The organism is Arthrobacter sp. P1_C12_2, from assembly GCF_056406415.1.
Genome location: NZ_JBFUAF010000013.1, coordinates 54,396 through 109,562 on the forward strand (window position 1 = coordinate 54,396; position 55,167 = coordinate 109,562).

The following is a 55,167-nucleotide window of genomic DNA, read 5'->3' on the forward strand; positions in this document are numbered from 1 at the left end:
CGTCCAAGAAGATGAACCGGGCATGGTTGGCCGGGCGGCCCGGACCGCCATACATGTCCGAATACAGCGCATAACCCAGCGGGTTGGCCGCAAGGATGTCCATGCGTCCGTTCCGCACAAAGGCGGGCGCGTTGGTGATGGCGTTCAGTGTCAGCTGAACACTGCGTCGGACGGACTCCGTGGGACGGGGACGACGGCGGGTCCGGCTGCCCGGGGCCGCCGCCCGGGCCAGATCGAAAAGGTGGGCCCGTTCGGCGCCGTCGAGTTGCAGCGCCCTTGCCACAGCGTCCAGAACACCCTCCGAAACGCCGGACAGGTTTCCCCGCTCCAGCCGGGTGTAATACTCGACGCTGACGCCGGCCAGCATCGCGACTTCACCGCGGCGCAGACCGGGCACCCGGCGCTTGGCGCCGTAGACCGGCAGCCCGGACTGCTCGGGCGTGATCTTCGCCCGGCGCGAGGCAAGGAATTCGCGGATCGCGTCTCGATTATCCATGCCATCAACGTTAGGCCTTAGGGCTCCGTGAGGGAGGCCCTGCCAGTACCCCTATCAGCAGGGACTCCCTCAACTCTGCCCCGACGGGTTTGATGGATGGTGTTCCGTTGAACAACCCCCAACGATCAACAAGCAGGAGATTCATTGCTTACCGTCAACGCTTACGCATCACCTTCCGCGACCGAGCCGCTCGCCCTCACCACCATCGAGCGCCGCGACGTGGGCGCGCACGATGTCCTGATCGAGATCAAGTACGCCGGGATCTGCCACTCGGACATCCACACCGTCCGCGGCGACTGGGGCCCGCAGACCTACCCGCTGGTCCCCGGCCATGAAATTGCCGGCATTGTCACCGAGGTCGGCACGGCCGTGACCAAGCACGCCGTCGGCGACCGGGTCGGCGTCGGCTGCATGGTCAACTCCTGCGGCGAGTGCGTGAACTGCCAGGCCGGCGAGGAACAGTACTGCCTCAAGGGAATGACCGGCACCTACGGCGCCGTCGACCGTGACGGCACCATCACCCAGGGCGGCTACTCCACCCACGTGGTGGTGGCCGAGGATTTCGTGGTCACTATCCCCGAAGGCATCGAGCTCGACGTCGCCGCGCCGCTGCTGTGCGCCGGCATCACCACCTACTCGCCGCTGAACCACTGGGGCGCCGGCCCCGGCAAAAAGGTCGCGGTAGTGGGCCTGGGCGGCCTGGGCCATATGGCCGTCAAGATCGCCCACGCCATGGGCGCCGACGTCACCGTCCTGTCCCAGTCGCTGAAGAAGCAGGAAGACGGGCTTCGCCTGGGCGCGGACCACTACTACGCCACGAGCGATGAGAACACCTTCAGTGACCTCGCCGGCACCTTTGACCTGATCATTAACACGGTCAGTGCCAAGATCGACATCAGCGCCTACCTGCAGCTGCTGAGCCTCGACGGCGCCCTGGTCAACGTCGGCGCCCCCGCGGAACCGCTCCCGGTGAACGTGTTCTCCCTGATCATGGGCCGCCGTTCCTTCGCCGGTTCGGCCATCGGCGGCATCCGCGAAACCCAGGACATGCTCAACTTCTGCGCCGAGCACGGCCTGGGCGCCGAGATCGAGGTCATCCCGGCAGCGAAGATCAACGACGCCTACGAGCGCGTCCTGGCCTCCGACGTCCGCTACCGCTTCGTGATTGACACCGCGACCCTGAGCTAGGACGCAGAACCAGCAACTCTGACCCGGGGCGGGCGCGGCCTCCCGTCGCGCCCGCCAACCCACCCGAAGACAAACACCCTGTGAGGAAATGACAGTGGAAATCCAAGCCAAGAAGCCAAGCGTCAAGGGACCGGCACAGATGTTCACCGGTGACGTCTGGTTTGACGTCATCGCGGCCCCGCAGCCCGACCCGTCCCGCATGCGCGTCAACGCGGTGCACTTTGCCCCGTGCGCCCGCACGGCCTGGCACTCGCACGCCGTCGGGCAGACCCTGCACGTCACCGAAGGCGTCGGCCTGGTCCAGGCCCGCGGCGGCGAAATCACCGAGATCCGTCCCGGCGACACGATTTACACGCCGCCGGGCGAATGGCACTGGCACGGCGCCGCGCCGGACCATTTCATGACCCACCTTGCGATGTGGGAAGCCCCCGTCGAGGGCGCAGAGTCCGAGTGGGGTGACCTCGTGACCGACGAGGAATACAACGGCGCCAAGTAGCACAGTTGCGCTAAAACATCCGACACCGCCGGTGCGGGGCCAGCCCGGGGACTGGCCCCGCACTGGCAGGCCGCGCCGGCGGAGACTCGGGGGGATCCGGCCAGGCGCAGCCGGGCGCGCGTGAGCTATTGCCCCGGGGGCCGGTACGACGGTGTCTTCTTGGCAGCCTCGTCGAGATCTTCCGCTGACAGGAGCGGTTTGAGGTGCAGGTTCACGGCACCGGTGGAATTGATCATCAGCGACAGGGCGACGGCGTTGGCCTGGTCGGGGATATCGAAGACCCCGACGACGTCGGTCTCCCCGAAGGCGTAGTAGAAGCTTTCGAGTGAGCCGTCCACCGACTTGAGGGCTTCAACGACAGCATCACGGCGTTTGGTGCCGCCCTCACGCATGAGTCCTTTGATTCCGTCGCCAACGTAGTTCGCTTCGAACAGATATTTGCTCATCGTTTTTCCTATCCTGTGACGCCCAGGACATCGGCATCCGAACGTGCCCGCTCCCAACGATGGAAGGTCCGAGGCTGGCCCCAGAGTGGGGCTCTGCCCACATGCTAGGCCTTCCACTGCACCCGTACAACAACGGTTCATTTGCGGGCATGGCCGTGCTTCGGGCAGTCCGGCCCTACCGCCGGCCGGAGGACAGGAACATAATCGCCGTATCAACCCCGTACGGACAATGGAGGCGATCGACGTGTCTGTTTATACGCTCGGAATCTGGCTGGTGCATCCCGGCCGCGAAAACGATTTTGTGCAGGCCTGGCGGGATCTGGCCAGGAAGACGAAGGAAGATTTTCCCAACGCCAAAGGCGTGCTGATGCACGATCGCGACGTCAAAAACCGGTTCATCAGTACCGGCCCGTGGGAGTCCCTGGAACAGATTGAGCAGTGGCGGGACTCTGCCCTGTTCAAGCAGGCCCTGGAGGCAATGAAGGACATGCTGGAGCATTTCGAGGCGCGCACCCTGGACGAGGCCGCCAGCATCGGCTGGGACGCGACCGATATGTGAATTTCCCGCCGAACGCGCCGCCTGCGCGGGGCGTTCCCGGCGGCTATTCGGTCTGCAGCGCCTCAAGCACGGCAGCAAACAGGACATCGTTCCGGCCCCAGGCGGGATCGAAGATTTCCACGTACCAGGCGTCCGCCAGGACGAGGGCCAACGTCTCGTTGGTTTCGGCTGCCCAGTCCCGGAGCTGGTCTTCCGCAACCGGACCCTCGCTGTTTCCGAGTACGGTCGCGACGGCGTCGTCCTGCACGGTCACCGGGATAGAGGCGCTGCTCGCCTCACCGGGGGCATGGACGACCGTTACCAGACCGGTCCGTGTGGACAGCGCCAGGAGCGCCGACGCCGTCTCCGGGCCGCAGAAGGCCGTCACGTAGGCGCGCTGTGCGAGGCCGCCGGCCTGAACGCCCGGCTGCGATTCCTTGGTGAAGAGACCGTTGCGGTTGAGCCCGGCGAGCTGTGCGGCGATGGCCGCGGTCTCCTCGTCGAACCCGGGCGAGAAGACGCCCGGCTGGTATTGGCTGTTTCCCTCCAGCCAGCGGGCGGTCAGTTCGCCGGCGGCCGGGATGGTGGTGGCCTGCCGCCAGACTTCGCGGTCCGCGAGAAGCCGGCCGAAGCTGTCCCGTTCCGTCGTGAACCTTGTCTCTGACATTCAGGCCTCCTTCGCTGACGTCTGCGGTGACTGTGCCGCGGGGAGCGGGGTGGGCTGCGGGGCGTGGTGCTGCAGGAGGAGGGACAACCGTTCGCAGCTGACCCGCAGGGCCTCCAGTTCACGCCGGCTGTAGTCCTCGATGATCGCATTGATCCGTTCGGTGAGGTGCTCGTCGTCGACCTCGAACTCGTGGTTCAGCGTGACCACGGAGAGCCCGTCCGCCGGCCGGATCTCCCAGCCGCCGCCGAGCTCCCGGAGCGGGGGTTCGAGGTCCAGCTGATGGAACTCGGCGCGGTGGCTGGCGGTATCAAAGACGCGCCAGCAGTGGCTTGAACTGAGCGATCCGTTGGACACTACCGACGTGCGGAGCTCGTGCCCGGCGTCGTCGCCGCTGACGCGCTCCGAATACACCGTCAATCCGTCGAGGTACGGCCAGTGGGAGGCGTCCCGCAGCATGCTGAAGACAAGGTCCGCCGGGGCGTTGATGCCGAGCCGGTGCGTGGTCCGGTGTGTTCGCTGGTGCGTGCTCGCTGACAAGTTCACCCCTCCTGTGTCGTGCTGTCACCCTGCAGGTCTTCTATGCAGGCTAGGCCAGTTGCGGCCCGCGATGAACAATTCGGTCCCACCGCGTCATGCAGGGCAATCTTCGGTAACACAGGGTGCCCGCCGGCCGCGCCCGTGGACGCCGGATGAACGGGTATTACCGCCTGTATCCCTTGGTTTCACCCGGTTTCACGGCGCTTTGACCGGATTTCCCGTGCCCCGGATAGTTGCTGGCACCAGCACCACTTCAGTCCACTCTCAAGGGGAGAACATGTCCAGTCTTTCGTTCAAATCAGGCGCCGCCGTCGCATTGGCGGCCACTACTGTCCTGGGTCTCGCGGCCTGCTCCGATCCCGGCGCCGCAGCTGCCGGCGACACGTCGGCGGCGCCGTCGTCGTCCTCCGGTGTGAAGCAGTTCAACCTCTCGCCGCAGCAGGACCGCATCAGGGCCACGGTGGATGCCGCGGCCGCCGCGCTGGTCCCGGACGCCATCAAGAAGGACGGGAAACTGACCGTGGCGGTGAGCCCGTTCGCGGCGCCGCTGGCTGTCTACGCCACCGACAACAAGACCCCGGTGGGGAACGAGGTGGATATCGCCGTCGCACTGGCCGAGTCGCTGGGCCTGGAGGCGGACATTGTCCCGACCGCGTGGGCCGACTGGCCCCTCGGCGTCGATTCCGGCAAGTACGAGGCAGTGCTGTCCAACGTCACCGTCACGGAGGAGCGCAAGCTCAAATTCGACTTCGCCAGCTACCGCGAGGACAAGCTCGGCTTCTACGCCAAGGCGGACAGCAGCATCACCAAGGTCGAATCGGCACCGGACGTCGCCGGCAAGCGCGTGATCGTCGGCTCCGGCACCAACCAGGAGGCGATCCTGCTGCGCTGGGATGAGGAGAACAAGAAGAACGGCCTCAAGCCCGTGGAGTTCCAGTATTTCGACGAAAACTCCGCCTCCCAGCTCGCCGTCCAGTCCGGCCGGGCGGACCTCACGTTCGGCCCGAACGCCACGGCGGCCTACAAAGCGGCCACGGACGCCAAGACCAAGCTGGTGGGCCTGGTGGACGGCGGCTGGCCGCTGAAGGCCAGCATCGCCGTCACCACCAAGAAGGACAACGGGTTTGCCGCCGCGGCCCAGGCCGGACTGAACCACCTGATCCAGGACGGCAGCTACGCGAAGATCCTGGACCGCTGGGGGCTGTCCGCGGAAGCCGTGGCGAAGTCGGAGCTGAACCCGGCGGGCCTGCCGAAGAAGTAGCCGCCTTCAACCAACGCGGGGTCACCTCCCGCCCGTCCCGGAGGGGATGGGCGCGATGTGGCCCCGCGTTGGTTGTCTGGACGGTACCGAAAGCCAAAGAATCCCCGCCGGGAACATCTCCGGCGGGGATTCATTGTGTCTGCCTGAAGGCCCGGTCCTTAGGCCGTGACTGAGCTGGCCTCGATGCCGGCACCTGTGCGCACCGGCGTGGCCAGGCCGAGGTTCTCCCGCAAGGTGCTGCCCGCGTACTCCGTGGGGTACACGCCGCGCTCCTGCAGTTCCGGCACGAGGTGGTTGACGATGTCATCGAGGCCGGACGGGATGAGCCACGGCGAGATGTTGAAGCCGTCGACGGCGCCGGTCCGGGCATACTCGGCCAGCCGGTCCGCGACCTCGGTGTACGAGCCCGTGAAGGTGGAGTCACCCCTGCTGGTCTTGGCCGAGACGAATTGCCGGATGGACAGGCCCTTCTCCTTGGCCTCGGCCCGCCACTGGTCGGCCAATTGGCGGGCCTTGGCGCCATGGAAGCCGCTGCCGCGGGTTTCGGAGGTCTCTTCCACCACGGGGTCGATGTCCGGCAGCGGGCCGTCGGGATCGTAGGCCTGGAGCTCCCGGCCCCAGAACTGCTCGAGGTACGCGATGGCCTGCTGCCGCCCGATCTGCAGGCTGCGGACCCAGGCCTTCTTTTCGAGCGCCTCCCGCGGCGTGGCGGCGAGGATGAACTCGCTGGCGGGCATGATCTTCACGTCCTGGGCGCCCCGGCCGGCCCGGAGCGTGCGCTCCACGATGTCGCGGCGGAACTCCAGCGCGTCATCGAGCTGCGGGTGCGCGGAAAAGATGACGTCCGCCTGCCGGGCGGCGAAGTCCCGGCCCTCGGGCGAATCTCCGGCCTGGAACAGCACCGGCCGGTACTGGGCGCTGCGTGGCAGCCGCGGGGTGACGTCCACGGAGTAGTGCCGGCCGGTGTGGCGGACCCGCCGGACCGCGCCCTCCGCCGACCACCGGTCCGCGGAGGCCGAGCCCGCCACGGCGCCGTCGTCCCACGCGTCCCAGATGCGCTTGGCAGTTTCCACGAAGGCCTCGGCATGGGTGTACCGGTCCACGTGGTCCAGGTAGCCGCCGCGTCTGAAGTTGGCGCCGGTCCAGGCGTTGTCTGTCGTGACGATGTTCCAGGCCGCGCGGCCGCCGGAAAGCAGGTCCAGGGTGGAGAGCCGGTGCGCCAGGTCTGCGGGATCGTTGTACGTGGTGTTCTGGGTTGCGACCAGGCCGATCCTGGTGGTCACCGCGGCGAGGGCGGCCAGCGCGGTCTGCGCGTCGGGGCGGCCGGCGACGTCCAGCGCGTGCGGGCGGCCGAGATGCTCGCGCAGCCGCAGGCCTTCGCCGAGGAAGAACGCCGCGAACAGGCCGCGCTCGGCGGTTTGGGCGATGCGCCGGAATGATTCGAAATCGGTCTGGGAGCCGGACTCGGCCGCCTTCCAGACGGTTCCGGAGTTGACGCCCTGGAAGAACACACCCAGCTGGAGCTGACCTGACGGGGTGAATTCGGCGGCGGAGTGGTTGCTGTGGCTCATGGTGGACTCCTTAGTTTTCCGCGCCGGGGGCGCTGGGTGCGGTGGCGTAGCGGCTGGCGGGCCGCGCTAGCCCCAGCTGCTCGCGGAATGTGGCGTCCGGGGCGGTGGGGGCGAGCAGTCCGCGCCGGCGCAGTTCCGGCAGCACCAGCCGGGACAGTTCCTCAAGATCCGTGTCCAGCACGGCGGGGTGCAGGCGGACACCGTCGGCCCAGGCCAGCACTTCGGCGAGCAGTTCGGTCAGGTCAGCCGCTGTCCCGATGAACCGTGCCCGCGGGCTCTGCCACGGGGTGTGCCGGTTCAGCACGGCCAGTCGCTGTGCGGCGGCCTGGCCGCGGGAGTCCAGCACGACGTCGAGCTCGGCGATCAGCGCGGGCCCCTTCCCGCCGGCGGCGAGTCCTGCCCGTGTCGCCGCGAGTTCGGCGGCCAGGAGCTCGGGCGTCGGGGCCGAGACAAGGAGTGCGTCCGCTGCGCCGGCCGCGACGGCCTCCGGGGCGAGGAGCCCGGCCGGGACCAGCACAGGCAGCTGGCCCTGGGGCGGCCGCGGAATGATCGACGGACCCTTGACGGAATAGCTGCCGTTCTCGACGTCGACATAGTGCAGCTTGTCGACGTCGAAGTAGCGCCCGGTGGGGACGTCACGGATCACGGCGTCGTCCTCCCAGGAATCCCAGAGCCTGCGCCCGACCTCGATCGAATCGGCGGCCTCCTGGGAGAGCTGCTCCCCGCGCACGGTGTCGCGCCCGACGGCGGCGGCATCGGCCGCGCTGGTTGAGGCGGCCACCAGCCAGCCGGCCCGTCCGCCGGACACGTAGTCCAGGCTGGCGAGCTGGGTTGAGATGTGGAACGGCTCGGTGTAGACGGTGTCCACTTCCGGGATCAGGGCGAGGGAACGCGTCACAGGACCGGCGAACGCGGCGCGCTGCAGGGCGTTGAGCCGGGCAGCGGCGTCCGGGCCTGGGTGACCGGAAGCCGGCTGACCTGACGGGTCCGGCAGTGCAGGGCCCGGTAGGCCGGGGTCGGAAAACGTCGCCGCGTGGAATCCGGCGGACTCGGCGGCGAGCACAGCGCCGCGGAGGTGTTCCGGGTCCAGTACGGACGCGGGAGCTGTGCGGGAAACCCGCCACGCGGCCGGGTGGCTGCCGGCGCCGTCGAGCTCCAGCAGGAGCAGGCCGTGTCCCAGGGGCTCGTTTTTGGCGGGAGGGGTGCTCATCATGCGTCCTGTCGTTCGTAGGGGATCTGTTCGCCGGCTTCGATGGCCACCGGCAGCCGGTTCTCGGCCGGCGGCAGCGGGCACGTGGCGAGATCCGTGTAGGCGCACGGCAGGTTCACCGCGCGGTTGAAGTCGAGCCAGACCGTGCCGTGGGCGCCCGGAGCCGGCACAGTGAGTGAGCGGTTGGCCGCGTAGGTGGTCTTGCCCGACGTCGCGTCCGTGAAGAGCACCGACAGGGTGCCCGGGGCGTGGCCGTTGAACGCGGTGAGGCTCAGGTCCTTGCCGCGGAGCCGGAAGTGGATTTCCCCCGGGGCCTCGTAGACATGGTGGATTCCTTCGACCGCCGCGCCCACTGTGGTGGGCCGCGGTTCGGCGAACGGGACGAATATTCCTGAAATGGCATATTCGGGGGTGGGGGCGTAGGCGGGTGTCCTGCGGTAGCCGGTGAGCAGCGGGTTCAGGGGATGCCGCGGCCGCACGACATAGCGGCCGCCGCGTTTGGCGAGCTCGATCACGGTATGGCCGGCGCCGGCATCTTCCACCCGCAGATTCAGGCCGCCGCGCTCGGGAATCGGGCCGAGGAACACTGTGGCTCCGGTCCCGTCGGCGTTCAGTTCCTGTCCGTCGCGAAGGACGCGTTCGCCTGCCCCCAAAGCCAGGCGGACTGCGTCGTCCTCGACGCTCCACGTGCCCGGCGCGCCGTCCAGCCGGGCGGGCGAGGCCTCGAGCCAGTGCAGGTGCGTGACGGCGAGGAAGCCGTGGGGGTCGGCGCGGTGGCGTTCGTGCGCGGCATGCCAGTCCGCCCAGGCGGCCTGGAATTCATTGTCGGGACGGCGGTCGGGACTGCCGTCGGGACGGCTCCGGTGGTCCGGGGTGACGGCGGTCGGGGAGCTGCCGTCGGTGTCAGTGGGTGTAGACATGGGAGCTCCTGTGGTGGGTGTGGTCGGCTGTGACGCGGGCGGCGGCGTCAGGTTCGGTGGCGCCGCCTGTGTTGCCAGCGAGGCTGGCCTCCGGCCGGCCGGCGTACGGGTCGCCGTCGGCCCAGAGCGTGGTGGGCGCGGCGGCGCGGACGGCCGGAATGACTTCCAGGGCGAAGCGCTCCAGGATTTCCAGCTGCTGCGCGAAGGGCAGCGTGGTGGGCAGGGAGATGGACTGCAGGTCGTGGCCGTAGAGCGCGTGGTAGCCGAGGATCTTGTCGATCACCTGTTCCGGGCTGCCCACCAGGGCCGGGCCTTCGGCGACGGCGTGGTCGATGTCCCGGTAGGGCGAGTTGTTGCCGGGAACATTCCGCCCGGTCGTGAGGGCCTCGTAGACCGGGCCGAACTGCCGCTTGGCCTCCTGCGTGGTGTCCGCGATGAACACCCCGCCGGCGCCCGATCCGGAGCCCAGGTACTGGTGCCGGGGATCGTGGCCGTGGCGTTCATATTCCTGGCGGTAGTGGTCGATGAGCACCTTGTAGTTTTCGCGCGGCTGGATCGCGTTGGCCGTAAACAGCGGATCGCCCCACTGCGCCGCCAGCGCCGCCGAGGCCAGGCTCGTGGCGGACCCGTGCCAGACCCGCGGCGCGCCGGCGAACGGCCGCGGCGTGGTGGTGGTGGGCTCTGTCAGCGCGGCGCGGAACGTCCCGGACCAGGTGACGTTTTCCTCGGTCCAGAGCCGGCGGAGGAGGGCGTATTTCTCCGCGAGGAGCGCCCACTGGTCCGCCAGGTCCAGGCCGAACAAGGGGTACTGCAGCACCTCGTTGCCCTTGCCGATCACCAGTTCCAGCCGGCCGCGGCTGAGCTGGTCGATCGTGGCGTAGTCCTCCGCGACCCGCACCGGGTCCAGCACGGAGAGCACCGTCACGCCGCTCTGCAGCCGGATCCTGGTGGTCACGGCGGCGATGGCGGCGAGCACGGTGGTGGGGGAGGAGGAGATGAACTCACCCGCGTGGCGTTCGCCTACCGAGAAGCTGTCGTAGCCGAGCTCCTCCGCCCGGCGCGCGGTCTCCACCACCTGGTTGAGCCGGTCCGCGGTGGAGACGATCTCCCCGGTGACCGGGTTTTTCAAGTGCGGGATGATGTCGAGGACCTGGAACCTCATTTGCTGGTCCCGAAGTTGGCCTCGGTGACGGTCTTGGACTCGGGAAGGGCTTCCTCGGAAAGTCCCCAGCGGGCCAGGACCTTGGCGTAGGAGCCGTCCTCGATCGCGGCGTTCAGTGCGTCCGTGATGGCCGGGGCCAGGCCGTTGCCCTTCAGCGTGGTGGCCGCGACCAGGGTCTCGGACGGCCAGCCGGCGTTGACCTTGCCAACCACCTTGAGGTCCTCGCGGGTGTTTTCCCGGTACGTGACCGACGGGTAGGGCGCGAGGTTCAGGTCCGTGCGGCCGGAGGACAGGGCCAGGACGGTGTCCGCGTCCGAAGAGTAGTACTGCAGTACCGCCGGCGCCTTGCCCTTGGCCTCGAGCTCCTTGTTCCAGGCGATCAGGATCTTCTCCTGATTGGTGCCCGAGCCCACCGAGATCTTCAGGCCGGAGATGTCATCGGAGCCCTTGATGTTGTAGCTCGAGCTCTTCTTGGCCTCGAAGCCCATGTACGCGGCGCGGTAGCTGGAAAAGTCGAAGAGCTTCACCCGGGCGGCGTTGATGCCCACATTGGAAAACACGGCCTCGAAGTCGCCGGACTGGGTCTTCAGCGGCCAGTTCTCCCAGGATGTCACCTGGACATCCAGCGCCAGGCCCAGCTTGTCCGCGACCAGCTGGGCCAGGTCCACCTCGACGCCGATCGGGGTCTTGTCGTCCGTGGCGTGGAAGGACAGCGGAATCGCGCCCGCCGTCGTCGCCACGGTCAGCTTGCCGTCCTTGCCGATCAGCGCGGGGACCTCCGCGGCCAGGGCGGCGTCCTTCTCGGCCCTGATGCGCTGCTGGTCCGGGGAGGTGTTGTAGACGACGCCGTTGCGCGCCGCCGTCGTCGCCGGTTGCCCGCCGGACGCGGCGGAGGCGCCGGGATCTGCGCAGGCGCTCAGTGCCAGCGTGCCGGACAGGGCTCCGATGAGCACGACGGCGGGAAGCGCCGCACGCTTTCGCCGGGGACCAGTACTGGGGCGGGTGGTGCGGGGGGCGGAGCTCATTGCCATGGGGGTGTTCCTTAGATGTTGAAAGCGGGTTCGATCACTTTGGAGAAGAAGCTCCGGGTGCGTTCTTCGCGCGGGTTGGTGAAAATCTCCTGGGGTGTGCCTTGCTCGACGATCTGGCCCTGGTCCATGAACACGACAGTGTCGGCGACGTCGCGGGCGAAACCCATCTCATGCGTGACGATGATCAGCGTGGTGCCGGACTTGGCGAGCTCGCGGATGACGTCCAGGACCTCGTTGACCAGTTCCGGGTCCAGGGCCGAGGTGGGCTCGTCGAAGAGCACGATCTTGGGGTCCAGGGCAAGCGCCCGGGCGATCGCGACGCGCTGCTGCTGGCCGCCGGAGAGCTGGCGCGGGTAGGCGCCGGCGCGGTCCTTCAGGCCCACCCGGTCCAGCAGTTCCAGCCCGCGTTCGCGCGCCTCGGCCTTGGAGGACCGGGGTTTTCCGGCGCGCGGCGCGACGACGGGAGCCTCGGTGACGTTTTCCAGTGCGGTCAGGTGCGGGAAGAGGTTGAAGTTCTGGAACACCATGCCGATCTCGGTGCGCTGCTTCAGGATTTCCTTCTCGCGCAGCTCGTGGAGCCGGCGCCCGCGGACCTCGTAGCCCACCAGCGTGCCGTCGATCGCGATGAACCCGGCGTCGACCTTTTCCAGGTGGTTGATGGTGCGCAGGAGGGTGGATTTGCCGGACCCGGACGGCCCGACGATCACGGCGACGCCGCCGGGCTCGACCGTCAGCGTGATGCCCTTGAGGACTTCCGCGGCCCCGAAGGACTTGCGGACCTTGGTGATTTCGACGAGGCCGCGGGTGGCCTCGGCGTCCGTGGCTGCGGGCGCCGAGGGGGTTTTGGTGGCAATGATGCTCATCGGGTGCCTCTTTCCTGGGTAGTTTGCCCGGCTGATGGCGCATGGGTGGCGAGGAATTTGCGGGCCTTCTGCAGCGGGGTCAGGGGCAGCGTGCGGACGGCGCCCTTGGAGTAATGCCGCTCGATGTAGTACTGGAAGACGCTCAGGACCGACGTGATGACGACGTACCACAGGGTGGCCACGAGCAGCAGCGGCAGGACCTGCTGGGTCCGGTTGTAGATGACCTGGACGGTGTAGAACAGCTCGGAATAGGCCAGGACGTAGACAATCGAGGTGCCCTTGACCAGGCCGATCACCTCGTTGAAGGCGGTGGGCAGGATGGCCCGCATGGCCTGGGGCAGGACGATCCTGGTGGAACGCCGCCATGCCGGAATGCCCAGGGCGGTTGCGGCCTCGAGCTGGCCCTGGTCCACGGAGAGGATGCCGCCGCGGATGATCTCGGCGGAGTAGGCGGCCTGGTTCAGGGTCAGGCCGAGAACCGCCGCGGCGAACTGGCTGATCAGGGTGGTGGTCTGCGCCTCGAAGAAGCGCACGTCCGTGAAGGGGATGCCTAAGCTGATTTTCTCGTAGAGGTAGCCCAGGTTGTACCAGAGCAGCATCTGCACCAGCAGCGGCGTGGAGCGGAAAATCCAGGAGAAGGTCCAGGAGACGGAGACCAGCAGCGGGGACGCGGAGAGCCGCATCAGGGCCAGGATGAACCCCAGGATGAAGCCGAGCGCTCCGGAGATCGCCGTCAGCTTGAGGGTCTCCAGCAGGCCGTTCACAATCGACTGGGCGGTGAACCATTGCGCCACCACGCCCCATTCCCAGCGCGGGTTGGTGGCCAGGGACCAGGCAATGCCGGCCACGCCCAGGGCGACGACGGCGGTGCCCACCCAGCGCCACGGGTGGCGGGCCGGGACCAGCCGGTAGTCGGCGTAGTCAGTGGCGGCCTTGCGGCCCGCCGAACCGGCGCCGGCCGGTGTGGTGTCGGGTGCGCCGGTTCCGGGCGCCGGGCCTGCGGGACCGGCGGCCCCGGCCGGTGCGGTACCGGATTCGATGCCGGCGTACGCCGGCTCCGGGGCGGACTGTGCCACCGGGGTTGCTGTTGAACTCATGCGCCACCTCGCTTCTTCCAGTTGCTGTGGGGGTACGGTTGGCTGCCAATCTAGGGCCGCGCGAAAACGCCCGGCAAGGCGGCAAGTTGCATGCGTTCACGCGGGTTCGCACGGCGTCACACGACGATTTCTTGCCTCGATTTACGCCGCGTTACGCGGGGTGAACGGCCGTGACCGGCGCCTCGACCGGCCCCGTTTCGGCTGCCTAGCATGAGGGCTCCGCACCAGAGCCAGGAGACCGTCATGCCAGTGAATGCCCCGTCCGTGGTCCTCATCGGCGGCGGCCCGCGCACGGCCGGGCTGCTGGAACGCCTCGCCGCCAACCGGCCGGAGCTGCTTGCCGGCGCGCTCCAGATCCACGTCGTGGAGCCGCACACCCCGGGCGCCGGCAGGATCTGGCGTTACGAGCAGCATCCCGGGCTGATGCTCAACTCCGCCGCGGCGGATGTCACGATGTTCACGGATGCCTCCGTCCAGTGCGAGGGGCCTGCCGTCGACGGCCCCGGACTGGCAGAGTGGGCCGCCGGGGTCCTGGACGGCTCCATCGCGGATGTCCCGGAGCTCCCGCAGGAACTCCGGCGCCAGCTGGCCGCCCTCACCGGCGCCACCTTCCCCACCCGGCAGCTCCAGAGTGTTTACCTGGAATGGTTCTTCCGCCGCTCCGTCGCTGCCCTCGGACCGGACACCACCGTCACGGTGCACCGGGACACGGCGTCCGCCGTCGAACCCGTGCAGCGTGATCCTCAACGTGAGCCGGAACAGGGACGGCACCCGCGTCCCGGACAGGGTCCGGAACGCTACCGCGTCCGGCTGGCCGGCGGCGCGGTGCTGCACGCCGACGTCGTCGTCGCCTCCCTTGGGCACACCGATTCGCTGCCCGAGCCGGAGTCTGCCGTCTGGGCCGGTTTTGCCGCCCGGCACGGCGCGTTCCACGCGGCGCCCAGCTACACCACCGACGTCGACTATGCACCGCTCGCCGCCGGCCAGGACGTGATTGTCTCCGGCATGGGACTGGCCTTCGTGGACCTGCTGGTCCTGCTCATGGAGGGCCGCGGCGGCAGGTTCGAGGAGCTGCCCGACGGCGGCCTGCGCTACCTGCCCTCCGGAGCCGAGCCGCGGCTGTGGGCCGGGTCCCGCCGCGGCGTGCCCTACCACTCCAAGATCACGAACACCCTGCACGGCGACGCTGCGGGGGAGCCGGTGTTCTTCACCGCAGAAGCCGTCGCGGCGCTGCTGGATGCGCCCGGCGAGCTGGACTTCCGCGCCCAGCTGTGGCCCCTGATCGCCAAGGATGCCGGCTACGCGTACTACCGCGAGCTGTTCACCGGCTACCCGGGGCGGGTCCGTGTTGGCTGGCAGGAATTCGCCGAACGGTTCTCCGCCGCGGACTGGTACAGCCAGGACCGCCAGCGGCTGGTCACCGAGTCCGTCCCGGACGCTGAGCTCCACCTGGACCTGGAACGGCTGGACCATCCCTTCGCGGACAGCGTCTTCGCAGGCCACGCCGACGTCCAGGCCGCGGTGGCAGCGTACATTGGCCGCGATCTTGAGCTGCGCACCGGGCCGGACCATTCGGAGACTCTGGCCCTGTTCACTTCGCTGCTCAAGTCCTACATGGACCTGGGCCGGCTGGTGCCATCCGAGCGGCTGAACGCACGGTCGCAGCGCGAGGTCCAGGGCTGGTGGCACGGCTTCTTCAGCTTCGTCGATTCCGGGCCGCCGCCGCACAGGCTCCGGGAGATGCTCGCGATCCACCGGGCCGGGCTGCTGCAGTTCATCGGCCCGGGGCTGGAGATCGAGGCGGCGGAGTACTCGGGCCGGTTCGTTGCCCGCTCGGCCCAGGCCGGGATCACCGTGTCAGCGACGGCCCTGATCGAGGCCCGACTCCCGGCACCGTCGGTGGCCCGCTCCGCGAACCCGTTGCTGCGCCAGCTGCACACCTCCGGGCTCGGCACCGAGCAGCAACTCCTGACCGCGGACGGCACCCATGCGACCGGACGGCTCCTGGTGTCCGCCCACAACGAGCTGATCAGCCCGGTGGGGGAGCGGCGCGAGCGGCTGTTCGGCGTCGGGCCCGGGACCTCCGGCTGGGGCGCCGGCGCCTTCGCCCGGCCCCACAGCAACGCCGCGCCGTTCCGTGAAAACGACGCCCTGGCCCGGCGCATCCTGAACCTGCTGGCGAACCCCAGCGGCCAGGCCAACAATGAGCAAGCGGACAACGCCCGGGCGGACATCGGCCAAGCCGTGCCGCAGACCGCCGCCGGCGGAAAGGACCCGTCATGACCCCGTCAACACTGCACACCCCGCCCGTGGACACCCCGCCCTTGGACACATCCAGGCTCACGGTTCTGAACCTCGCCATGAGCGATCCCAGGGTCCGTCCGCTCCTGGATGAGCTCGCAGTCGAATACGACACCCGCTACGGCAACCTCTTCGGCCGGGGAGCCGCGGCGGAGGAACTCAACCGCTACCCGGCCGAGGAATTCGCCGCGCCGGGCGGGGCCCTGTTAATTGTGCGCGAGAACGCCGAATCCGTGGCCGGCGGAGCCTTCCGACGGCACGGCCCGCAGACCGCCGAGTTCAAGCGGATCTGGACGCATTCGGCACACCGCCGCCGCGGACTGGCCCGGTTTGTCCTCGCCGAGCTGGAGGAGCTGGCCGCCCGCCGCGGCTACCGGAAGGTCTACCTGACCACCGGCCCCCGCCAGCCCGAGGCTAAACACCTCTACCTGAGCACCGGCTACGAGGCACAGTTCGACCTCTCCGCCGACCCGGAAACCATCGGGCCGCTGGCATTCACCAAGGACCTGCCCGCAGGGTCACGCCGGGGGCCGTCCCGGCGATAGAGTGCAGAACAGGTCGGCGCGACTTCCGTACCGTGCCAGTATCGCCTCAGCCGCGCATTCGCGGCGCCGAAGTACCCGGGAGTCATCAGTGCGGCCTGGATCCAAGCCCACCATCCGCGACGTCGCGCAGACGGCCGGGGTGTCCCTGACCACTGTCTCCTACGTGCTCTCCGGCCGCTCCGGCGGCACCACCCGGATCAGCGAGGCCACCCAGGACCGGGTGCACTCCGCGGTCCGCGAACTTGGCTATGTGGCCAACCGTGCTGCCCGCGGAATGCGCCGGGGCCGGACGGAGCTGGTGGCCGTGGCCGTCGCGGACCTCGAGCAGCCCCGGGACAGGGCGATCGCCACGGTGCTGGCCAGGATCCTGCCGGAGCACGGCTACCAGGCGGTCATCCTGCTGGGCGGGAGCTGGCGGCCGTTCATGCTCGCCGGCGGCGCCGACGGCGTGATCCACACCCGCGCGCCGGAGTCGGGCGACGATTCCGCGGCCATGGCGGAGTTCGCCGGCCGCGGCGCGGCCCAGGTGCTCATTACGGACGGTGCCGGGGCCGGCAGCCTCGCGGTCCAGGGCAGACACGATGTGGTCCCCGCCGGAACGGATACCCCGGAGATCCTGGCCGAGCGCGCCGTCACTCTGCTGCTCGGACAGTTGCGGGGCCAGGACCACGCTTAGGCTTTCAGCGCGGAGGCCCCCGGTGCTGTGTTCTGCGTTGCGGTTTCCTGCGTTGCGGTCTCCCGGATGGGACGCCGGGCCAGCCACGCCGCCACGATCGCGCCGGAGACGTTGTGCCACAGGGAGAAGACGGCAGAGGGCAGCGCGGCCAGCGCGCCGAAGTGCGCCGTAGCGAGGGTGGCCGCCAGGCCGGAATTCTGCATCCCCACCTCGAAGGCGAGGGCCCTGCGCGCCTTGTCATCCAGGCGCCCCAGCTTGCCGGCCAGGTAGCCCAGGCCCAGGCCGAAGCCGTTGTGCAGCACCACGGCGAGGAACACGATTCCACCCGCAGCGACAATCTTGCTGGCGCTGCCGGCCACCACGACCGCGACGATCAGGGAAATCACGACGGCGGACGCCCACGGCAGCGCCGGCAGGACCCTGGCCACGAGCTTGCGGAGGAAGAGGCGGGCCAGCAGGCCGGCAATGACGGGCAGGAGGACGGTCTTGACGATGTCCTGGACCATGCCGCCGGCGTCGATGCTCAGGTACGAACCGGCCAGGAACAGCACCAGCAGCGGCGTCACGATCGGGGCGATCAGGGTGGACACGGAGGCGACGGCCACGGACAGGGCGACGTCGCCCTTGGCGAGGAACGCCATCACGTTGGAGGCGGTGCCCGACGGCGCGCAGCCCACCAGGATCAGGCCCACCGCAAGTTCCGTCTCGAGGTGGAGGCCGACGGCGATCAGCCAGCCTGCCCCCGGCATGATGACGTAGTGCGCCACGATTCCCAGGGCCACGGCCCAGGGGCGCTTGGCCACCGAGGCGAAATCGGGCGGCGTCAGCGTCAGGCCCATGCAGAACATGATGATGCCCAGGAGGAAGGGCACGCTGGGCGCGAGGGGTTTGAATGCCCCGGGGAAAAGGAAGCCGGCGAGCCCGGCCACCACGACGAGGATCGGGAAGACCGTCACCGCGATGCGGGCAATCTTGGCCTCGGCGGCGAGGGCGGGATTGGCGGGGACATCGGCGGCAGCGCCCGTGTCGCGGGCGGTATTCGGAGTTTTGGTTGCCTCAAGCATCCAAGCATGGTGCCACCGGCGTTCACGGGGCGGCCACTTCGTGACCACATGCCGGGCAAATATGTCAGATTTTTGGGCACCCGTCCGGGGGTGAGGCCCGACGGGTAGGGTTCATTGGGTGGGTGAGCCCAAAACGGCGAACTCCCCACCCCTCCGGCGCGACGCAGCGCCCCACATTCCCTGAATTCTGCACATTCTTTGAAATCTGGAGGCCGTTGTGCCTTCTTGACCACGAACGGAGCCAGCGATGGCCACCAGAATCGAAGCGAAGGCCCCGGTCTACACGCCCGAGCAACTGCAATCGGTCGCAGGTGCCTTGAGGTCCCCGCGCCGGCTCAAGACCGAGGTCCTGGGCGGACTCGTCGTGGCCCTGGCCCTGATCCCAGAGGCGATCGCCTTCTCGATCATCGCCGGCGTGGACCCGAGGATCGGGCTCTTTGCCTCCTTCACGATGGCGGTGACGATCGCCATCGTAGGCGGGCGCCCCGCGATGATCTCGGCGGCCACCGGCGCCGTCGCCCTGGTGACCGCCCCTCTCGTGAAGTCCCACGGCCTGGATTACCTTGTTGCGGCGGTGATTCTGGCCGGCATTTTCCAGATCGTCCTGGGCCTTTCCGGCGTGGCCAAACTGATGCGCTTCATCCCGCGCCCGGTCATGGTGGGCTTTGTGAACGCCCTGGCCATCCTGATCTTCCTGTCGCAGGTGCCCGAGCTGATCGGCGTGCCCTGGCTGGTCTACCCGCTCACCGCGCTGGGCCTGCTGATCGTCTTCGGTCTGCCCAGGCTCACCAAAGCCGTCCCAGCACCGCTCGTGGCCATTCTGGCCCTGACGCTCATCACCGTGACGGCCGCCGTCGGCGTTCCCACTGTGGGGGACAAGGGCGCACTGCCGGACTCGCTGCCGTCCCTGTCCCTTCCCGCTGTGCCGTTCACGCCCGAAACGCTGCAGGTCATCTTCCCGTTCGCCCTGGCCATGGCCTTCGTCGGGCTGCTCGAATCCCTCATGACCGCGAAGCTCGTGGATGACATCACGGACACGCGTTCATCCAAGACCCGCGAGGCCTGGGGGCAGGGTGTCGCGAACATCGTCACCGGCTTCTTCGGCGGCATGGGAGGCTGCGCCATGATCGGCCAGACCATGATCAACGTCAAAGCCTCCGGCGCCCGCACCCGGATCTCCACGCTCCTGGCCGGCGTTTTCCTGCTCGTCCTCGTGGTGGCCCTCGGCGACATCGTGTCCCTCATTCCGATGGCCGCGCTCGTGGCCGTCATGATCTTCGTCTCCGTCGCCACGTTCGACTGGCACAGCATCCGGCCCGCCACGCTCAAGGCGCTGCCCAAGAGCGAAACCGCGGTTATGGCGGCCACGGTGGCGGTCACCGTTGCCACCCACAACCTGGCAATCGGCGTCGGCGTTGGCGTAATCGTCGCGATGGTCCTGTTCGCCCGGCGGGTGGCCCACTTCGTGACGGTGGAGCGCTCCGTGACGGAGGACGACGGCGGCCCGCGCGCCACCTATCGGGTCGATGGCGAGCTTTTCTTCGCCTCCTCGAACGACCTCTACACCCAGTTCGAGTACGCCCTGGACCCGGAACGCGTGGTCATTGACATGCGCGACTCCCATCTGTGGGATGCCTCCACGGTCGCCGCTTTGGACGCCATCACCGAGAAGTACCGGCAGCACGGCAAGAGCGTCGACGTCGTCGGTCTGAACGAGGCCAGCGCCCTGATGCGCGAACGCCTGGCCGGCAAGATCGGCGCCGGAAACTAGCCGGCACGGCGCCCGTCCGGGGGTAATAGGTCATGCGTTTGGGTCTTTTTGTTTGCCCTGGTGCCGCCTACCGTGGAACCACGGCGCCGCCCAGCCGGGTGGCCGGAGCATGGAGGTATATCCAATGACGACGCACGTAGCCGACTGCAGCGTGAGCAATTGCTCCTTCAACGATCACTCCAACTGCAACGCGGCCGCCATTACCGTCGGCGGCGCTGAAGATCATGCCTCCTGCGCGACCTTCATCGACATCGGTGTGCACGGCGGGCTGCCCAAGGTGCTGGCCGACGTCGGCGCCTGCCAGCGTTCTGAATGCGCCCACAATGACCATCTGATGTGCAAGGCACCCGAAGTTCACGTGGGCCCGGGGGTCGACAACGCTGATTGCCTCACCTACGCCCACAAGTAAGCCGCACGCGACTTCCGCGCCCATCGACGCCGGACTTTCCCCACCTTTGAAGTCGGCGCCCCGCGTGTCGGGCCGAACCGCCGGTGAATCCCGGCGTCGGGGTGTCAAAGGTGGGGAGAATCCACGCAGGCACGCATCCACGCAGGCAGCCAAGGCAGACAGGCGGGCAGCGCAGGGAAGGGCGTCCGCGGACGCAGGCCCACGCTAGCCCTGGGTGAGCCGGTACCGCTCGATCTGCTTGAGCCGCCGCTGGAGGCTGTCGCGCCGGGGGTGCGGGACGGCGTCGGCCGGCTCGGCGGTGAGCTCGATGTGTTCGGTGCCGTACTGCCACAGCAGCAGGTCGTCGAGCAGCCGGTCCGGGCCGGGGGAGTAGCGGTGGTCCAGGGCCTTGCGGACCTCGGTGATCCGGTTGGCGCTGAGCAGCCCGGCGAGCTGCACGGTCTGATTGAGGCCATGGGCGGCCATGAGCTCCGCGGCCCAGCCCCAGTCGTCGTCGACTTTCCGGTCCACGTGCGGCAACAGGGTCCGCCACACGTCGCGGATCCGGTTGGGCGTCAGCTGCGCGCCGCCCTCGCCGTCCACATCCCAGTAACTGCGGACCTCCTCGTAGCGCTCATGCAGGTCCGAGAACGCGCTCTCCACGGTCTCCAACATGGCGGCCGTGGCGGTGAACTGGCGGTCGAAGTGCGGGGTCCAGGCCCGCGGGTCCTCGGCCTTGAAACGGATGTCGTGCTCGATCTCGCTCCATGCGTGGGCGAACACTGTGCGGATCTGGCACTCGAAGAAGTAGCTGCCGTTCGCCGGGACGTCCGGGTTGAAGGCCAGCTGGTAGTCCTTGACGGCCTCGTTCTGGATGGTCCGCAGGATCAGGTGCCGGCTGGAATAGCCGTACGTGCCCGACTCGATCGAGCCGATGTCCTTTTCGCGGTCCCCCCGGCAGTCAAAGAGCTGGCGCTGGCGCTTGATCAGATTGGCCACCACCGCGTTTTCCGCCGGCAGCTTGGTGATCACACGGATGCCCACCATGTCGTTCAGGGTCCGGAACGGGTCCGGGAACTTCAGCACAGGAGGCCCGCCAGGTTCCAGCGGTTCCTCCGTGCGGGAGATCTTCTCGCGGAAGGATTCAACGGTCTTGGTGCGGCCGGTGACGAACAATGGCGTGACTTCGGTGTCCTTGAGCATGGTCCGCAGCGTGAGCAGCACCTCCCGGGTGACCAGCTTCAGGGCAGGCCGGACCCGCTCGTACAACTCCACGTTCTCCTGCACGGAATCGCGCAGGCTCACGTCCAAACGGTCCCAGTTGCTCGCCATGGATCCAGCTTACGGCGCACCGCCGACACCGGCCCGCAGGCTGGCACCGCCGGGCACGCCCGCAGGCACTCGTGCAGCAGCCGACTTCAGCACCCGCCACCGCCGCCGCTATAAGGCGGTGTGCAAGGCAGCGCATGGGCGGCATTTAAGGGTCCCGGCCTGCGCGGGGCCGCTTGGCGCCCAAGGTAGGCTCAGCACATGGCTGAAATGCGGCGACGGGCTATGATCGTGGCCGCAGCGGCGGTGACTATGGGGGCAGTCTCCGCCGCCTGTTCACCGGGCCCCAAGGAGGACGCTGTGAAGAGGCACAAGTACCAATATGGCGAGGACCCCAGCCAGTGGGGTGAGCTTTTCCTCCCGGAGCTTGCCACGCCCAAGGGTGTGGTGGTGGTGATCCATGGCGGCTACTGGCGTTCCCAGTACGGCGCAGAACTTGGCGAGCCCCTTGCCAAGGACCTCGCCGCGCACGGCATGGCAGCCTGGAACCTGGAGTACCGGCGGGCCGGAAACGGCGGAGGCTGGCCCAACACGTTTGCCGACGTCCTGGCCGGAATCGACAAGCTCGGTGAGCTCGCCGACGAGCACGGGCTGGGACTGGACCGCGTGGTGGCCCTGGGCCACTCGGCCGGCGGTCACCTCGCCGTCTGGGCGGCAGGACGCAGCCGGCTCGCCGGACTCGGAGCCCCGGACGCGGACCGCCAGCTGACGCGTCGCGGCAACGACGACGGCGCGGTGCAGCTCACCGGCGTCGTCAGTCAGTCGGGGCTGCTCAACCTCGCGGCGGCCGAGCGGCTCAACCTCAGCAACGGTGCCGTCAGCAACTTCCTTGGCGGCTCGTCCGAGAAATATCCCAAACGGCATAAATTTGCGGACCCCATGACCGCGGTGCCGCTGGGCGTGCCCGTATATGCCGTCCACGGCACCGAGGACGATACCGTGCCGGTGAGCCAGTCCGAGACCTACGCCGGAGCAGCCAAGGCGGCCGGGGCGCCGGTCCAGTTGCTCAAGGTCCCGGGCGACCACTTTGCGCTCATTGATCCGAAGGCACCCGCCTACCGGAAATGCCGTGAACTCGTGCAGCAGCTGCTGGTCTGAAGTCCGGCCGGTCAGGTTGCCGGCCAGTCGCCCGTCCGGCTGCCGGCCAGTCGCCCGTCCGGCTGCCGGCCAGTCGCCCCCGGCCCCGCTGGCCGCCGAAAGCGAATACACTGGACCGCAGGTGCGCCGGGAAGTCTGGTCGGCATAGTTCCGTCGACCCCATTTTGAGGATCCCATGAGCGCCTTGCCCCCTTCGCCAACACCGCCTCCTCCTACGCCGCCGCGTCTGACCATCTTTGGCCGGGGCAGCTACACCGAGGCCCTGCGGATCGGCGAAATCCTCCGCAAGGAAACCGTGGGCGGCGCGCTGCTGGTCGCCGCGGCGCTGGTCGCCCTGGTGTGGGCCAACTCCCCGGCCTGGGAAAGCTACTTCGCGCTGCGCGACTTCACCATCGGCTACGCGCCCTGGCATCTGGACCTGAGCCTGGGCGCATGGGCCGCAGACGGCCTGCTCGCCATCTTCTTCTTCCTGGTCGGGCTCGAACTCAAGCGCGAATTTGTCGCCGGCGACCTGCGCCAGCCGAGCAAATCCGTGGTTCCGGTGGCCGCCGCCGTGGGCGGTGTGGCCGTTCCGGCACTCATCTACGCGGCCATCAACCTCTCCGGCACCGAGACCCTGCACGGCTGGGCCATTCCCACCGCCACTGACATCGCCTTCGCCGTCGCGGTGCTGGCGCTCATCGGTTCCCACCTTCCCAGTGCGCTGCGGATCTTCCTGCTGACCCTCGCCGTTGTGGACGACCTCCTGGCCATCGCCATCATCGCGGTCTTCTACACGAGCGACCTGCACCCCGAGCCGCTCCTGCTCGCGCTGCTCCCGCTGGGCCTCTACACGTTCCTGGTGCACAAATACCGCCGGTTCTTCGGCACGCACGCGGCGGCAGCCTGGGTGATCCTGCTGCCGCTCGGCGTAGCGACGTGGGCCCTCGTGCACGCGTCAGGCATCCACGCCACCGTGGCCGGGGTCCTCCTCGGATTTGCCGTTCCCGTCAAACGCTCCAGGGCCAGCGGAGGCCCTGAGGCCGGCCCGGGCCTGGCAGAGATCTTCGAACACCGGTTCCGCCCGATTTCTGCCGGGATCGCCGTCCCGGTCTTCGCGTTCTTTTCCGCAGGGGTGGTCATTGGCGGCTGGCAGGGCCTCGGTGCCGCCCTGACGGACCCCGTGGCGGTGGGCATCATCGTGGCGCTCGTGGTCGGAAAACCGGCCGGGATCCTCGGCACCACATGGCTCATCACCAAAGTCACGCGGGCCCGGCTGGACGGGTCCTTCAAATGGATCGACGTCTTCGGCCTCTCGATCCTGGCGGGCATCGGTTTCACGGTGTCGCTGCTGCTGGCCGAGTTGAGCTTCGGGCAGGGCAGTGCGCACGAGGACCACGCGAAGGTGGGGATCCTCGCGGCCTCCCTGCTCGCCGCGCTCCTGGCCACCGTGGTGCTCCGGGCCCGCAACCAGCAGTACCGGCGGGCGGAGGAGGAGGAAAAGGTCGACTCGGACCACGACGGCATCCCGGACGTCTACCAGCGGGACACCGGGGCCGGCTAAGGCTAGATTTGAGATGGAGCAGGAGGGGCTGCCCGACATACCTTTGATACCCCAAGGGGTATCATTGTGCAGCTGGATATTCGCGCCGGGCCGACCGGCGCCCTCGAAAGGAACAGGCATGAAGAGCATCTCCGTCAAGGACCTGGCCGCACTGGGCGACGCCACCGAAATCGTCGATGTCCGTGAGGAAGACGAATACGTCGCGGTCCGCGTTCCTGGTGCCAGGAGCATCCCGCTCTCACGGTTCGTCCAGTCCCTCACCGAGGTTCCGGCCAGCGGAACCGTCTACGTCATGTGCGCCGCCGGCGGCCGCAGCGCCCAGGCCACCACCTACCTGGAAGACCAGGGGTACGACGCCGTCAACGTCACCGGCGGGATCATGCAGTGGCAGGACGAGGGACACCCCGTCAACCGGGGCTGACCTTAAGCTGACCTTAAAGGGGCTGTCCTTACCGGAGGGGCCATGGAAGTCATCGTCATCGAGACCCCGCAGCTCGGGGACCGGAGCTACCTGGTCCACGACGGCTCGGTGGCGCTGGCGATCGACCCGCAGCGCGACACTGACCGCATCGAGGCGGCCGCCCGCGACGCCGGGGTGGCCATCACGCACGTGGCCGAAACGCACCTGCACAATGACTACATCACCGGCGGGCTGATCCTGGCCCGGGCCCACGGCGCCAGCTATCTCGTGAACGCCGCCGACCTCGTCGCGTTCGAGCGCACGCCCGTCACGGACGGCCAAACGGTCCGGGTGGGCTCGCTCACGGTCACCGCGGTCGCCACGCCGGGCCACACGCACACCCACTTATCGTTCATCGTGGACGACGGCGGGAAGCGGGCCGTCTTCTCGGGCGGCAGCCTGCTGTACGGCTCGGTGGGCCGCACCGACCTTGTCGCCGAGGCGGACACGGTCGGCTTAACCCACGACCAGTACGCCTCGGTCCGGCGCCTCGCCGCCGCGGCCGGCCATGACGCCGCGCTGTTCCCGACGCACGGATTCGGCTCGTTCTGCTCCTCCGGACCCGCCACCGGCGCCCGGTCCTCCACCATCGGCGAGCAGCTTGCCGCCAACCACGCCCTGACGGACCCCGACGAGGACCACTTCGTCCGCCAGCTCATCGCCAACCTCACGGACCACCCCTCTTACTACGCCCACATGAGCCCGGCCAATGTTCGGGGCCCGGGCCCCGCGGAGCTGGCCGTTCCGGCATCGCTCGATGCCGCCGAGCTCATCCGGCGCCTGGACGACGGCGAGTGGGTGGTGGACCTGCGCCGGCGCGTGGCGTTCGCCAACAGCCACCTCAAGGGCAGCGTCAGTTTTGAGTATGGCTCCGGTTCCAGTTTCACCACCTATCTCGGCTGGGTGCTGCCGTGGGGCGAACCACTGACACTGGTGGGTTCGCGGGAAGACATTGAGGGCGCCATCCGCGACCTCTCCCGGATCGGCATCGAATCCCCGGACGCCGCCGTCGGGACCGAGCCGCACGTCCTGGCGCCGCAGGCCGGAATGGCCTCCTACCCGCGCGTGGGCTGGGACGGCGTGCTCGCCGGCCGGGCGCCTGAGGACACCGTTCTGGACGTGCGCCGGGCCGACGAATTCGCCGCTGCCAAGGTGCTGGGCGCGGTCAACGTGCCGCTGCACGAGCTGTTGCTGCGCCTCGGGGACGTCCCCGCGGGGAAGCTCTGGGTGCACTGCGGTTCCGGGTACCGTGCCGGGATCGCCGCCAGCCTCCTGGCGCGGGCGGGCCGCGACGTGGTCCACGTCGACGCCAGGTTCGCCAGCGCCGCGGCCGCCGGGATCGCCCTGGAAACCACCGCGGCCGGGCCGCCGGGGAGCGCCGGCGGCCTGGGGAGCGCGGTCGGCCCGGCGGAGGCGGGCTGATGCGGGCGGTGCGCTCAACACTCGGCGCCGGAACGGATTCTCTGGCAGAGTATGGTCATGCTCACAGTTATTGGCGAGGGGCTGGTTGATGTAGTCCAGCGGTCCTCCGGCGTCCAGGCCCATGTCGGCGGCAGTCCCCTCAACGTGGCGGTGGGGCTGGCGCGGCTGGACCATCCGGTCCAGTTCATTGGCCGCTACGGCCGCGATGCGTATGGCGAGGCCCTGGCTGCCCACCTGAAGTCGAGCTCCGTGCTGCTCCCGGTGGGAGCTGATGAGCTGCCCACCAGTGTGGCCGCCGCTTTGATCGACGACGCCGGCGCCGCCACCTACACGTTCGACCTCGCCTGGGAGCTTCCCGGCGTCGCGGCCCGCCTGCCGTTCCTGCTCCAGGGAACCACGCTGCTGCACACCGGATCCATCGCCACCATGCTGGCGCCCGGCGCCGCCGAGGTGCTTGCCGCCGTCGAGCGCGCCCACCCGTCCGCCACCATAAGCTTCGACCCGAATTGTCGCCCCAGCATCATCCCGGACGTGGACTACGCCCGCGGGCAGGCCGAAAAGTTCGTGACCCTCGCTGACGTTGTGAAAGCCTCCGACGAGGACCTCGAATGGCTCTACCCGGGGGTTGACCCGCTGGACTCGGCCCGCCGTTGGCAGGCTCTGGGCGGCTCCGAAGGGCCGGCCATGGTGGTCGTAACCCGCGGCAGCAAGGGACCCTGGGGCATCAACGCCGCAGGTGAGGCGGAGTTCCCCGCCCCCGAGATCAACGTCGCGGACACAGTCGGGGCGGGGGATTCGTTCATGGCCGCGCTGCTGTCCGGCGTGGTGGACCTGGGCCTGGACGGGGCACAAAACCGCAAGGCCCTGCGCGAACTCTCCGCCGAAAACCTCCGCGATCTCCTCGCCCATGCCTCCCGGGCAGCGGCAGTCACCGTGTCCCGCGCCGGCGCCAACCCGCCCACCCGCGCGGAGCTGGCACGGATGGAAATGGGGGCACAGCCCCTGCAGTGAGTGAGTGAAAGGCAGCCATGACACGCCACGATTTTCCGGTGTTCCCTGTCCGCAGTGACTCCTTCGCGGAGGGCCAGACGCTCCCGCCTGCCCAGCGCAGCGGCAAGATGCGCGCCGGCGGCCAGGACGAATCCCCGCAGCTGAGCTGGAGCGGCGCCCCGGCCGGCACCAAGGGCTATGCAGTCACCATGTTCGATCCCGACGCCCCGGGCCGCGGCGGCTTCTGGCACTGGGCCGTGCTGGACGTCCCCGCCGACGTCACGTCGCTGCCGGCGGGGGCGGGCGCCGAGGGCGGCAGGCTCCTTCCCCCGGGCGCCATCCAGTTAAGGAACGACGGCGGGTTCCACGGCTATCTGGGCGCGGCACCGCCTCCCGGGCACGGGCCGCACCGCTACGTCATCACCGTCCACGCGCTCGACATCGCACCGTCCGGACTGAATGAGCACACCGCTCCGGGCAGCCTGGAAGCGAAGCTGTCGCGGCACACCCTGGGCCGTGGCACGCTCACCGGCATCCTCGAACGCCACTGAGCACGCCGCCGCCCGCCGTCGAGTTCGCCGGAAACACTCCAGTTCGCCGGAATTTTCCGGCGAACCCGACGCGGTCCGGCGATCTCGGCGACTGCCGCCGCGAAGGCCGGCTGTCCCGGCGCACGTAGACTGGCACTATGCGGCTGGTAGCAAGTGACATTGACGGAACGATCCTCGGCCATGACGGCAAAATCAGCGACCGGACCGTCCGCGCGTTCCATGCGTGCCGCGACGCCGGGCTGGAACTGGTGTTCGTCACCGGACGTCCGCCGCGTTGGCTCCACCCCCTGCAGGACCAGTTGGGGCACACCGGAACGGTCATCTGCTCCAACGGCGCCGTCGTGTGGGACCTCGAGGCAGACCGCCTGCTCTCGGCGCGGACACTGGACCTCGACGCCATGTTCGAGGTCCGCCGCATCATCAAGCGGTTGCGTCCGTCCGCACGGTTTGCCGCCGAAACCCTGACGGGCTTCCACCTGGAACCGGGCTTCATCGAAGAGGGCGCCAGCAAACTGCTCGCGGAATTCACCCCGGCCCCGCTGCACACCACCCTCACGGAGGCGGACGCCGTGGCGAAGTTCCTGGCCATTGTCCGGGAAGGCACCGCCGACGAGTTCCTGGCCGAGGTGACGCCCGCCGTCGCCCATCTGGCCGCCGCGACGCACTCGGCGCCGAATATGGCCCTGCTGGAGCTCTCCCTGCCGGGCGTGAACAAGGCCGTGGCCCTGGCTGAATATGCGGCGTCCCTCGGCATCGACGCCGCGGACGTGGTGGCATTCGGGGACATGCCCAACGACATCGAGATGCTTCGCTGGGCCGGGCACGGCTACGCGATGGCCAGCGGCCACCCGGAAGCGATCCGGGCCGCCGGCCAGCAGGCCCCGCACTTCGACGACGACGGCGTCGCCCAGATCCTCGAGTCCAAGCTCGCCGAACTCGGCGTCCGGCTGGCCTAAGGCCCAGGCACCGCGGCCCTCGTCCCCGCCCAGCTCCCCTCGGACACCGGATTCCCAGCAGACGGTCAACTGGCGTTCACCTTGGCCTCCTAGGCTGGAAGCTCGCGACGAATCGTTTGACCGATAGTGGGGACATCATGGCCAGGCACCGCATCAACAACACGGACGATCAACCCCTGCACCCGGTGGAGCCGGACCGGCACTGGAGGCAGCTGCGCCAGGGCGACCGCGTCAGCGTCCGGCTGGCCCCTGGCTTCGAGACGGGTGGCCTTGTGGACGCCGTGACGGCGGACCACAGTGCGGTCTGGGTGGACCTCGACGGCGGCCGCGGCCGCACGCTGCTGCACTGCAGCGACGGCGTCGAAATCCGCCAGCACCGCTCCTGACACCCCGCCCGCCAACCCCCGGTCCACGGCCCCGGTGCCGGCAGATCAAGGCTCGGGTACGCTTCAGGAGTGACTGACCTGCACCCCTACTTTGCCCTCGGCGGCAATCGCGACGGCGGTCCGGAGGACGCCGCCACCCGGGTTCCGGGTGACCCCCGGGCGCCGATGGCCATGGCCCACCGGGGCTTCTCACTGGACGGGCTGGAGAACTCGATGGCCGCGTTCCGCGCCGCCGTCGACCTCGGGTTCCGGCACCTGGAGACGGACGTGCACACCACGGCCGACGGCGTGCTGGTGCTCTTCCACGACAAAACCCTGGACCGGATTACCGAGGGGCGGGGCAGGATCGCGGACCTTCCGGCCTCAACCGTGGACCTGGCCAGGATCGGCGGGACCGAACCGATCCCGCGGTTTGAGGAGCTGATCGCGGCCTTCCCCGACGTCCGGCTCAATGTCGACGTCAAGGACTGGAACTCCGTGGGCACCCTGGCCTCGGCGATCGAACGCCACGGACTGCACGACCGCGTGCTGGTGGCCAGTTTCTCGGACCGGCGGCGACGCGCGGTGCTGAAGCAGCTGAGCCGTCCCGCCGCGAGCTCGGCCGGCATCGTGTCCAATGCCGTGTTCGTCCTGCTGGGCCCCGTGCTGCCGACGCCGCTGATGTCCGCCGTGGCGCGCCGGGCACTGCGCGGAGTCCACGCCCTGCAGGTCCCCGTCCGCTACGGCGCCGTGCCCGTGGTGACGCCGGGCTTCATCCGGCGGGCACACCGGCACGGCCTGCAGGTCCATGTGTGGACAGTCAACGAGCCCGCGGAAATGCACCGGCTGCTGGACCTTGGCGTCGATGGGATTGTCACGGACCGCGCGGACCTGCTCAAGGCGGTCCTCCAGGAGCGCGGGACCTGGGCCTAAACACCGCGTCGCCTCAGCACGCCGGGACCGCCGGACTGGCAGGATAGATCCATGCGCATCCTCATCGCCCCGGACAAGTTCAAGGGCTCCCTCACTGCCGTCGAAGCCGCCGCCGCCATCGCCGAAGGCGCCCTGCGCGTCTACCCCGAGGCCGAGGCCATCCAGTTTCCGGTGGCCGACGGCGGCGAAGGGACCCTCGAGGCGGCCGTCGCTGCCGGCTACGAGGAACGGCTCAACGCAGTGGTCGGCCCGATCCTGGCCCCGATCGGTGCCGCGTGGGCCATCCGCGCGGATGCCTTCGGCGGGGCCACCGCGGTGATTGAAACGGCGCAGGCCTCCGGGCTGGCGCACATGGAGCCCACGCCGGCCAACGCGCTGCGCGCCCACAGTTATGGCTGCGGCCAGCTGATCGCCGCCGCGCTGGACGCCGGTGCCACGGAAATCGTGCTGGGCGTGGGCGGTTCGGCCATGAGCGACGGCGGCAGCGGCGCACTCCGCGCCCTCGGGCTCAAGCCGTTGGACACCGCCGGCAACGTGGTGCCCCTTGGCGGCGGATCACTCGCCGACGTCGCGTCCGTGGACACCAGCGGCCTCGACCCGCGGCTGGCCGGGGTGAAGTTCAGGATCGCCGTCGACGTTCAAAACCCGCTGTACGGCAGCGACGGGGCCGCACACGTGTTCGGTCCGCAAAAAGGCGCCGACGCCGATGCGGTGGAGCTGCTCGACGCCGGCCTGCGCAACTGGGCCTCGGTCCTGCGCGAGTCGACGGGCCGGGACGTCAACGTGCCCGGCGCCGGCGCGGCCGGCGGGTTCCCGGCGTCGTTCCTGGCCTTCAGCACCGCCGCCCTGGAAGGCGGCTTCGAGCTGGTGGCCGGCCTCACCGGGCTGGACGCGAAACTCGCGGTGGCTGATTTGGTCATTACCGGTGAAGGCTCCATGGACAGCCAATCGCTGACGGGCAAGGCACCGATCGCCCTCGCCGATGCCGCCCAGGCCCTCGGCATTCCGGTGATCGTGGTGGCGGGCCGGATCCTCGTCACCCCGGAAGACCTCGCCCGTCACGGCGTGGTGGCCGCGGCGCAACTGCTGGACGTCGCCGGCAGCCCGCAGGACGCTGTCGCCAACGCCGCCAAGTACCTGGCCTGGGTCACCAGCCAGGTCCTCGAAGGCGCCTAGCGCACCTGCAGGCTCGCTGCCGTGCTGAGCGCCGTGCCGTTTAGGCGCCGGTTTCGTAGTGCGGTTCGGCCACAGGTTTCGACTCGGGGGAGCCCTTCTCGCGCAGGTAGACCGAGGCGCCCACCAGGACCGCCACCGCGAGGAATTCGCTTTGCCAGTTCTGGAAGGACTCGAACCAGAAGCGGCTCGTCGCCAGGTAGCCCAGCACCGTCACGGTGGGCTGCCCGTGCGCCTCCTGGTCACTGTTGTAGTCGTCCGCGCCGCCAACCGCGTGCAGGATGAAGGACGCCACGAACAGCAGCAGGAACATGATCGACAGCGAGTGTTCGTAGAGCTTGAGCACCCAGCCGCCGCGGCGCACCGGCCACGGGGTCGATACCTTGAGCCTGGCCTGCCTGGGGTCCTCGTCCTGCGGGGCGGGGCTGCCCATGGGCTTGGACTCGGAGGACCCCTTCTGGAACAGGAAGACGGTCAAGAGGACATACATGCCCATCTGCAGGAATTCCGATTCCCAGTTCTCGAATGTTGCCTCCAGGAAGGACCCGGTGCCAAGGTACTGCAGCAGGGTCACGGCCGGCTCGCCGTGGGCCGTCTGCTCGTCGCTGTAGGTGCTCGCTCCGCTGAGGATCATGCCGCCGAAAAACACGACAAACAGCCCGATGTTGGCCAGCAGCAGTCCGTGTTCCTTGACCCACTTGCCCATGGTTCCGCCCGTGCCTGCGGTGCGCCGATCATGTGAAACGTTTGTCATCGTGACTCCTCCTCGCGGGCCTGCCGACGGATCCGGGCAGGGACAAGAACCAGTAGCAGTACCAGTACGGCCAGCAATCCGACGCCAGCTATCACGCCCGCCGTCCGGCCCAGGGTGACGTCGAAGATCAGGGACGTGGTCCCCACGCTCAGCAGCCCGACGCCGGCCAGTGAGAACTTGGCGATGGTATCGGCGCTGGCCACGAGCGTGGCCTTCAGCCCCTGCCGGAACAGCCGGCGGTGCACGCTCACCGGCAGCAGGATCGTGGCCGTGGTGAGGGCGGCCAGGACGACGTTGGCGAGGTACAGGCGGGTTTGGTAATCATCCAGCGTCTCGAAGCGCGCCTGGAACGGCAGCGTCAGGAGGAAGCCGGCGAGGAGTTGGACCCCGGTCTGGAGAACGCGCAGTTCCTGCAGCAGTTCGGCCCAGTTGCGGTCCATCCGCTCAGCACGTGATTCGTCCCTGCCGTCATCCTTCGGCGCCACTGGGCCTGTCATTGGTGCTCCTCCGCGCAATCCTGAAACCAATTGTGAACCTGCCGCCGCGTGCGGCCCACCCTCAACCTAGGCTTGAAAGTTGATAAAAGACAAGTCGGTAGTAAGTTTACTGATCACTTTGCGGTTAGGGTAGAAACTGTTTACTTCACGGGGATGATTTCGGAAGGCCCGGCCAGCGCCGGCCCGAGAGCATCGCTGGAAACCGACGCATTGGTTAGGTGGACTATGAGTGACGCAAGCAGCACGGCAGCCGGCGCCTCCAGCGGAGGCGGCAAGCAGCAAGACCAGCCGCGCGATCCCCGCGCCGGCTACCACTCGGGCCCGTTCCCGGAACAGGTCCAGAAACAGCCCGGCCTCACCTCGCCCATGGAGCCCAAACCGGACCATGGCGAGGAAAGCTACCGGGGCAGCGGTGCCCTGAGCGGCAAAGCCGCCCTCATCACCGGCGGTGACTCCGGAATCGGCAAGGCGGTGGCGATCGCGTTCGCCCGCGAGGGCGCCGACGTCGCGATCTCCTATCTGCCGGAGGAGGAAGAAGACGCCCAGGACACCGCCGAGTGGATCCGAAAGGCCGGCAGCAAGGCCCTGCTGCTTCCCGGCGACGGCCGCAGTGAGGACTTCGCCGGGCACATCGTTGAGGCGACCCTGGCCGAATTCGGGGGCCTCGATGTTCTGGTCCTGAATGCGGCGTACCAGAAGAACCGTGACAGCTTGGAATCGCTCCCCACCGAAGAGTTCGACCGCGTCTTCAAAACCAATCTGTACTCCCTGCTCTGGACCGCCCGTGCCGCGGTCCCGCACCTGGGAACGGGGGCGTCCATCATCACCACCGCGTCGATCCAGGCCTTCAACCCGTCCCCGGAACTCATCGACTACGCCATGACCAAGGCAGCCCAAGTGGCTTTCACCAAGGCGCTGGCCCAGGAGCTCGGGCCGAAGGGAATCAGGGTCAACGCCGTGGCCCCGGGTCCCATCTGGACGCCGCTGATTCCGGCCACCGAGTGGCCCGAGAAACTGCCGTCCTTCGGCCAGGACACACCACTTCAACGGGCGGGCCAGCCGGCTGAGCTCGCGGCCGCCTACGTGCTTCTCGCCTCGGAACACGGTTCCTACATTTCCGGAGCGGTGCTTCCGGTTACCGGAGGCAAAGGCCTCTGAGTCCGCTTCGATCCCGTCCAAATCCAGCTAGTCCCATTTCCAGCAACAGGAGGACTGACATGACTGAAAACCAGCAGGATCCCAAGAGCGTCACCGAAGAAGCGGGCGGCTACGGCACGCCGACCGCCGAGCAGGAAATGCCCGCCGGTGACGCGACAAACGGCGATGAGAAGAAATTTGCCCAGCCCCGCGAAGAAGAGGCCTTCGAAGCCGCGGGGCTGAACCAGGACAGCCCCGACGGCGAGACGTATCCGGCCGGTGCACCGGACCTGAGCCAGTTCGGCGCCCAAGACCAAGACAGTGCAGGAGAACCCGGAGCCGGACGCTTCGGAGGAACGGAGGAACAAATGAGTTCAGAAAACGCCAGCGCAACCCCCGGCTTCGACCACGACGCCCAGGAGGACGCCGTGCCCTCCTCCGAGGCGGAGATGGACGAGGCCAACACCGAAAAGCCGGACGCCGGGCGACCCTTCTCCTCCGAGCCAGGGCAGGACGCGGCGGGGCTGCCGGACGGCTCAGGGACGGACTTGCCGGAGAGCAAGTCGCCGAAGGACCGCGACGATGACAAGGACGCCTTCGACGCCGGCTAGCCCCGTCGCTGCCGCCGCGCCCGCCGCAAAGAGGGCTCTGACAGCGAAAGAGGCCGGACTCCTGCCTGTGGGCGGTGTCCGGCCTCTTTCGTCTGCGGGATGGCGCCCGCTCGGGCGCTGCTTAGCGGCGCTTCTTGGGGTTCCGCTTGACGGCTGCCTTGACCGCAGCCGTTGAGGCCGCGGCCGGCGCGGTATCTTCAGTTTCCGGCTCGGTCACCGTGCCGCGCACCTTCGCGATCGCCTTCATGCCGTGGTAGATCACCAGGGCGGCGGCCGAGCCGAGCGCGATCCCGGTGAACTTGAGGTCGCCGATGGTCCAGGTGTAGTCGGCAATCCCGACGATGAGGGCGACGGCGGCCGTGGTCAGGTTGATCGAGTTGGAGAAGTTCACCTTGTTCTGGACCCAAATCTTCACGCCCAGCACGCCGATCATGCCGTAGAGCATAGTGGCCGCGCCGCCCAGGACGCCGGCGGGGACAGTGGCGATGAGTTCGCCAAACTTCGGGGAGAAGCTCAGGATCACAGCGAAGACGCCGGCCACCCAGTACGCCGCCGTCGAATACACCTTGGTGGCAGCCATGACGCCGATGTTCTCGGCGTACGTGGTGGTCCCGGACCCGCCGCCAAGTCCGGCAAGTACAGTGGCGGCGCCGTCGGCCAGCAGCGCCCGGCCGGAGACGCCGTCGAGGTTCTGCCCCGTCATGGCGGACACGGACTTTACGTGGCCGATGTTCTCCGCCACCAGCACCAGCACCACCGGCACGAAGAGGCCGAGGACGCCGAGGTGGAATTCGGGAGTCTGGAAGTGCGGCAGACCCACCCACGCCGCGCCGTCCATTTTGGCGTAGTCCACCTCGCCCCGGATCACGGCAACAAGGTAGCCCGCCAGGACGCCCACCAGGATGCTCAGCCGGCCCAGGATGCCGCGGAAAAGCACGCTGACCACGATGATGACGGCCAGCGTGATGAAGGCGGTCACCGGGGCCTGGTCGAAGCTGGCCTTCGCCGCGGGCGCCAGGTTCAGCCCGATCAAAGCCACGATCGCGCCGGTCACGATCGGCGGCATGACCCGGTTGATCCAACCGGCGCCGAACTTCTGCACCACGGCGCCAACGATGGCGAGGGTCGCACCGGCCAGCACCACCCCGCCCAGCGCCCCGGGGATGCCGAACTGCTGCTGGGAAGCCATGATTGGCGCGATGAACGCGAAGCTGGAACCGAGGTAGCTCGGCACGCGCCCCTGGGTGATGACCAGGAACAGCAGGGTGCCGATGCCGGAGAAGAACAGGGTGGTGGCCGGCGGCATGCCCGTGATGATCGGGACCAGGAAGGTGGCGCCGAACATGGCCACGACGTGCTGCATCCCGATCCCTACCGTCAGGGGCCAGGTGAGCCGCTCATCCGGCCTGACGACCTCACCGGGGCGGACGGACTTGCCGGTGCCGTGGAGCTTCCATTTGGTGCCGAGCATGCTCATTGCCGGGAGCCTTTCAGAGAATGTGGGGCGGGGCGCGGAAGGAATCTTCCCGAGCAACTTTACCGCGCAGCTTTTTACCGGCCGTCCCGTCGGGCCGGCCTGGTGCGTGTTGGGCTGGTGTGCCTGACGTCACAGGGCGCGGTGGGAAGTAGAGGCCGGCCGTTGAAGTTGCAACTATGGACAGCAGGAGACGCTGGCCACCCAGGAGTGCGCCGGCACAGCGAAAGGGATGCGAATGACGATCGCCCATGAAGAAGCAGTAATCGACGCAGCAGCAGTGGACGCCATTTTTGCCGAAGCCCGCACGGCGAACGCCTTTACCGGCGACGTCACTGACGAGCAGGCCCGCGCGATCTACGAACTGACGAAGTTCGGCCCCACCGCCTTCAACTCCCAGCCGCTGCGCGTTACCTACGTGCGCTCCGACGAAGCCCGCGCCACGCTCGTGGATGCACTGGCCGCCGGCAACCGCGCCAAGACGGCATCAGCGCCGCTCGTCGCGGTCCTGAGCTACGACACCGCCTGGCAGGAACAGTGGGACGCATTCCTTCCCGGCTACAACGCCCCCAAAGCCATGTATGACGCCGCGCCGGATCTCGCCGCGGCCACCGGCAACAACAACGCGCACCTGCAGGCCGGCTACTTCATCCTTGCGGTCCGCACCCTGGGTCTCGCGGCCGGTCCCATGACCGGTGCCGACTTCGCCAAGATCGACGCCGCATTCTTCCCCGACGGGAGCCAGAAGAGCTTCCTGGTGGTCAACATCGGCCAGCCCGGGGCAGACGCATGGGGCGCGGCCAAGCCGAAATTCGCGTACGAGGACGTCGTCCGTACCGTCTAGCAGCTTCCGGCGTCGGTAACGGGCACCGTCCTCCGGCACTGTTTTTCCGCGGAGGTGCCTCCGGCACCATGGGGGACAGGCCGGAGGCACGCGGGATGCGATTCTGCGGTTCAGCGCACGGCCCACATCCAAGGCCACTTCCTATTTTAGTCCGCGCCGTCGCCGCCGGCACTGTGCGTTTGCAGCGCCCGACCGGCCCCAGGGGCGCCGCGGCGTGGCACACTTTTCCCATGCGGAACCTGATCGCGGTGGCCTTCGTGGAACCGGTAGCCGAGGGGCTCGAGTTTCCCCGGGATGACTGGCCGCTGCACCTCACCTTGGTCAAGTTCGACGTCGCCGAATCCCGCCAGGAACCCCGTGCGGAACCCGGGCCGGGCACGCCGCCGGCCGCGGGCGATCCGCTCGCCGAACAAATCGCCGCCCTCATGGCGGGCCCGGTGACCGCCGCCCTGGGCTCCCGGATCAGCGTGGACGGCGAAGCCGGGTTCGGGCGCGCAGGGTCCATCCCGGTCAACCTGATTGAACCCAGCGGACAGCTGCAGGTCCTCCACAACGAGCTGGTCCGGATTGTGGAGCAGTTGCCCGGCAGGATCTCCACGCCTGCCTTCACCCTGGAAGGGTACCGGCCGCATGTCTCGCACCACGGCGACAAACGGCTTCAGCGGGGCGACACCTTCGCGCTTGACCGGATAGCGCTCGTGGACATGGCCCCCGACGGCGGGCACGCCACGCGCCGGATCCTGAAGTTGTGGACCGACGCCCCGGCGTAGGCGCCAGAACGGCCCCTTCGGAGGGCTGGGTCGTCATATCCGGGACTGCGGCGGTGGATTTTGCGGACCGGTGCCATACTGGGGTCAACTTCGATGACGAAGGATGCATTGCGGGCAATTAACGAGCGGACCGGGGGGCCACTACATGATGCTGGAGACGGCGACATTGCGTGTTGCTTTAGCGTTGGTAGACCTCACGCTGCTCATGCTCTTCTACTTCATTACCTTCCGGCGGACCCGGTCGCCTTACAGCGGCTGGTGGTGCATGGCCCTGTTGCTGTTCCTGGTCGGCAACGCCGCGTACCTGCTGGGCGGGACAGTGCACCAGGTCTGGGCCAACCCGGCCGGCAACGTCCTGCTGGTCGCCGCCGCCGCCAGCATTTGTGCCGGTGCCCGCTCGCTGCGGGCCACAGCACTCCGGCCCTGGCAACTCGCGGTGGCCCCTGGTGCCACCGCCGTCGCTTCGATCCTCGACCACCCGGCTACCAACATCTGGGCGGGAGGGCCGGTGTACTTGGCGTTCATGGCCCTGCTCATCGGGTTGAGTTCGCGGGAGGTGTTCCTGATTGAGCGCGACTATTCGCGCGTGCACCGTCCCCTCGCCGTGGGCGCCGGCATCCTGGCCGTCTTCTACGCGGGCCGCCTCATCGCCTTTCTGATAGACGGGCCAGAGGGGCAGGTCTTCACGTCGGTCTTCGGCTCGGCGTCCATGACCGTATTCTCGATCGTCACGCTCGTGGTTGCGTCCTTCACGATGGCCGAGCTGAGCTACGAACAACAGACCCGGGACCTGCGTTCGCGCGCCACTGTGGACGGACTCACGGGCCTGCTGAACCGCTCTGCGTTCCTGGACCTCGCGGAAAACGAACTGCGCCGCTTGCGCCGGACCGGCACGACGGCGTCGCTCATCCTGGCGGACCTGGACCACTTCAAGGCAATCAACGACCAGTTTGGCCACTCGGCCGGGGACTCCGCACTGCAGGCGTTTGCCAGGGCCTGCGCCGGCACCGTCCGCTCCACCGACCTCGTGGGCCGCTACGGCGGCGAGGAATTCATCCTCCTGCTGCCGGGCGTCACGCCGGACCGGGCGCAGGAAATCGCTGCCGGCATCAGCGTCCGGCTTCATCAATCCGGGTCCGCGGTCATTCCCCGGCTGCCCACCGTGAGCTACGGCATCGCGTCCACCGGTTCCGGACCGGACGGCCTCGACGCCGCAGTGATCTTGGCCGACGCGGCCCTCTACCAGGCAAAGACGCTTGGCAGGGACCGCGCCGAGTTGGCCACCGGCGGCGGAACTACGAAATAACCCCGTCCACCAGGGCCTTCGCTTCGGCCTGGACCTGCTTGAGGTGCTCGGCACCCTTGAAGGACTCGGCGTAGATCTTGTAGACGTCTTCCGTGCCGGAGGGCCGGGCCGCGAACCAGGCGTTTTCGGTGACTACCTTGAGGCCGCCAATCGCGGCGCCGTTGCCCGGCGCCTCGGTCAGTTTGGCCGTGATCGTTTCGCCGGCCAGTTCGGTCGCGGTGACGTCCGACGGCGAGAGCTTGCCCAGCGCCGCCTTCTGCTCCCGGGTGGCCGCCGCGTCGATCCGGGCGTAGACGGGGTCGCCGAACTGGTCGGTGAGGCCCTTGTACAGCTGCGAGGGTGACTTGCCCGTTACCGCCGTGATCTCCGAGGCCAGCAGGGCCAGCAGGATGCCGTCCTTGTCGGTGGTCCAGACGCTCCCGTCCATCTTGTTAAAGGAGGCGCCGGCGGATTCCTCGCCGCCGAAAGCGCCCTCTCCGGACAGCAGCCCGGGGACGAACCACTTGAAGCCCACGGGCACTTCGACAAGTTTGCGGCCCAGGCTCTCGGCCACGCGGTCGATGATCGAGGAGGAAACCAGGGTCTTGCCGATCACGGACTGCGGGTTCCAGCCGGTCCGGTGCCGGTAAAGGTAATCGATGGCGACGGCGAGGTAGTGGTTCGGGTTCATCAGCCCGCCGTCCGGAGTGACGATCCCGTGGCGGTCGGCGTCTGCGTCGTTGCCGGTGGCGACGTCGAACTTGGCGCCGTCGGACATGCGGTTGATCAGGGAAGCCATCGCCGAGGGCGAGGAGCAATCCATCCGGATCTTCTCGTCCCAGTCCAGCGTCATGAAGGCCCACTGGGGGTCGACCGTGGGGTTGACCACGGTGAGGTCCAGGTGGTGGCGCTCACCGATCTCGCCCCAGTAGTCCACCGACGCTCCGCCCATCGGGTCGGCGCCGATCCGCACGCCCGCCTCGCGGATCGCATTGAGATCCAGTACCGAGGGGAGATCGTCGACGTAGCTGCTGAGGAAGTCGAACTTGCCGGTGGTCCCGGCGGCGAGGGCCTCGGCCACCGTGATCCGCTTGACGCCGCGCAGGCCGTTTTCCAGCAGCTCGTTGGCGCGGTTGGCGATCCAGCCGGTGGCGTCGGTGTCAGCGGGGCCGCCGTGCGGGGGGTTGTACTTGAATCCGCCGTCGCCCGGAGGGTTGTGGCTCGGGGTCACCACGATGCCGTCGGCCTGCGGCGCGCCCGGGGCGGCATTCCGGTTGTGCGTAAGGATGGCGTGGCTCAGGGCAGGTGTGGGCGTGTAGCCGTGGCGGGCGTCGATGAGGACGTGCACGCCGTTGGCCGCCAGCACCTCAAGGGCGGAGTTTTGTGCGGGCTCGCTCAGGCCATGGGTGTCCTTGGCCATGTAGAGGGGGCCGGTGATGCCCTGGCCCGCCCGGTATTCCACGATCGCCTGCGTGATGGCGAGGATGTGGGGTTCGTTGAAGGACGCCTTCAGGCTCGATCCCCGGTGCCCGGAGGTGCCGAAGGCTACCCGCTGGCCCGGGTCCGAGAGGTCCGGCGAAACGTCGTAGTACGCATCCAAAAGCGCAGTGAGGTCAACAAGGTCTTGGGGTTGGGCAACTGTGCCCGCGCGGCTAGCCATGGCACCAGCATGCCAGACGAGGGCGGGGTGCAACACGGTTTCGCGCCAAACCCGTTCCTGTGACGAAAGAAAACCCGCCGATCGGCCCGGTCCCAAGCCAACCGTGCGGCGGTACTCTGGATCCAGAGACTTCTTGAGGGGACAAGCCATGACTGAACAGCCAAAACAAGGCAAAGACGAGACACCGGAGGGCTACCAGCCGACGCTGCGCCTCCCGGACCACCAGCCCGACGTTCCGCCGGAGCAGGCACCCCCCGCCAGCCAGGACCAGGGGCCGTCGGCGACGCAGCAGTTCGCGCAACCCGAATCCCCGCAGCCGCCTTACTCGGGCCGGCAGCCCGACACGGGCCGGCAGCCCGACACGGGCCAGCAGCCCGCCGTCGGCCAGCAGCCCTACGCCGGCCAGGCGGCACCTGACCACGGCCAGTACTCAAGCCCGTACCCTCCGGTCTACGGGCAGCCGGCCGCGCCGTATGGCCAACCGTCGCCGTACGCTCAGCCGGGCAGCCCCAATGCCTACGGCCAGCCCTCGTACTACGGCGCGCCGCCGGCGCCCAAGAGCCTGAGCATCGCCAGCATGTGCTGCGGCATCGCCGCGCTGGTGGGCTTCGGATTCTTCCTGCTCCCGCAGCTGGCCGCCGTGATCCTGGGGCACATGGCCCTGCGGCGCGAACCGGCCGGCCGGGGCATGGCAATCGCCGGCCTCGTAATGGGATACGTCGGCATCGCCGTCACGATCCTGGTGCTGGTCATTTTCGGGCTGGTCATCGGCACCGCGCGCAACAGCGGATACGGCGTCTAGGCCTGCCCGGCGGCTGGGGCCTGCGCCGGCTCAGCGTGTCAGCGCCGACACCAGCGGGTCGGCATTGGCCTCCAGCCAAGCACGCCGGCGGTTGATTTGGCCGCCCACGCCGTCCCGCCACATCCGCGCCCAGCCGCCGCCCAGGGCCGCGGCGTTGTGCCGCATCCGTTCGTAGCTGAGCGCCGCGGCGTCGATCCCGGCGCCGGGCACCCGGCGTCGTTCATCCTCGCTCCAGCCGTAGGCGTCGGCGAAGACGCGCAGCCGGTGGAACGGGTCCTGGTCTTCCCATCCCGGCCACGCGTCGGCGGGGTCGCGGAGCGGCACCCAGTGCATGGCGGTGTTCAGCGAATCATGGTGTGCCGTGGCGGGCCCGGCGAGGTCGAAATCCACCAGCCCCGCGGCCAGGCCGTCCCGGACCACCACGTTCTGCGGTGTCACGTCCAGATGGCAGATGAGCCCGACGGCAGCGTCAGTGGGGTTCGGCCGGACCGGCCGGGGCGGGAACGCGTGGGCCTGCGGCAAGAAGCCGGCTGATGCGGTGTGCAGGCGCCTCACCAGGCGGGCCACGGAGGCCAACAGGTCCTCGGACTTTGCCCAGACTTCCGGCGGCGCCCCGGCGCACCGTCCCGGCACGAAGGTCAGGACGTCCCGGCCCTGCGGGTCGCGGCCAAGGAACCGGGGGGAGCCCTCAAAGCCGGCGTCGTCCAGCCAGTCGAGGTACTCGGCGACGGCGAGGGATTGCGGCTGGTGCGGGCGGCGGATGGTTCCGCCAACCCGCACCACGCCGTCGGTGACATCGCCTGGCGGCATGAGTTCGACGTCGGACGCCTCGCCGGGGGCGGGGGTGTAGACGCGCGAAGCAACCGGAACGCGATGTGCGGGGCTCATCGGGTCAGCGTACGCCGCCCATGAGCTTCTTGATCGCCGGTGAGGCGACCGCCAGGCCCACAGCCAGCAGCATGGCGGTTCCGCCGATGCCGATGAAGTAGGGCAGCTCGTCCTGCGGGTTGTACAGACCGGACAGGATGCCGGCCAGGGTAGTGCCCAAGGAGACGGAGAGGAAGAACAGCGCCACCATCTGGGTGTGGAAGGCCTTGGGCGCCAGCTTGGTGGTCACGGACAGGCCGATGGGGGACAGGAACAGCTCTGCGAGAGTGAACAGAAGCAGGATTCCAACCAGAGCCAGCAGAGGGGTCTTGCCGCCGCCGGCCAGCGGGATGAAGGCCAGGAAAGCAAGGCCCATCACAAAGAGGCCGATCGAGAACTTCAGGGCCGAACCGGGCTGCTTTCGGCCGAGCCGGGTCCACAGGGCGGCCATGATGCCGGCAAAGATGATGATGAACACCGGGTTGATGGACTGGACCCAGGCGGCCGGCATTTCCCAGCCGAAGAGATTCCGGTCCAGTTTCTCCTCCGAGTACACGGCAATGAACGTGAACTGCTGCTGGAACAGCGCCCAGAATGCGGCCGAGGCGATGTACAGCGGGATAAACGCCGCCACCCGTCCGCGCTCGGTGGGGGTGATCTTCTTGCTCTTGAAGATCAGGGCGAAGTACAGCACAGACGCGCCAATGGCCGCGTAGGCCATGGACATGGCCAGGTTCTCGGGGTTCACGGTGCCGGTCGCGAGCAGCACGGCGATGATCACGGCAATGCCGGCGAAGATCAGGCCGTATCGGGTGCGCTGGGCGGCGGGGAGGGGGTTCGGTACCCGGTGTGCTTCTTGGGGCAGCTTCTTGCGGCCCAGTGTGTAGATGACCAGGCCGATGGCCATGCCGACGGCGGCGGCGCCGAAGCCCCAGTGGAAGCCCTGGCTTTCCTGCAGCCAGCCGGTGACCAGCGGGCCGATCAGCGCACCGGCGTTGATGCCCATGTAGAAGATGGAGAACCCGGCGTCGCGGCGTTCGTCCTTCTCGCCGTACAGGCTGCCGACGAGGGCGGTGGCGTTGGCCTTGAGGCCGCCGGAGCCGACGCCCACCAGCACCAGTCCGGCGATCAGGCCGGGTACGCCGGGCACGAGTGCCAGCCCGATGTGGCCGGCCATGATCAGGACGGCCGCGCCGAACAGCACGCGCTCCGACCCGAAGAGCCGGTCCGCGAGCCAGGCGCCGAGGATGGTGGAGAGGTAGACGCCGCCACCGTAGGCGCCGACGAGGCCGGCCGCCATGGCCTGTGGAATCTCAAGGCCACCCTGGGCGGCCGTGAAGTACATGTAGTAGAGGAGGATCCCCTGCATTCCGTAGAAGGAGAAGCGCTCCCACATCTCTACGGAGAAAAGGCTGGCCAGCATCTTTGGGTGGCCAAAAAACGAGGTGTCGCCCGGCGTCTTAGTGGGCGGACTGAACGAGGGATCGCCCGGCGTTGTAGCGGGGGGATGGGATAAATGAGTTGTGCTCATTTACTTAATGGTGACATTGTGACGCGCGATTGTCACATTCGAGCAGGCCCGAGGCAAGCAACCCGGACCGTGTTTCGCCTCTCTTTCGGCTGATTTTCAGGGGCGTGCCGGGCTGGGCGGCCGTGTCCTAGGCGGGCTCGCCGGCGTCGAACATGATGACCTGGCGGATGGCGTGGCCGTCTGCCAGCTGGTCCATGGCCTGGTTGATGTCGGCCAGGGCGATGCGGTCCGAGATCAGCTCCTCGACGGGCAGTTTCCCGTCCCGCCACAGCTGGGCGTATTTCGGGATATCCCGCGAGGGGACGGCGGAACCAAGGTAGCTGCCCACGATTGTCCTGGCTTCGGCGGTGACGGTCAATGGCGCCAGCTGGGCGCGGGCATCAGGGGAGGGCAGTCCGGCCGTGACGGTGGTGCCGCCGGGGGAGGTGGCGGCGAACGCGGTTTCGAACGCGCGCGGATTTCCCGCACATTCGATCACGAACCTGGCTTTGACCCCGGCGTCGAGGACCTGCTGCGGGGTGTACGTTTCGTGGGCGCCGAGGCGGCGGGCGTGATCGAGCTTCTGCTCCAGCGTGTCCACGGCGACAATCCGCGAGATTCCCTGCGAGATGGCGGTGATGAGCGCCGCCATGCCCACCCCTCCCAGACCGACGATCATGATGCTGTCCTGCGGGCGGGGCCGGGCCGCGTTGAGCACAGCGCCGCCGCCGGTCAGCACGGCGCAGCCCAGCACTGCCGCGATGTCCGCGGGGATGTCGTCGTCCACCGGCACGGCGGAAGCGCGGTCCACGACGGCGTGGGTGGCGAAGCCTGAGACGCCCAGGTGGTGGTGGACCGGGTCGCCGTCGCGGCTTAGGAGCCTGGATCCGTGCAGCAGGGTCCCGTCGTTGTTGCTCTTGGAGCCTGCCGTGCAGGGCAGCCGGCCGTCCTCGGCGCAGTTCGCGCAGTTCTCGCAGCGGGGCAGGAAGGACATGACCACGCGCTGGCCGGGCTGCAGGTCCGTGACGCCGGAACCGACCGTCACGATGCGGCCTGCGGCTTCGTGGCCCAGCAGCATGGGTACCGGCCGGACCCGGTTGCCGTCGACGACGCTCAGGTCCGAGTGGCAGATCCCGGCGGCCTCCATCCGGACGAGGATCTCGGTGGGCCCGGGAGCCGCCAGTTCCAGCTCGGAGATGGTGATGGGCCTGGATTCCGCGAAGGGGCGCGGGCGGCCGATTTCCTCAAGTACTGCACCGGTGATCTTCATCGATCCTCTTTCGCGGCCTGGTCGGGTTTGAGTGAACGATAGCCGCCGCCCGCCGCCAGCGTCCATTTTGGGCTTCCCGACGCGTTGCGGGATAGCGGGTGGCTGGTTTCCTGGGCCCCGCCGGGGGACATGCCCATTCTTGGCGCCCGCGGATGGACATAGGGGCATCATGTTCACTCGTAGCGGCAAGGGGAGGGCATGTCCCGCGATGAGCACTGGACATGTCCCGCACATGGCCTGAGGAATGGATGTGTCCCCAATGGTGGAGATTGGACATGTCCCGTGCTCGAGGTGAGTTACGGGCATGTCCCGTGCCCGGCGTGAGTTACGGACATGTCCCGCCCGGGGCCGCCGGCGCATCCCGCGGCGGTCCTTGGCTAGAAACCCAGTTGGGCGGCCACCTGCAGCAGCAGCCCCTCGGAGCCCATCGGCCCGATCAGCTGGATGCCCATCGGCAGGCCCGAACCCGGGGCGCCGCCGGTCCAGTGCACCGGGATGTTGATGGCCGGCAGCCCGCAGACGTTGACCATGGATGACCATGGCGCGTATTCGCACTGTTTGCGGTAGTCGCCGTCGGCGTCGCCCGCCCATTCCGCGGCCGGCCAATAGCCCCCGCCGTGGGTCGCGCCCGTGAACCAGCCCACCGGGCGGGGTGTCTGCGCCAGGGACGGCGTCACCATGAGATCCCAATGGGCGTACTGCGTGATCGTGTCCCGCTGAAACTGCCGGAGGAACCCGACGGATTCGTTGACTTTGGCCGCGCTGCGCTGCTGTGCGCGCCGGCGGAACGTCCTGGTGAGCGGGGTCAGGAGCGCCTCGCGCTGGGGTGAGATTCGTGCGCTGCCGACGCCGGCGGTCCAGGCCGTGGTGAAGGCGTCCGCGTAGCGGTTGTCATAGCGAATCGCGGCTTCCGAGGTCTCGTGGCCCGCCGCCTCCAGCCGAGAGACGCCGTCGGCCAGCGCGTCGAGCGCCTCATGGTCCGGGGTGAAAGGGAAAATCGATTGCCAGGGGCTGTCAAGGCTTATGCCGATCCGCAGCCGGCGGGGCTCCCTGGCGGTCAGTTCGAGGTAGCTGGCGTCCGCCCTGCCGGCCGCGACCGGCCCGTCCGCACCCGGCACCAGGGCGTCGAGCAGCAGCGCGGCGTCGGCGGCAGAGCGGGCGAGCGGTCCGGCAACCACGAGCCGGGCGGGGTCGCCGGAGCTTTCCCCGGCCGGCAGGAGTCCGCGTCCGGGCTTCAGCCCGACCAGCCCGCACGCCGCGGCCGGGATCCGCACGGAGCCACCGCCGTCGGACCCGGGGGCGAACGGCAACAGGCCCGCGGCAACGGCGGCAGCGCTGCCGCCCGAGGAGCCGCCCGAACTGCGGCTGAGCGCATGCGGATTGCGCGACGGCGGAGCGATCCGGTTCTCGCTGTAGGCGGTCAGGCCGAACTCTGGGACTTGTGTCTTGCCCAATGAGACGACGCCCGCAGTCTTGAGCGCTACCGGAATCGCGCCGTCGGCCAGCGCCGGCTTGCGCTCCAGGGCGGCGCTTCCATGCGTGGTGACGACCCCTGCCACATCCGTCAGGTCCTTGAAGGCGACCGGCATTCCATGCAGCGGGGGCAAAGCGCCGCCGTTTCGGCTCCGGAGGGCGTGGAGCCGGTCCGCTGCCGCGGCGTCCTCCCGCGCCTGTTCCGCAGTGACGGTGATGAAGGCCCCGAGGTGCGGATTCTGGGCTTCGATGCGTTCCAGGAAGTGGTCTGTGGCCGCTCTGGCGGACAGCTCGCCGGAGCGGAGCGCATCGCGGAGTTCGACGGCGGAGAGTTCGTGGATCTCAGTCAAGGAGGCGGGACTCCGGCCGTTGTTTGGGCCGCGCGGCTCGCATCCCGGGGGGACATGCCCATTCTTCGGAGCTGCCGAAGGACACAATGGCATCATGCCCAGCGCTCGCAGCCAGGGGAGGGCATGTCCCGTGGCGGGGGCCGCGGACAGGCCGATCCGCGGGGTGTTCGGCAGCCATGAGGTCTCCTTTGCGGTCCCCAGAAGCGTAACGTGCCGCCCGCGGGGGTGCGCTGCCAGCGGCGGGGGATACGCTGGGATCGGAGCTTGAATTCTGCGGAAAGGGTGAACATGAGCGACTTCCAGACCGTAAGCGTGTCTGGCATCCCCGGTGGTGCCAAGATCGTGGACGTCCGTGAGGACTACGAGTGGGTTGCGGGCCACGCCGAGGGTGCCCTGCACATTCCCATGGACCAGCTGCCGGCCCGGATTGAGGAGCTGGACCCGGACGAGGACGTCTATGTCATTTGCCGCACCGGCGGCCGTTCCTACCGGGCCACGCAGTGGCTGGTCGGAATGGGATATTCCGCGGTGAATGTGGCCGGCGGCATGGACCAGTGGGTCGAGACCGGCATGCCGCTCGTGTCCGACAACGGCCTCAAACCGGTCGTCCTGTAGCTGAAGAAGGAAGAACTGATGCCCGCACCAACGCTCACCTACACATTCCTCGGACCCGAGGGCACCTTCACCGAGGCGGCCCTGATGCAGGTCCCGGACGCGGCGGAGGCCATCCGTATCCCGTCCTCGAATGTGAACACGGCGCTGGACAAAGTGCGGGACGGCTCCGCCGATGCGGCCATGGTGCCGATCGAAAATTCGGTCGAGGGCGGGGTCACGGCCACCCTCGACGCCATCGCCACCGGCCAGGAGCTCAGGATCCTGCGGGAGGCCCTGGTGCCCATCAGCTTCGTCCTGGTGGCCAGGCCCGGCGTGGCCCTCGGGGACATCCGGCGCGTCTCCACCCACGGTCATGCCTGGGCCCAGTGCAGGCTTTGGGTGGACGCCAATATTCCCAATGCGGAATACATCCCCGGTTCTTCCACCGCCGCTGCCGCCATGGGCTTGCTGGACGGCGACAGCGCCCACTATGACGCCGCGATATGCGCCCCGATCGTGGCCACCGAGCAGCCCGGCCTGAAGGTGCTTGCGGAAAACATTGGTGACAACCCCGGCGCGGTCACCCGGTTCGTGCTTGTGGGCCGCCCGGGCGAACTGCCGGCCCCCACCGGTGCGGACAAGACGACCGTGGTGGTGCCGCTGCCCGAAGACCGGCCGGGTGCGTTGATGGAGATCCTGGACCAGTTCGCCACCCGCGGCGTGAACCTGAGCCGGATCGAATCCCGGCCCACCGGACAGTACCTGGGCCACTATTTCTTCAGCATCGACGCCGACGGCCACATCGCAGACGCCCGGGTGGCCGACGCGCTCGCAGGTCTTCACCGGATCAGCCCGGCCACCCGCTTCCTCGGGTCCTACCAGCGCGCAGACGGCCACCGGACCAGGGTTGCGCCGCATACCTCCGACCAGGCATTCCGCGCCGCGCATGCGTGGGTGAAAGACATACTGGGCGGCGCATCTGCTGAGCCGGAATATACCCCGGGGGCTTCGCCCAGAGCGTAGGCAAATGCCATATGGCGCACTTCCACCCCCTCCCAACTGTGCGTATGCTTGCCTGATCCATATTGGGGAAGTCCCCTACGGGAGGGAGCGGGTCATGTCAGGCACCAGCACAGAAAATGACGGCCAGGGAATGATTGTCAATCCCAAGCCGACAGCTGAGAACCAGGACTGGGACGGCGACGACGCCGACCGCGCGGACCGCCTGCGCTTCGAAGAGGAGCAGGCAATGATCCGCGAGCAGTCCGAAGCCCGGGCCGCCAAGGCTGCAGCAGAAGCGAAGAAGGCGGCAGAGGCGAAGAAGGCCGCCAGCGCCTAGAAGCCCGCTCCGGCCACCGCGGGCCTAGCCGCCTTCGGTACGGTCCTTGACCCGGACCAGCAGGGATCCCGGGGCCACCTCGACGGTGACCTTCGTGGCCTCGCCGGAAGGATCGCCGTCGACCTGGGTGGGCAAAGGTTCCGGGCACCGGATCGTGATCTTGCCGCAGCGGTAATACGTCATGACCGGCAGGTCCTTCTTGTGCTTCAGGACGATCTTTGTGTACATGGCCAGCCAGCCGATTGCGCTGCGCGGGCTCATCACCACCACATCCAGCATCCCGTCATCGATCATGGCCTGCGGGATGAAGTCGATTCCCCCGGGGATCAGGCCGCAGTTCGCGAACAAGACGCTGCGGATCTTCCGGGCCTGCTCCGGCTGGTCATCCAGCGCTATGGAGACCTTCTTGCGGCGCCCCAGGAGGTGCCGGGCCCCGGCTTCCGTATAGGCCAGCCAGCCCACTGCCCTCTTCAGGCCGTCAAGGGTGTCGCTGACCACTTCGGCGTCCATGCCGATGCCCGCGATCACGAGGAACGTGTGTTGCGCGGACTCCCCGGTGCGTGAATTTTCCAGGGTGAGCCGCGCCGTATCGATGAACCGCTGGTGCCCGAACAGGGCCGCCTGCACGTTGCCGGGGAGGTCGTTGACCTCCAGATGCACGTTGCGGGCCAGGAGGTTTGCGGTGCCCAGCGGGATCACGCCCATGGCGGTGTCCGTCCCGGCGAGGACCTCGGCCACCACGCGCACGGTACCGTCGCCGCCGCCGGCCAGGACGACGTCGGCCCCGTAGGCCACCGCCGCCCTCGCCTGCGAAAAGCCGGGGTCCTCCGCGGTGGTTTCAAAGAAGCGGGGCGCCGACCAGCCCGCCGCCGCGCACGCGGCTTCAATCAGGGTCCTGGCTTCGGCAGACCGGGCCTTGATGGGGTTCAGGACCACGGCAACATTCTGGCGGCCCGGGCCCGGGCTGTGGGTTTCCTCCCACACGGCACGGCGCGTGTGCTTGGCCTTTAGCCGACGCACCCCCCACCAACTGGAGGCGGCAAAGACCAGGACCCCAGCGATGACGAGGTAGAGCAGCCAGTCGCGCATTGTGATCCAACAGTATCCCGCTTGCGCCCCCGGTCGGCGTGCCCGGCAACGGTGGCCGGATTGGTTACTCTTGTCTGGTGATCGACGTAAAAGACCTCAGCGAATATCCGGACAAGTTCCGTGCCAGCCAGCGCGCCCGCGGCGCCGACGAATCCGTGGTGGACGCGATCATCGCTGCGGACTCCGCCAGGCGCGCGGCGCTGATCCGGTTCGAAAACCTCCGGGCCGAACAGAACGCCTACGGCAAGAAGGTCGCCCAGGCCAAGGGCGAGGAAAAGCAGGCCCTCCTTGCCGAGGTGAAGACTTTGGCTGCCTCCGTCAAGAGCGCGTCGGCCGAGGCGGATCTCGCCCAGACGGCCCAGGAGGAACTGCTCCGCGCCATCCCCAACCTGATCGAGGACGGCGTCCCGGCCGGCGGCGAGGATGACTACATTGTGGTCAAGACGGTGGGCACGCCGCGTGAATTCCCCGACTTCGAGCCGAAGGACCACCTGGAGATCGGCGAGCTGATCGGTGCCATCGACATGGAACGCGGGGCCAAGGTGTCCGGTTCACGCTTCTACTTCCTGCGCGGCGTCGGCGCCCGGCTGGAAATGGCGCTGCTCCAGATGGCCATGGAACAGGCGATCGACGCCGGGTTCGTCCCCATGATCACGCCCACCCTGGTCCGCCCGGAAACCATGCAGGGCACCGGCTTTGACGTAAAGCACGACGCCGAGATCTACCGTCTCGCCGAAGACGACCTGTACCTTGTGGGCACCTCGGAAGTAGCCCTCGCCGGCTACCACGCCGACGAGATCCTGGACCTTTCGGCCGGCCCCATCCGTTACGCGGGCCAGAGCTCCTGCTACCGCCGCGAGGCGGGCTCGCACGGCAAGGACACCCGCGGCATCATCCGGGTCCACCAGTTCAACAAGGTGGAGATGTTCATCTACACCACGGTTGAGGACGCGGCCGCCGAACACGCCCGCCTGCTGGCGTGGGAAGAGGAGATGCTGGCCAAGTGCGAGCTCCCGTACCGCGTCATTGACACCGCCGCCGGGGATCTGGGCAATTCCGCCGCCCGGAAGTTCGACTGTGAGGCCTGGGTCCCCACCCAGGGCGCATACCGGGAGCTGACCTCGACCTCGAACTGCACCACGTTCCAGGCGCGCCGGCTGAACATCCGGGAACGGGTTGTGAACGAGGACGGTGCGCCCAAGGGCACGCGGGCCGTCGCCACGCTCAACGGCACCCTGGCCACTACCCGCTGGATCGTCGCCATCCTGGAGCACCACCAGAACCCCGACGGCTCCGTTAACGTCCCCGCCGCCCTGCAGAAGTACCTCGGCGGGATGACGGTCTTCCCCGTCCTCTAACCCGGTCCCTAACCCCCGCCAGGCCTCCGATGGCCGCCGGGTAAACATTCACACTGGGAACAGGCTGTGGGTGTTTACCGCAAGTTCACGCCCGGCTGTGGCGTGTGTCCTAGCGGCTGTCGGGGGTGTCTGCTCTACTTGTGAGATGACAACCATGACTGAATCCTCAGTCGCCGGCAACGATGACCGGCGCACAACACACCAGAACACGGCAAGCGCCCGGAACGGCGCCGGCGACAAGATGCTGATCGCCCTGGACGTCGATGGCACCCTCGTGGACCACGACGGGCACATGTCGGTTCCTGTCCGCGAGGCGGCCCAGGCCGTGGTGGCCGCGGGCCACCACGTCATGATCGCCACCGGCCGCTCCCTCAACGCCACGCTGCCCATCATCGAGCACATCGGGATCGAGAACGGTTACGCCGTGTGCTCCAACGGCGGCGTGATCCTGCGCATCGACTCCGGCCTGCCCGATGGCTACGAAATCGTCCACAAGGCAACGTTTGACCCGGGGCCGGTCCTTCGCGCCCTCCGCAAGCGGCTGCCCTCGGCGAAGTACGCGCTCGAGGACGAGGAGGGCAACTTCCTGTCCACCGAACGCTTCCAGGACGCCAGCTTCGGCGTCGAAGCGGTCGGCGTCGACTTCCAGACCATGCTGGAGGCAACCGCCGTGCGCGTGGTGGTATTCAGCTCGGAGAACACGCCGGAAGAATTCAACACCGCGATCCGCCACATCGGGCTCGCCGGCGTTACGTATTCGGTGGGCTGGACGGCGTGGCTGGACATTGCCGCCGCCGGCGTCACCAAAGCCAGCGCCCTGGAGCAGCTCCGCGACCGGCTCGGCATTGAAGCCCACCGCACTGTCGCCGTCGGCGACGGCCGCAACGACATCGAGATGCTGACCTGGGCGCGCCGGGGCGTAGCCATGGGCCAGGCCCCCGTTGAAGTGATCGCGGCCGCAGATGAAGTGACGAAATCGGTCTACGACGACGGCGCCGCGCACGTGCTTCACAGCCTCCTCTAGGCGCCGGGACGGACGGGCGGTTCCCGAGAGGGGCCCGGCCGGTCAGCGGACGTCAAGGATGAGGCCCAGGAGCCGTGCCGCAGCGGGCCGGGCCGCGTGCTCTTCGTTCCACTGGGACCGGGCTACGGCTTTGCTCACGGCTTGGGTGGTGATCCCGAGTTCCTTGGCTACTGCCTTCTGCTGACCCCGCACCCCCGGAGTGAGCAGGTCCAGCACCCGCCATTCCGCGAGGCTCCGGTCGTGCACAATGTGGCCCAGGAGGCGCAGGACGGCCTCGGCCTCCGCCGCAATATCGGCCAGCGGGCCCTCCACGGCCACGCGAACGCGGTCCTTGCCGTTACGAAGACGATCCACGGCGCGCCGGGCATAGATCAGCCCGTGCCCGGATGCGTCCTTGATCTGGTTCGGCAGGGGTTCATTGACCGGGCCCACTCCAATGCCCACATACCAGCTGCCGCTGCGCAGGGCGATCATGGCCGCTTCCACCGCCTGGTGCGGACAGTCCAGGATCCCTTGGACCTCGTCCTCCACGGAACGGTCGAAATCGAGGCGCGCCGGAATGTGCCGCAGGTCCTTGAGGAGCTGCGGCACGCGGTCGCCGTCGCGCCGGCTGTCGGTTTGATTGATGGTCAGCGTGAACATTCTGGATGACACACTACCTGCTGGCACTTGCGGGGCAAGTTGCCGGCGGGCGCCAGTGGGCCCGGGTTGTATCCTGTCCGCCGGACGTGTTGCGATGGACCAGATGTGCCGAGGCAGGACCTAGGATGCGAGGACCCCAGTGAGCAGTGATGTGACGCCCAGTGACATGACGCGCGGTGACGTGGCGAGCAGTGACCTGAATGGAACCACCCGCACGGAGATGCCGGCCGAGACCCCGGTCCTGGCCGGTCCGATCCTGGACAAGACAGACTTGGACCTGGTGGACCGCTGGTGGCGGGCGGCGAACTATGTCTCGGTGGGGCAAATCTACCTCCGGTCCAACCCGCTGCTGCGCGAACCCCTCAGCCCGGAACACACAAAGTCCCGGCTCCTTGGCCACTGGGGGACCACACCCGGACTGAATTTTGTCTACGCCCACCTGAACCGGACCATCCGCCGGGACAGCCAGCAGATGCTGTTCATCGCGGGTCCCGGCCATGGTGGCCCTGCCGTCGTGGCCAACGCGTGGCTGGAAGGCACCTATTCGGAGATTTACGGCCACGTTGGCGAGGACGAAGCCGGCCTGTCCGAGCTGTTCCGGCAGTTCTCCTACCCGGGAGGCATTCCAAGCCACGCCGCCCCGGAGACCCCCGGTTCGATCAGCGAAGGCGGCGAGCTCGGCTATTCACTCGCACACGCGTACGGGTCCGTCTTCGACAACCCCGAGCTGATCACTGCCGTCGTCATCGGTGACGGCGAGGCCGAGACCGGGCCGCTGGCTGCCAGCTGGCATTCGCACAACTTCCTTGACCCGGCAGCCGACGGCGCGGTGCTGCCCATCCTGCACCTGAACGGCTACAAGATCGCCAACCCAACGATTTTGGCCCGCATGCCCGAGGCCCAACTGGAACAGCTGCTGCGGGGCTACGGGCACGTCCCCCATTTCGTCACGGTGGCCGATCCGGCGGACACGGCAGCGGCGCACCGGGACTTCGCGGCCGCACTGGACACCTGCCTGGCACAGATCCGGAGCATCCAGCAGCACCACCGCAGCGGCCGGACGCGGCAGGACGGCGCTCCGCAGGACAGCGCTCCGCAGTGGCCGATGATCGTGCTGCGCTCGCCCAAGGGCTGGACCGGGCCCAAGACGGTGGACGGGGAGCAGGTGGAGGGAACCTGGCGCAGCCACCAGGTTCCGCTGGGCGAGGTCCGCACCAACCCTGAGCACCTGGGCCAGCTGCAGCAGTGGCTCGAGTCCTACCGGCCCGAGGAACTCTTCGACGACCGCGGACGCCTCATGGAAGACACGGCCGGGAACGCCCCCACCGGTGCGCTGCGGATGAGCGCAACCCCTCATGCCAACGGCGGGCTCCTGCTGCGCCCGCTCAACCTGCCGGACTACCGCCGGCACGCCGTCGACGTCGCCGAACCTGGCGCCGAACGGATCAGCCCGATGGTGACGCTCGGCCCCTGGCTGCGGGACGTCATAGCCCTGAACCCGGAGACCTTCCGGCTCTTCGGCCCCGACGAGACGGCATCGAACCGGCTGCAGGACGTCTACCAGGTCACCGACAAGGTCTGGCAGTACAGGATTGATGCGCTCGATGAGCATATTGCCCGCGCCGGACGCGTGATGGAGGTCCTCAGCGAACACCTTTGCCAGGGCTGGCTGGAGGGGTATCTGCTGACGGGCCGGCACGGGGTGTTCAACTGCTATGAGGCGTTCATCCACATCATTGATTCGATGTTCAACCAGCACGCCAAATGGCTCAAGGTCCACCGGCAGCTGCCGTGGCGCCAGCCGGTGGCCTCATTGAACTACCTCCTGTCCTCCCATGTGTGGCAGCAGGACCACAACGGCTTTTCGCACCAGGACCCCGGCTTCATCGACCACGCCGTCAACAAGAAGGCCGAAATCATCCGGGTCTACCTGCCCCCGGACGCCAACACGCTGCTGGCCGTGATGGAGCACTGCCTGGACTCCCGCGACTACGTCAACATCGTGGTCAGCGGCAAGCACCCCTCGCCAACCTGGCTCGGGCCGGACGCGGCCTCGCACCACTGCCGCCGCGGCCTGGGCATCTGGGAGTTCGCCGGCTCCGAAGTCAGCGGTGAGGAACCCGACGTCGTCCTGGCCTGCGCCGGTGACGTCCCCACGGTCGAAACCGTCGCCGCGGCCGAGCTCCTGAAGCAGGGGGCACCCGGCCTGAAAGTGCGGGTGGTCAACGTCGTGGACCTCATGCGGCTCCAGGACGCCAGCGAGCACCCGCACGGGCTGACGGCCCGGGACTTCGACGGCATCTTCACCGCGGACAAACCGGTGATCTTCGCCTACCACGGCTACCCCGCGCTGATCCACCGGCTCACGTACCGGCGCACCAACCGCGAGGGCCTGCACGTGCGCGGCTACAAGGAGGAAGGCACCACCACGACCCCGTTCGACATGGCCATGCTGAACGGGATCGACCGCTTCCAGCTGGCAATTGATGCGATCGACCGGGTCCCCGGGCTGTCCGAGAAGCACTCGCTGCTGCGCCAGTCCCTACAGGACAGCCGCATGCGCGCCCGGGACCACACCCGGGAGCACGGCGAGGACCCGGCGGAGATCAGCAGCTGGTCGCTGCGGATCGAGTAGCCCCCGTCCGGGCTAGGCCGGGAGCTCTTGCAGCCCGCCCCTGGGGAGGTGGATCCAGCCTTCGGTCAGGGCGGCCGCGGCGAGCCCGTGGCCGGGGCGCAGCGTCCCGCCGACGGCGGTTGCCCGCGCGGTCA

General features: G+C 68.4%; 55 protein-coding genes (2 of these 55 running past the window's edge). 31 read left to right on the forward strand and 24 right to left on the reverse strand.

Features of this window, described 5'->3' with window-relative positions; translation table 11 throughout:
• Positions 1–496 carry the 5' portion of a helix-turn-helix transcriptional regulator gene (locus AC1DZQ_RS14610; RefSeq protein WP_476964207.1) on the reverse strand. 398 nt of this gene lie to the left of the window's left edge, so only the first 496 of its 894 coding nucleotides appear in the window; it begins with the start codon at positions 494–496; the stop codon falls past the left edge of the window.
• Between the two features lie 144 nt (positions 497–640).
• On the opposite strand from AC1DZQ_RS14610, the gene AC1DZQ_RS14615 reads away from it, so the two are divergent.
• Together AC1DZQ_RS14615 and AC1DZQ_RS14620 are read left to right on the forward strand one after the other, a co-directional pair.
• Entirely contained in the window at positions 641–1,684 is a 1,044-nt protein-coding gene (locus AC1DZQ_RS14615; protein ID WP_476964208.1) for an NAD(P)-dependent alcohol dehydrogenase, read from the forward strand.
• A gap of 94 nt (positions 1,685–1,778) precedes the next feature.
• Entirely contained in the window at positions 1,779–2,180 is a 402-nt protein-coding gene (locus AC1DZQ_RS14620) for a (R)-mandelonitrile lyase (RefSeq protein ID WP_476964209.1), read from the forward strand.
• A gap of 125 nt (positions 2,181–2,305) precedes the next feature.
• Here AC1DZQ_RS14620 and AC1DZQ_RS14625 read toward each other — a convergent pair whose 3' ends face one another.
• Positions 2,306–2,626, reverse strand: coding sequence for a GYD domain-containing protein (locus AC1DZQ_RS14625; RefSeq protein WP_476964210.1), 321 nt, complete (start codon positions 2,624–2,626; stop codon positions 2,306–2,308).
• A 229-nt stretch (positions 2,627–2,855) separates the two neighbouring features.
• On the opposite strand from AC1DZQ_RS14625, the gene AC1DZQ_RS14630 reads away from it, so the two are divergent.
• Positions 2,856–3,185 (forward strand): antibiotic biosynthesis monooxygenase family protein, encoded by a 330-nt coding sequence (locus AC1DZQ_RS14630; RefSeq protein ID WP_476964211.1) that lies wholly within the window; start codon positions 2,856–2,858, stop codon positions 3,183–3,185.
• A gap of 43 nt (positions 3,186–3,228) precedes the next feature.
• Here AC1DZQ_RS14630 and AC1DZQ_RS14635 read toward each other — a convergent pair whose 3' ends face one another.
• Positions 3,229–3,831 (reverse strand): DUF6919 domain-containing protein, encoded by a 603-nt coding sequence (locus AC1DZQ_RS14635; protein WP_476964212.1) that lies wholly within the window; start codon positions 3,829–3,831, stop codon positions 3,229–3,231.
• Positions 3,832–4,374, reverse strand: a complete 543-nt coding sequence (locus AC1DZQ_RS14640; protein WP_476964213.1) for an SRPBCC family protein — start codon at positions 4,372–4,374, stop codon at positions 3,832–3,834.
• Positions 4,375–4,645: 271 nt separating this feature from the next.
• On the opposite strand from AC1DZQ_RS14640, the gene AC1DZQ_RS14645 reads away from it, so the two are divergent.
• The gene (locus AC1DZQ_RS14645; protein ID WP_476964214.1) at positions 4,646–5,629 is read left to right on the forward strand and encodes an ABC transporter substrate-binding protein; all 984 of its coding nucleotides are present in this window, start codon (positions 4,646–4,648) and stop codon (positions 5,627–5,629) included.
• 158 nt (positions 5,630–5,787) lie between these two features.
• Here AC1DZQ_RS14645 and AC1DZQ_RS14650 read toward each other — a convergent pair whose 3' ends face one another.
• From AC1DZQ_RS14650 to AC1DZQ_RS14680, 7 genes are read right to left on the reverse strand one after another with little or no spacing between them, the layout of a single operon-like run.
• Complete coding sequence (locus tag AC1DZQ_RS14650; protein ID WP_476964215.1) at positions 5,788–7,200, reverse strand: NtaA/DmoA family FMN-dependent monooxygenase; 1,413 nt, start codon at positions 7,198–7,200, stop codon at positions 5,788–5,790.
• 10 nt (positions 7,201–7,210) lie between these two features.
• Positions 7,211–8,410: an LLM class flavin-dependent oxidoreductase gene (locus AC1DZQ_RS14655; RefSeq protein ID WP_476964216.1), complete on the reverse strand. Its 1,200-nt coding sequence runs from the start codon at positions 8,408–8,410 to the stop codon at positions 7,211–7,213.
• Positions 8,410–9,330, reverse strand: coding sequence for a DUF1684 domain-containing protein (locus AC1DZQ_RS14660; protein ID WP_476964217.1), 921 nt, complete (start codon positions 9,328–9,330; stop codon positions 8,410–8,412). The genes AC1DZQ_RS14655 and AC1DZQ_RS14660 overlap by 1 nt, the downstream gene beginning before the upstream one ends.
• Positions 9,314–10,492 (reverse strand): LLM class flavin-dependent oxidoreductase, encoded by a 1,179-nt coding sequence (locus tag AC1DZQ_RS14665; RefSeq protein WP_476964218.1) that lies wholly within the window; start codon positions 10,490–10,492, stop codon positions 9,314–9,316. The genes AC1DZQ_RS14660 and AC1DZQ_RS14665 overlap by 17 nt, the downstream gene beginning before the upstream one ends.
• Positions 10,489–11,523: an ABC transporter substrate-binding protein gene (locus tag AC1DZQ_RS14670; protein ID WP_476964219.1), complete on the reverse strand. Its 1,035-nt coding sequence runs from the start codon at positions 11,521–11,523 to the stop codon at positions 10,489–10,491. The genes AC1DZQ_RS14665 and AC1DZQ_RS14670 overlap by 4 nt, the downstream gene beginning before the upstream one ends.
• Before the next feature lie 11 nt (positions 11,524–11,534).
• Positions 11,535–12,386, reverse strand: a complete 852-nt coding sequence (locus AC1DZQ_RS14675) for an amino acid ABC transporter ATP-binding protein (protein WP_476964220.1) — start codon at positions 12,384–12,386, stop codon at positions 11,535–11,537.
• Positions 12,383–13,483: an amino acid ABC transporter permease gene (locus AC1DZQ_RS14680; RefSeq protein ID WP_476964221.1), complete on the reverse strand. Its 1,101-nt coding sequence runs from the start codon at positions 13,481–13,483 to the stop codon at positions 12,383–12,385. The genes AC1DZQ_RS14675 and AC1DZQ_RS14680 overlap by 4 nt, the downstream gene beginning before the upstream one ends.
• 243 nt (positions 13,484–13,726) lie before the next feature.
• On the opposite strand from AC1DZQ_RS14680, the gene AC1DZQ_RS14685 reads away from it, so the two are divergent.
• From AC1DZQ_RS14685 to AC1DZQ_RS14695, 3 genes are all read left to right on the forward strand, one after another.
• Positions 13,727–15,766 (forward strand): FAD/NAD(P)-binding protein, encoded by a 2,040-nt coding sequence (locus tag AC1DZQ_RS14685; protein ID WP_476964222.1) that lies wholly within the window; start codon positions 13,727–13,729, stop codon positions 15,764–15,766.
• The gene (locus tag AC1DZQ_RS14690) at positions 15,763–16,329 is read left to right on the forward strand and encodes a GNAT family N-acetyltransferase (RefSeq protein ID WP_476964223.1); all 567 of its coding nucleotides are present in this window, start codon (positions 15,763–15,765) and stop codon (positions 16,327–16,329) included. Before AC1DZQ_RS14685 ends, AC1DZQ_RS14690 begins: the two co-directional genes overlap by 4 nt.
• Before the next feature lie 88 nt (positions 16,330–16,417).
• Positions 16,418–17,005 carry a LacI family DNA-binding transcriptional regulator gene (locus tag AC1DZQ_RS14695; protein ID WP_476964224.1) on the forward strand — a complete coding sequence of 196 codons (588 nt, stop codon included), beginning with the start codon at positions 16,418–16,420 and terminating at the stop codon, positions 17,003–17,005.
• Here AC1DZQ_RS14695 and AC1DZQ_RS14700 read toward each other — a convergent pair.
• Positions 17,002–18,069: a bile acid:sodium symporter family protein gene (locus tag AC1DZQ_RS14700; RefSeq protein ID WP_476964225.1), complete on the reverse strand. Its 1,068-nt coding sequence runs from the start codon at positions 18,067–18,069 to the stop codon at positions 17,002–17,004. The two genes, AC1DZQ_RS14695 and AC1DZQ_RS14700, sit on opposite strands and share 4 nt — an antisense overlap.
• A 247-nt stretch (positions 18,070–18,316) precedes the next feature.
• On the opposite strand from AC1DZQ_RS14700, the gene AC1DZQ_RS14705 reads away from it, so the two are divergent.
• A complete protein-coding gene (locus AC1DZQ_RS14705; protein ID WP_476964226.1) occupies positions 18,317–19,840 on the forward strand; it encodes a SulP family inorganic anion transporter in 1,524 nt (507 codons plus the stop codon).
• A 124-nt stretch (positions 19,841–19,964) separates the two neighbouring features.
• Positions 19,965–20,249, forward strand: a complete 285-nt coding sequence (locus AC1DZQ_RS14710; RefSeq protein WP_476964227.1) for a DUF1540 domain-containing protein — start codon at positions 19,965–19,967, stop codon at positions 20,247–20,249.
• Between the two features lie 204 nt (positions 20,250–20,453).
• On the opposite strand, the gene AC1DZQ_RS14715 is transcribed toward AC1DZQ_RS14710, so the two are convergent.
• Positions 20,454–21,560 (reverse strand): GTP pyrophosphokinase, encoded by a 1,107-nt coding sequence (locus AC1DZQ_RS14715; protein ID WP_476964228.1) that lies wholly within the window; start codon positions 21,558–21,560, stop codon positions 20,454–20,456.
• Positions 21,561–21,857: 297 nt separating this feature from the next.
• Between AC1DZQ_RS14715 and AC1DZQ_RS14720 the strand changes: the two genes are divergently transcribed.
• The 10 genes from AC1DZQ_RS14720 to AC1DZQ_RS14765 all read left to right on the forward strand — a co-directional run bounded on the left by AC1DZQ_RS14720 (position 21,858) and on the right by AC1DZQ_RS14765 (position 31,051).
• Entirely contained in the window at positions 21,858–22,655 is a 798-nt protein-coding gene (locus AC1DZQ_RS14720; RefSeq protein ID WP_476964229.1) for an alpha/beta hydrolase, read from the forward strand.
• 175 nt (positions 22,656–22,830) lie between these two features.
• Positions 22,831–24,198 (forward strand): Na+/H+ antiporter NhaA, encoded by a 1,368-nt coding sequence (gene nhaA / locus AC1DZQ_RS14725; protein ID WP_476964230.1) that lies wholly within the window; start codon positions 22,831–22,833, stop codon positions 24,196–24,198.
• A gap of 118 nt (positions 24,199–24,316) precedes the next feature.
• On the forward strand, positions 24,317–24,619 hold the full coding sequence (locus tag AC1DZQ_RS14730; RefSeq protein ID WP_476964231.1) for a rhodanese-like domain-containing protein: 303 nt from the start codon (positions 24,317–24,319) through the stop codon (positions 24,617–24,619).
• 42 nt (positions 24,620–24,661) lie between these two features.
• Positions 24,662–26,080 carry an MBL fold metallo-hydrolase gene (locus tag AC1DZQ_RS14735; RefSeq protein WP_476964232.1) on the forward strand — a complete coding sequence of 473 codons (1,419 nt, stop codon included), beginning with the start codon at positions 24,662–24,664 and terminating at the stop codon, positions 26,078–26,080.
• 57 nt (positions 26,081–26,137) lie between these two features.
• On the forward strand, positions 26,138–27,091 hold the full coding sequence (locus tag AC1DZQ_RS14740; protein ID WP_476964233.1) for a carbohydrate kinase family protein: 954 nt from the start codon (positions 26,138–26,140) through the stop codon (positions 27,089–27,091).
• 17 nt (positions 27,092–27,108) lie between these two features.
• On the forward strand, positions 27,109–27,621 hold the full coding sequence (locus AC1DZQ_RS14745) for a YbhB/YbcL family Raf kinase inhibitor-like protein (RefSeq protein ID WP_476964234.1): 513 nt from the start codon (positions 27,109–27,111) through the stop codon (positions 27,619–27,621).
• A gap of 137 nt (positions 27,622–27,758) precedes the next feature.
• Complete coding sequence (locus tag AC1DZQ_RS14750) at positions 27,759–28,577, forward strand: HAD family hydrolase (protein ID WP_476964235.1); 819 nt, start codon at positions 27,759–27,761, stop codon at positions 28,575–28,577.
• Between the two features lie 137 nt (positions 28,578–28,714).
• Positions 28,715–28,963 (forward strand): hypothetical protein, encoded by a 249-nt coding sequence (locus tag AC1DZQ_RS14755; RefSeq protein ID WP_476964236.1) that lies wholly within the window; start codon positions 28,715–28,717, stop codon positions 28,961–28,963.
• Between the two features lie 69 nt (positions 28,964–29,032).
• The gene (locus AC1DZQ_RS14760; RefSeq protein ID WP_476964237.1) at positions 29,033–29,875 is read left to right on the forward strand and encodes a glycerophosphodiester phosphodiesterase family protein; all 843 of its coding nucleotides are present in this window, start codon (positions 29,033–29,035) and stop codon (positions 29,873–29,875) included.
• 51 nt (positions 29,876–29,926) lie between these two features.
• Positions 29,927–31,051: a glycerate kinase gene (locus tag AC1DZQ_RS14765; protein WP_476964238.1), complete on the forward strand. Its 1,125-nt coding sequence runs from the start codon at positions 29,927–29,929 to the stop codon at positions 31,049–31,051.
• A gap of 40 nt (positions 31,052–31,091) precedes the next feature.
• On the opposite strand, the gene AC1DZQ_RS14770 is transcribed toward AC1DZQ_RS14765, so the two are convergent.
• Together AC1DZQ_RS14770 and AC1DZQ_RS14775 are read right to left on the reverse strand one after the other, a co-directional pair.
• Positions 31,092–31,802, reverse strand: coding sequence for a DUF6766 family protein (locus AC1DZQ_RS14770; protein WP_476964239.1), 711 nt, complete (start codon positions 31,800–31,802; stop codon positions 31,092–31,094).
• Positions 31,799–32,299, reverse strand: a complete 501-nt coding sequence (locus AC1DZQ_RS14775) for a DUF6328 family protein (RefSeq protein ID WP_476964240.1) — start codon at positions 32,297–32,299, stop codon at positions 31,799–31,801. The genes AC1DZQ_RS14770 and AC1DZQ_RS14775 overlap by 4 nt, the downstream gene beginning before the upstream one ends.
• 225 nt (positions 32,300–32,524) lie before the next feature.
• Here AC1DZQ_RS14775 and AC1DZQ_RS14780 point away from each other — a divergent pair, with 225 nt between their 5' ends.
• Entirely contained in the window at positions 32,525–33,457 is a 933-nt protein-coding gene (locus AC1DZQ_RS14780; protein WP_476964241.1) for an SDR family oxidoreductase, read from the forward strand.
• Positions 33,458–33,516: 59 nt separating this feature from the next.
• Positions 33,517–34,047: a hypothetical protein gene (locus tag AC1DZQ_RS14785; protein WP_476964242.1), complete on the forward strand. Its 531-nt coding sequence runs from the start codon at positions 33,517–33,519 to the stop codon at positions 34,045–34,047.
• Positions 34,048–34,168: 121 nt separating this feature from the next.
• On the opposite strand, the gene AC1DZQ_RS14790 is transcribed toward AC1DZQ_RS14785, so the two are convergent.
• Positions 34,169–35,524, reverse strand: coding sequence for a uracil-xanthine permease family protein (locus AC1DZQ_RS14790; protein ID WP_476964243.1), 1,356 nt, complete (start codon positions 35,522–35,524; stop codon positions 34,169–34,171).
• A gap of 235 nt (positions 35,525–35,759) precedes the next feature.
• Here AC1DZQ_RS14790 and AC1DZQ_RS14795 point away from each other — a divergent pair, with 235 nt between their 5' ends.
• From AC1DZQ_RS14795 to AC1DZQ_RS14805, 3 genes are all read left to right on the forward strand, one after another.
• A complete protein-coding gene (locus AC1DZQ_RS14795) occupies positions 35,760–36,365 on the forward strand; it encodes a malonic semialdehyde reductase (RefSeq protein ID WP_476964244.1) in 606 nt (201 codons plus the stop codon).
• A gap of 230 nt (positions 36,366–36,595) precedes the next feature.
• Positions 36,596–37,135, forward strand: coding sequence for a 2'-5' RNA ligase family protein (locus AC1DZQ_RS14800; RefSeq protein ID WP_476964245.1), 540 nt, complete (start codon positions 36,596–36,598; stop codon positions 37,133–37,135).
• Between the two features lie 145 nt (positions 37,136–37,280).
• Positions 37,281–38,441, forward strand: coding sequence for a GGDEF domain-containing protein (locus AC1DZQ_RS14805; RefSeq protein ID WP_476964246.1), 1,161 nt, complete (start codon positions 37,281–37,283; stop codon positions 38,439–38,441).
• Here the strand turns inward: AC1DZQ_RS14805 and pgm are convergent.
• Positions 38,431–40,080, reverse strand: coding sequence for a phosphoglucomutase (alpha-D-glucose-1,6-bisphosphate-dependent) (gene pgm, locus AC1DZQ_RS14810; RefSeq protein WP_476964247.1), 1,650 nt, complete (start codon positions 40,078–40,080; stop codon positions 38,431–38,433). The genes AC1DZQ_RS14805 and pgm overlap by 11 nt on opposite strands.
• A 148-nt stretch (positions 40,081–40,228) precedes the next feature.
• Here pgm and AC1DZQ_RS14815 point away from each other — a divergent pair, with 148 nt between their 5' ends.
• Complete coding sequence (locus AC1DZQ_RS14815; RefSeq protein ID WP_476964248.1) at positions 40,229–40,882, forward strand: DUF4190 domain-containing protein; 654 nt, start codon at positions 40,229–40,231, stop codon at positions 40,880–40,882.
• Positions 40,883–40,912: 30 nt separating this feature from the next.
• Here AC1DZQ_RS14815 and AC1DZQ_RS14820 read toward each other — a convergent pair whose 3' ends face one another.
• The 4 genes from AC1DZQ_RS14820 to AC1DZQ_RS14835 all read right to left on the reverse strand — a co-directional run bounded on the left by AC1DZQ_RS14820 (position 40,913) and on the right by AC1DZQ_RS14835 (position 46,352).
• Positions 40,913–41,770, reverse strand: coding sequence for a phosphotransferase (locus AC1DZQ_RS14820; RefSeq protein ID WP_476964249.1), 858 nt, complete (start codon positions 41,768–41,770; stop codon positions 40,913–40,915).
• A 4-nt stretch (positions 41,771–41,774) separates the two neighbouring features.
• Positions 41,775–43,280, reverse strand: a complete 1,506-nt coding sequence (locus AC1DZQ_RS14825) for a peptide MFS transporter (protein WP_476964250.1) — start codon at positions 43,278–43,280, stop codon at positions 41,775–41,777.
• A 127-nt stretch (positions 43,281–43,407) separates the two neighbouring features.
• Complete coding sequence (locus AC1DZQ_RS14830; RefSeq protein WP_476964251.1) at positions 43,408–44,529, reverse strand: alcohol dehydrogenase catalytic domain-containing protein; 1,122 nt, start codon at positions 44,527–44,529, stop codon at positions 43,408–43,410.
• A gap of 377 nt (positions 44,530–44,906) precedes the next feature.
• Positions 44,907–46,352: an amidase gene (locus AC1DZQ_RS14835; RefSeq protein WP_476964252.1), complete on the reverse strand. Its 1,446-nt coding sequence runs from the start codon at positions 46,350–46,352 to the stop codon at positions 44,907–44,909.
• Positions 46,353–46,640: 288 nt separating this feature from the next.
• On the opposite strand from AC1DZQ_RS14835, the gene AC1DZQ_RS14840 reads away from it, so the two are divergent.
• The 3 genes from AC1DZQ_RS14840 (at position 46,641) to AC1DZQ_RS14850 (ending at position 48,285) form a co-directional block, all read left to right on the forward strand.
• A complete protein-coding gene (locus AC1DZQ_RS14840; RefSeq protein ID WP_476964253.1) occupies positions 46,641–46,967 on the forward strand; it encodes a rhodanese-like domain-containing protein in 327 nt (108 codons plus the stop codon).
• Positions 46,968–46,985: 18 nt separating this feature from the next.
• Positions 46,986–47,969: a prephenate dehydratase gene (pheA, locus tag AC1DZQ_RS14845; RefSeq protein ID WP_476964254.1), complete on the forward strand. Its 984-nt coding sequence runs from the start codon at positions 46,986–46,988 to the stop codon at positions 47,967–47,969.
• 94 nt (positions 47,970–48,063) lie between these two features.
• Positions 48,064–48,285, forward strand: coding sequence for a hypothetical protein (locus AC1DZQ_RS14850; RefSeq protein WP_018774949.1), 222 nt, complete (start codon positions 48,064–48,066; stop codon positions 48,283–48,285).
• Positions 48,286–48,309: 24 nt separating this feature from the next.
• On the opposite strand, the gene AC1DZQ_RS14855 is transcribed toward AC1DZQ_RS14850, so the two are convergent.
• Entirely contained in the window at positions 48,310–49,374 is a 1,065-nt protein-coding gene (locus tag AC1DZQ_RS14855; protein WP_476964255.1) for a diacylglycerol/lipid kinase family protein, read from the reverse strand.
• Positions 49,375–49,451: 77 nt separating this feature from the next.
• Here AC1DZQ_RS14855 and serS point away from each other — a divergent pair, with 77 nt between their 5' ends.
• Entirely contained in the window at positions 49,452–50,732 is a 1,281-nt protein-coding gene (gene serS, locus AC1DZQ_RS14860; RefSeq protein WP_476964256.1) for a serine--tRNA ligase, read from the forward strand.
• A gap of 145 nt (positions 50,733–50,877) precedes the next feature.
• Positions 50,878–51,756 (forward strand): HAD family hydrolase, encoded by an 879-nt coding sequence (locus tag AC1DZQ_RS14865; protein WP_476964257.1) that lies wholly within the window; start codon positions 50,878–50,880, stop codon positions 51,754–51,756.
• Positions 51,757–51,798: 42 nt separating this feature from the next.
• Here AC1DZQ_RS14865 and AC1DZQ_RS14870 read toward each other — a convergent pair whose 3' ends face one another.
• Positions 51,799–52,398: a hypothetical protein gene (locus AC1DZQ_RS14870; RefSeq protein ID WP_476964258.1), complete on the reverse strand. Its 600-nt coding sequence runs from the start codon at positions 52,396–52,398 to the stop codon at positions 51,799–51,801.
• A gap of 220 nt (positions 52,399–52,618) precedes the next feature.
• Here AC1DZQ_RS14870 and AC1DZQ_RS14875 point away from each other — a divergent pair, with 220 nt between their 5' ends.
• On the forward strand, positions 52,619–55,033 hold the full coding sequence (locus AC1DZQ_RS14875) for a phosphoketolase family protein (RefSeq protein ID WP_476964283.1): 2,415 nt from the start codon (positions 52,619–52,621) through the stop codon (positions 55,031–55,033).
• Positions 55,034–55,045: 12 nt separating this feature from the next.
• On the opposite strand, the gene AC1DZQ_RS14880 is transcribed toward AC1DZQ_RS14875, so the two are convergent.
• Positions 55,046–55,167: the 3' portion of a DUF429 domain-containing protein gene (locus AC1DZQ_RS14880; RefSeq protein ID WP_476964259.1), read on the reverse strand. It continues 631 nt past the right edge of the window; 122 of the gene's 753 nt are visible here — the last part of the coding sequence; its start codon lies off the right edge, out of view — the gene reads right to left on this strand; its stop codon occupies positions 55,046–55,048.

Coding starts and splice junctions, on each gene's coding strand:
- AC1DZQ_RS14770 (WP_476964239.1), bottom strand. CDS start 31,802: ATGACAAACGTTTCACATGATCGGCGCACCGCAGGCACGGGCGGAACC.
- AC1DZQ_RS14790 (WP_476964243.1), bottom strand. CDS start 35,524: ATGAGCATGCTCGGCACCAAATGGAAGCTCCACGGCACCGGCAAGTCC.
- AC1DZQ_RS14710 (WP_476964227.1), top strand. CDS start 19,965: ATGACGACGCACGTAGCCGACTGCAGCGTGAGCAATTGCTCCTTCAAC.
- AC1DZQ_RS14785 (WP_476964242.1), top strand. CDS start 33,517: ATGACTGAAAACCAGCAGGATCCCAAGAGCGTCACCGAAGAAGCGGGC.
- AC1DZQ_RS14865 (WP_476964257.1), top strand. CDS start 50,878: ATGACAACCATGACTGAATCCTCAGTCGCCGGCAACGATGACCGGCGC.
- AC1DZQ_RS14670 (WP_476964219.1), bottom strand. CDS start 11,523: ATGGCAATGAGCTCCGCCCCCCGCACCACCCGCCCCAGTACTGGTCCC.
- AC1DZQ_RS14825 (WP_476964250.1), bottom strand. CDS start 43,280: ATGAGCACAACTCATTTATCCCATCCCCCCGCTACAACGCCGGGCGAT.
- AC1DZQ_RS14875 (WP_476964283.1), top strand. CDS start 52,619: ATGCCGGCCGAGACCCCGGTCCTGGCCGGTCCGATCCTGGACAAGACA.
- AC1DZQ_RS14815 (WP_476964248.1), top strand. CDS start 40,229: ATGACTGAACAGCCAAAACAAGGCAAAGACGAGACACCGGAGGGCTAC.
- AC1DZQ_RS14840 (WP_476964253.1), top strand. CDS start 46,641: ATGAGCGACTTCCAGACCGTAAGCGTGTCTGGCATCCCCGGTGGTGCC.
- AC1DZQ_RS14730 (WP_476964231.1), top strand. CDS start 24,317: ATGAAGAGCATCTCCGTCAAGGACCTGGCCGCACTGGGCGACGCCACC.
- AC1DZQ_RS14625 (WP_476964210.1), bottom strand. CDS start 2,626: ATGAGCAAATATCTGTTCGAAGCGAACTACGTTGGCGACGGAATCAAA.
- AC1DZQ_RS14735 (WP_476964232.1), top strand. CDS start 24,662: ATGGAAGTCATCGTCATCGAGACCCCGCAGCTCGGGGACCGGAGCTAC.
- AC1DZQ_RS14705 (WP_476964226.1), top strand. CDS start 18,317: ATGGCCACCAGAATCGAAGCGAAGGCCCCGGTCTACACGCCCGAGCAA.
- AC1DZQ_RS14645 (WP_476964214.1), top strand. CDS start 4,646: ATGTCCAGTCTTTCGTTCAAATCAGGCGCCGCCGTCGCATTGGCGGCC.
- AC1DZQ_RS14750 (WP_476964235.1), top strand. CDS start 27,759: ATGCGGCTGGTAGCAAGTGACATTGACGGAACGATCCTCGGCCATGAC.
- AC1DZQ_RS14635 (WP_476964212.1), bottom strand. CDS start 3,831: ATGTCAGAGACAAGGTTCACGACGGAACGGGACAGCTTCGGCCGGCTT.
- AC1DZQ_RS14650 (WP_476964215.1), bottom strand. CDS start 7,200: ATGAGCCACAGCAACCACTCCGCCGCCGAATTCACCCCGTCAGGTCAG.
- AC1DZQ_RS14740 (WP_476964233.1), top strand. CDS start 26,138: ATGCTCACAGTTATTGGCGAGGGGCTGGTTGATGTAGTCCAGCGGTCC.
- AC1DZQ_RS14795 (WP_476964244.1), top strand. CDS start 35,760: ATGACGATCGCCCATGAAGAAGCAGTAATCGACGCAGCAGCAGTGGAC.
- pgm (WP_476964247.1), bottom strand. CDS start 40,080: ATGGCTAGCCGCGCGGGCACAGTTGCCCAACCCCAAGACCTTGTTGAC.
- AC1DZQ_RS14680 (WP_476964221.1), bottom strand. CDS start 13,483: ATGAGTTCAACAGCAACCCCGGTGGCACAGTCCGCCCCGGAGCCGGCG.
- AC1DZQ_RS14660 (WP_476964217.1), bottom strand. CDS start 9,330: ATGTCTACACCCACTGACACCGACGGCAGCTCCCCGACCGCCGTCACC.
- AC1DZQ_RS14665 (WP_476964218.1), bottom strand. CDS start 10,492: ATGAGGTTCCAGGTCCTCGACATCATCCCGCACTTGAAAAACCCGGTC.
- AC1DZQ_RS14850 (WP_018774949.1), top strand. CDS start 48,064: ATGTCAGGCACCAGCACAGAAAATGACGGCCAGGGAATGATTGTCAAT.
- AC1DZQ_RS14800 (WP_476964245.1), top strand. CDS start 36,596: ATGCGGAACCTGATCGCGGTGGCCTTCGTGGAACCGGTAGCCGAGGGG.
- AC1DZQ_RS14690 (WP_476964223.1), top strand. CDS start 15,763: ATGACCCCGTCAACACTGCACACCCCGCCCGTGGACACCCCGCCCTTG.
- AC1DZQ_RS14675 (WP_476964220.1), bottom strand. CDS start 12,386: ATGAGCATCATTGCCACCAAAACCCCCTCGGCGCCCGCAGCCACGGAC.
- AC1DZQ_RS14805 (WP_476964246.1), top strand. CDS start 37,281: ATGATGCTGGAGACGGCGACATTGCGTGTTGCTTTAGCGTTGGTAGAC.
- AC1DZQ_RS14755 (WP_476964236.1), top strand. CDS start 28,715: ATGGCCAGGCACCGCATCAACAACACGGACGATCAACCCCTGCACCCG.
- AC1DZQ_RS14775 (WP_476964240.1), bottom strand. CDS start 32,299: ATGACAGGCCCAGTGGCGCCGAAGGATGACGGCAGGGACGAATCACGT.
- AC1DZQ_RS14820 (WP_476964249.1), bottom strand. CDS start 41,770: ATGAGCCCCGCACATCGCGTTCCGGTTGCTTCGCGCGTCTACACCCCC.
- AC1DZQ_RS14855 (WP_476964255.1), bottom strand. CDS start 49,374: ATGCGCGACTGGCTGCTCTACCTCGTCATCGCTGGGGTCCTGGTCTTT.
- AC1DZQ_RS14630 (WP_476964211.1), top strand. CDS start 2,856: ATGGAGGCGATCGACGTGTCTGTTTATACGCTCGGAATCTGGCTGGTG.
- AC1DZQ_RS14870 (WP_476964258.1), bottom strand. CDS start 52,398: ATGTTCACGCTGACCATCAATCAAACCGACAGCCGGCGCGACGGCGAC.
- AC1DZQ_RS14745 (WP_476964234.1), top strand. CDS start 27,109: ATGACACGCCACGATTTTCCGGTGTTCCCTGTCCGCAGTGACTCCTTC.
- AC1DZQ_RS14655 (WP_476964216.1), bottom strand. CDS start 8,410: ATGAGCACCCCTCCCGCCAAAAACGAGCCCCTGGGACACGGCCTGCTC.
- AC1DZQ_RS14700 (WP_476964225.1), bottom strand. CDS start 18,069: ATGCTTGAGGCAACCAAAACTCCGAATACCGCCCGCGACACGGGCGCT.
- AC1DZQ_RS14780 (WP_476964241.1), top strand. CDS start 32,525: ATGAGTGACGCAAGCAGCACGGCAGCCGGCGCCTCCAGCGGAGGCGGC.
- AC1DZQ_RS14715 (WP_476964228.1), bottom strand. CDS start 21,560: ATGGCGAGCAACTGGGACCGTTTGGACGTGAGCCTGCGCGATTCCGTG.
- AC1DZQ_RS14765 (WP_476964238.1), top strand. CDS start 29,927: ATGCGCATCCTCATCGCCCCGGACAAGTTCAAGGGCTCCCTCACTGCC.
- AC1DZQ_RS14830 (WP_476964251.1), bottom strand. CDS start 44,529: ATGAAGATCACCGGTGCAGTACTTGAGGAAATCGGCCGCCCGCGCCCC.
- AC1DZQ_RS14685 (WP_476964222.1), top strand. CDS start 13,727: ATGCCAGTGAATGCCCCGTCCGTGGTCCTCATCGGCGGCGGCCCGCGC.
- pheA (WP_476964254.1), top strand. CDS start 46,986: ATGCCCGCACCAACGCTCACCTACACATTCCTCGGACCCGAGGGCACC.
- nhaA (WP_476964230.1), top strand. CDS start 22,831: ATGAGCGCCTTGCCCCCTTCGCCAACACCGCCTCCTCCTACGCCGCCG.